The sequence below is a fragment of the Mumia zhuanghuii genome, assembly GCF_042681565.1.
In the GTDB taxonomy this organism is placed as follows: domain Bacteria; phylum Actinomycetota; class Actinomycetes; order Propionibacteriales; family Nocardioidaceae; genus Mumia.
This window is the reverse complement of record NZ_JBHUFT010000006.1, coordinates 1-56,246: the sequence shown is the minus strand read 5'-3', so window position 1 is coordinate 56,246 and position 56,246 is coordinate 1. Positions and strand designations below refer to the sequence as shown.

At 71.0% G+C, this 56,246-nt stretch carries 54 protein-coding genes and 1 pseudogene (1 of these 55 running past the window's edge); 47 read left to right on the top strand and 8 right to left on the bottom strand.

The features are described 5' to 3' along the window. The 14 genes and pseudogenes from ACFSDF_RS07570 to secA all read left to right on the top strand — a co-directional run. Nucleotides 1–702, top strand: partial view of a phosphomannomutase/phosphoglucomutase gene (locus ACFSDF_RS07570; protein WP_208322430.1) — the 3' portion only. It extends 690 nt beyond the left edge of the window; 702 of the gene's 1,392 nt are visible here — the last part of the coding sequence; its start codon lies off the left edge, out of view; its stop codon occupies nt 700–702. Beyond that, nucleotides 699–872, top strand: coding sequence for a Trm112 family protein (locus ACFSDF_RS07565; protein ID WP_167005170.1), 174 nt, complete (start codon nt 699–701; stop codon nt 870–872). Before ACFSDF_RS07570 ends, ACFSDF_RS07565 begins: the two co-directional genes overlap by 4 nt. Before the next feature lie 27 nt (nt 873–899). Further along, nucleotides 900–1,913, top strand: a complete 1,014-nt coding sequence (locus ACFSDF_RS07560; protein ID WP_243845154.1) for an SIS domain-containing protein — start codon at nt 900–902, stop codon at nt 1,911–1,913. Then, a pseudogene (locus ACFSDF_RS07555) lies at nt 1,910–2,859 on the top strand (threonine/serine exporter family protein). Before ACFSDF_RS07560 ends, ACFSDF_RS07555 begins: the two are co-directional and overlap by 4 nt. Continuing rightward, entirely contained in the window at nt 2,853–3,071 is a 219-nt protein-coding gene (locus tag ACFSDF_RS07550; protein WP_167251709.1) for a hypothetical protein, read from the top strand. The pseudogene ACFSDF_RS07555 and the gene ACFSDF_RS07550 overlap by 7 nt, the downstream one beginning before the upstream one ends. A gap of 60 nt (nt 3,072–3,131) precedes the next feature. Next, entirely contained in the window at nt 3,132–4,562 is a 1,431-nt protein-coding gene (ahcY, locus tag ACFSDF_RS07545) for an adenosylhomocysteinase (protein ID WP_167005161.1), read from the top strand. Nucleotides 4,563–4,582: 20 nt separating this feature from the next. After that, nucleotides 4,583–5,296 carry an MtrAB system response regulator MtrA gene (gene mtrA, locus ACFSDF_RS07540; protein ID WP_255490665.1) on the top strand — a complete coding sequence of 238 codons (714 nt, stop codon included), beginning with the start codon at nt 4,583–4,585 and terminating at the stop codon, nt 5,294–5,296. 5 nt (nt 5,297–5,301) lie between these two features. Continuing rightward, entirely contained in the window at nt 5,302–6,939 is a 1,638-nt protein-coding gene (mtrB, locus tag ACFSDF_RS07535; protein ID WP_167251711.1) for an MtrAB system histidine kinase MtrB, read from the top strand. After that, the gene (locus ACFSDF_RS07530) at nt 6,936–8,717 is read left to right on the top strand and encodes an LpqB family beta-propeller domain-containing protein (RefSeq protein WP_377156931.1); all 1,782 of its coding nucleotides are present in this window, start codon (nt 6,936–6,938) and stop codon (nt 8,715–8,717) included. Before mtrB ends, ACFSDF_RS07530 begins: the two co-directional genes overlap by 4 nt. Before the next feature lie 96 nt (nt 8,718–8,813). Further along, on the top strand, nt 8,814–9,599 hold the full coding sequence (locus ACFSDF_RS07525; RefSeq protein ID WP_377156929.1) for a ComF family protein: 786 nt from the start codon (nt 8,814–8,816) through the stop codon (nt 9,597–9,599). A gap of 61 nt (nt 9,600–9,660) precedes the next feature. Next, nucleotides 9,661–10,320, top strand: coding sequence for a ribosome hibernation-promoting factor, HPF/YfiA family (gene hpf, locus ACFSDF_RS07520; RefSeq protein ID WP_167005151.1), 660 nt, complete (start codon nt 9,661–9,663; stop codon nt 10,318–10,320). Nucleotides 10,321–10,360: 40 nt separating this feature from the next. Continuing rightward, on the top strand, nt 10,361–11,017 hold the full coding sequence (locus ACFSDF_RS07515; protein ID WP_243843016.1) for a response regulator: 657 nt from the start codon (nt 10,361–10,363) through the stop codon (nt 11,015–11,017). Nucleotides 11,018–11,031: 14 nt separating this feature from the next. Next, nucleotides 11,032–12,261, top strand: a complete 1,230-nt coding sequence (locus ACFSDF_RS07510; protein WP_377156926.1) for a winged helix-turn-helix domain-containing protein — start codon at nt 11,032–11,034, stop codon at nt 12,259–12,261. Nucleotides 12,262–12,423: 162 nt separating this feature from the next. Continuing rightward, on the top strand, nt 12,424–15,123 hold the full coding sequence (secA, locus tag ACFSDF_RS07505) for a preprotein translocase subunit SecA (protein WP_465264191.1): 2,700 nt from the start codon (nt 12,424–12,426) through the stop codon (nt 15,121–15,123). Between the two features lie 95 nt (nt 15,124–15,218). Here the strand turns inward: secA and ACFSDF_RS07500 are convergent, their stop codons facing one another. Together ACFSDF_RS07500 and ACFSDF_RS07495 are read right to left on the bottom strand one after the other, a co-directional pair. Next, a complete protein-coding gene (locus ACFSDF_RS07500; protein ID WP_167005144.1) occupies nt 15,219–15,743 on the bottom strand; it encodes an Rv3235 family protein in 525 nt (174 codons plus the stop codon). Nucleotides 15,744–15,782: 39 nt separating this feature from the next. Then, nucleotides 15,783–16,523 carry a LysM peptidoglycan-binding domain-containing protein gene (locus ACFSDF_RS07495; protein ID WP_167005141.1) on the bottom strand — a complete coding sequence of 247 codons (741 nt, stop codon included), beginning with the start codon at nt 16,521–16,523 and terminating at the stop codon, nt 15,783–15,785. Between the two features lie 97 nt (nt 16,524–16,620). Between ACFSDF_RS07495 and ACFSDF_RS07490 the strand changes: the two genes are divergently transcribed. Further along, nucleotides 16,621–17,130 (top strand): hypothetical protein, encoded by a 510-nt coding sequence (locus ACFSDF_RS07490; protein WP_167005139.1) that lies wholly within the window; start codon nt 16,621–16,623, stop codon nt 17,128–17,130. Here the strand turns inward: ACFSDF_RS07490 and ACFSDF_RS07485 are convergent. Beyond that, complete coding sequence (locus tag ACFSDF_RS07485) at nt 17,114–17,395, bottom strand: helix-turn-helix domain-containing protein (protein WP_167005136.1); 282 nt, start codon at nt 17,393–17,395, stop codon at nt 17,114–17,116. The two genes, ACFSDF_RS07490 and ACFSDF_RS07485, sit on opposite strands and share 17 nt — an antisense overlap. A gap of 205 nt (nt 17,396–17,600) precedes the next feature. Between ACFSDF_RS07485 and ACFSDF_RS07480 the strand changes: the two genes are divergently transcribed. From ACFSDF_RS07480 to ACFSDF_RS07445, 8 genes are read left to right on the top strand one after another with little or no spacing between them, the layout of a single operon-like run. After that, entirely contained in the window at nt 17,601–18,182 is a 582-nt protein-coding gene (locus tag ACFSDF_RS07480) for a hypothetical protein (protein ID WP_167251715.1), read from the top strand. After that, nucleotides 18,179–19,426 carry an AAA family ATPase gene (locus ACFSDF_RS07475; RefSeq protein WP_167251716.1) on the top strand — a complete coding sequence of 416 codons (1,248 nt, stop codon included), beginning with the start codon at nt 18,179–18,181 and terminating at the stop codon, nt 19,424–19,426. The genes ACFSDF_RS07480 and ACFSDF_RS07475 overlap by 4 nt, the downstream gene beginning before the upstream one ends. Nucleotides 19,427–19,435: 9 nt before the next feature. Next, nucleotides 19,436–20,902, top strand: coding sequence for a WS/DGAT/MGAT family O-acyltransferase (locus ACFSDF_RS07470; protein WP_377156922.1), 1,467 nt, complete (start codon nt 19,436–19,438; stop codon nt 20,900–20,902). After that, on the top strand, nt 20,899–21,228 hold the full coding sequence (locus ACFSDF_RS07465) for a hypothetical protein (RefSeq protein WP_167005126.1): 330 nt from the start codon (nt 20,899–20,901) through the stop codon (nt 21,226–21,228). The genes ACFSDF_RS07470 and ACFSDF_RS07465 overlap by 4 nt, the downstream gene beginning before the upstream one ends. 38 nt (nt 21,229–21,266) lie before the next feature. Next, nucleotides 21,267–21,467: a hypothetical protein gene (locus ACFSDF_RS07460; RefSeq protein WP_377156920.1), complete on the top strand. Its 201-nt coding sequence runs from the start codon at nt 21,267–21,269 to the stop codon at nt 21,465–21,467. Next, the gene (locus ACFSDF_RS07455; protein WP_377156918.1) at nt 21,464–22,567 is read left to right on the top strand and encodes a glycerate kinase; all 1,104 of its coding nucleotides are present in this window, start codon (nt 21,464–21,466) and stop codon (nt 22,565–22,567) included. The genes ACFSDF_RS07460 and ACFSDF_RS07455 overlap by 4 nt, the downstream gene beginning before the upstream one ends. 9 nt (nt 22,568–22,576) lie before the next feature. Beyond that, nucleotides 22,577–23,290: a hypothetical protein gene (locus tag ACFSDF_RS07450; RefSeq protein WP_167005122.1), complete on the top strand. Its 714-nt coding sequence runs from the start codon at nt 22,577–22,579 to the stop codon at nt 23,288–23,290. Beyond that, nucleotides 23,287–23,760 (top strand): RDD family protein, encoded by a 474-nt coding sequence (locus tag ACFSDF_RS07445; protein ID WP_167005119.1) that lies wholly within the window; start codon nt 23,287–23,289, stop codon nt 23,758–23,760. The genes ACFSDF_RS07450 and ACFSDF_RS07445 overlap by 4 nt, the downstream gene beginning before the upstream one ends. A 33-nt stretch (nt 23,761–23,793) precedes the next feature. On the opposite strand, the gene ACFSDF_RS07440 is transcribed toward ACFSDF_RS07445, so the two are convergent. Then, nucleotides 23,794–24,288, bottom strand: a complete 495-nt coding sequence (locus ACFSDF_RS07440) for a DUF2505 domain-containing protein (protein WP_167005117.1) — start codon at nt 24,286–24,288, stop codon at nt 23,794–23,796. Nucleotides 24,289–24,378: 90 nt separating this feature from the next. Between ACFSDF_RS07440 and ACFSDF_RS07435 the strand changes: the two genes are divergently transcribed. From ACFSDF_RS07435 to ACFSDF_RS07425, 3 genes are all read left to right on the top strand, one after another. Next, nucleotides 24,379–29,148, top strand: coding sequence for an NAD-glutamate dehydrogenase (locus ACFSDF_RS07435; RefSeq protein WP_377156915.1), 4,770 nt, complete (start codon nt 24,379–24,381; stop codon nt 29,146–29,148). An 85-nt stretch (nt 29,149–29,233) separates the two neighbouring features. After that, entirely contained in the window at nt 29,234–30,136 is a 903-nt protein-coding gene (locus ACFSDF_RS07430; protein WP_377156913.1) for an ABC transporter ATP-binding protein, read from the top strand. Beyond that, entirely contained in the window at nt 30,133–31,248 is a 1,116-nt protein-coding gene (locus ACFSDF_RS07425) for an ABC transporter permease (protein ID WP_208322427.1), read from the top strand. Before ACFSDF_RS07430 ends, ACFSDF_RS07425 begins: the two co-directional genes overlap by 4 nt. Before the next feature lie 86 nt (nt 31,249–31,334). On the opposite strand, the gene ACFSDF_RS07420 is transcribed toward ACFSDF_RS07425, so the two are convergent. The 4 genes from ACFSDF_RS07420 to ACFSDF_RS07405 are packed head-to-tail and all read right to left on the bottom strand — an operon-like array spanning nt 31,335 to nt 35,842. Further along, the gene (locus ACFSDF_RS07420) at nt 31,335–33,338 is read right to left on the bottom strand and encodes a PspA/IM30 family protein (protein WP_377156911.1); all 2,004 of its coding nucleotides are present in this window, start codon (nt 33,336–33,338) and stop codon (nt 31,335–31,337) included. Between the two features lie 60 nt (nt 33,339–33,398). Further along, a complete protein-coding gene (locus ACFSDF_RS07415) occupies nt 33,399–34,157 on the bottom strand; it encodes an amino acid ABC transporter ATP-binding protein (protein ID WP_167005106.1) in 759 nt (252 codons plus the stop codon). After that, entirely contained in the window at nt 34,157–34,981 is an 825-nt protein-coding gene (locus ACFSDF_RS07410) for an amino acid ABC transporter permease (protein ID WP_167005103.1), read from the bottom strand. Before ACFSDF_RS07410 ends, ACFSDF_RS07415 begins: the two co-directional genes overlap by 1 nt. Nucleotides 34,982–35,005: 24 nt before the next feature. Then, nucleotides 35,006–35,842, bottom strand: a complete 837-nt coding sequence (locus tag ACFSDF_RS07405; protein ID WP_167005100.1) for a transporter substrate-binding domain-containing protein — start codon at nt 35,840–35,842, stop codon at nt 35,006–35,008. Nucleotides 35,843–36,046: 204 nt separating this feature from the next. On the opposite strand from ACFSDF_RS07405, the gene ACFSDF_RS07400 reads away from it, so the two are divergent. The 21 genes from ACFSDF_RS07400 (at nt 36,047) to ACFSDF_RS07300 (ending at nt 55,873) form a co-directional block, all read left to right on the top strand. Beyond that, entirely contained in the window at nt 36,047–36,952 is a 906-nt protein-coding gene (locus ACFSDF_RS07400; protein WP_377156908.1) for an NAD(P)H-binding protein, read from the top strand. Further along, nucleotides 36,949–37,689 (top strand): CPBP family intramembrane glutamic endopeptidase, encoded by a 741-nt coding sequence (locus ACFSDF_RS07395; protein WP_377156906.1) that lies wholly within the window; start codon nt 36,949–36,951, stop codon nt 37,687–37,689. The genes ACFSDF_RS07400 and ACFSDF_RS07395 overlap by 4 nt, the downstream gene beginning before the upstream one ends. 146 nt (nt 37,690–37,835) lie before the next feature. Then, the gene (locus ACFSDF_RS07390; protein WP_167251721.1) at nt 37,836–40,514 is read left to right on the top strand and encodes a M14 family zinc carboxypeptidase; all 2,679 of its coding nucleotides are present in this window, start codon (nt 37,836–37,838) and stop codon (nt 40,512–40,514) included. A 71-nt stretch (nt 40,515–40,585) separates the two neighbouring features. After that, nucleotides 40,586–41,299, top strand: a complete 714-nt coding sequence (locus ACFSDF_RS07385; RefSeq protein ID WP_167251722.1) for a GAP family protein — start codon at nt 40,586–40,588, stop codon at nt 41,297–41,299. A 67-nt stretch (nt 41,300–41,366) separates the two neighbouring features. Beyond that, nucleotides 41,367–42,287 (top strand): polysaccharide pyruvyl transferase family protein, encoded by a 921-nt coding sequence (locus ACFSDF_RS07380; protein WP_377156903.1) that lies wholly within the window; start codon nt 41,367–41,369, stop codon nt 42,285–42,287. 226 nt (nt 42,288–42,513) lie between these two features. Continuing rightward, nucleotides 42,514–43,821, top strand: a complete 1,308-nt coding sequence (locus tag ACFSDF_RS07375) for an ABC transporter substrate-binding protein (protein ID WP_167251762.1) — start codon at nt 42,514–42,516, stop codon at nt 43,819–43,821. Further along, nucleotides 43,821–44,582 carry an ABC transporter ATP-binding protein gene (locus ACFSDF_RS07370; RefSeq protein ID WP_167251724.1) on the top strand — a complete coding sequence of 254 codons (762 nt, stop codon included), beginning with the start codon at nt 43,821–43,823 and terminating at the stop codon, nt 44,580–44,582. The genes ACFSDF_RS07375 and ACFSDF_RS07370 overlap by 1 nt, the downstream gene beginning before the upstream one ends. Next, complete coding sequence (locus ACFSDF_RS07365) at nt 44,579–45,307, top strand: ABC transporter ATP-binding protein (RefSeq protein WP_167005082.1); 729 nt, start codon at nt 44,579–44,581, stop codon at nt 45,305–45,307. Before ACFSDF_RS07370 ends, ACFSDF_RS07365 begins: the two co-directional genes overlap by 4 nt. Before the next feature lie 4 nt (nt 45,308–45,311). Further along, on the top strand, nt 45,312–46,178 hold the full coding sequence (locus ACFSDF_RS07360; RefSeq protein ID WP_167005079.1) for a branched-chain amino acid ABC transporter permease: 867 nt from the start codon (nt 45,312–45,314) through the stop codon (nt 46,176–46,178). A 46-nt stretch (nt 46,179–46,224) separates the two neighbouring features. After that, entirely contained in the window at nt 46,225–47,283 is a 1,059-nt protein-coding gene (locus tag ACFSDF_RS07355) for a branched-chain amino acid ABC transporter permease (RefSeq protein WP_208322425.1), read from the top strand. Next, complete coding sequence (locus ACFSDF_RS07350) at nt 47,280–48,392, top strand: NAD(P)-dependent alcohol dehydrogenase (protein WP_167005076.1); 1,113 nt, start codon at nt 47,280–47,282, stop codon at nt 48,390–48,392. Before ACFSDF_RS07355 ends, ACFSDF_RS07350 begins: the two co-directional genes overlap by 4 nt. Continuing rightward, entirely contained in the window at nt 48,389–49,744 is a 1,356-nt protein-coding gene (locus tag ACFSDF_RS07345) for an amidase (RefSeq protein WP_377156899.1), read from the top strand. The genes ACFSDF_RS07350 and ACFSDF_RS07345 overlap by 4 nt, the downstream gene beginning before the upstream one ends. Nucleotides 49,745–49,854: 110 nt before the next feature. Next, entirely contained in the window at nt 49,855–50,838 is a 984-nt protein-coding gene (locus tag ACFSDF_RS07340; RefSeq protein WP_377156897.1) for a helix-turn-helix domain-containing protein, read from the top strand. Then, nucleotides 50,838–51,293 (top strand): hypothetical protein, encoded by a 456-nt coding sequence (locus ACFSDF_RS07335; protein WP_167005067.1) that lies wholly within the window; start codon nt 50,838–50,840, stop codon nt 51,291–51,293. Before ACFSDF_RS07340 ends, ACFSDF_RS07335 begins: the two co-directional genes overlap by 1 nt. A 94-nt stretch (nt 51,294–51,387) precedes the next feature. Continuing rightward, nucleotides 51,388–52,611: a CpaF family protein gene (locus ACFSDF_RS07330; protein WP_167005064.1), complete on the top strand. Its 1,224-nt coding sequence runs from the start codon at nt 51,388–51,390 to the stop codon at nt 52,609–52,611. Then, entirely contained in the window at nt 52,611–53,477 is an 867-nt protein-coding gene (locus ACFSDF_RS07325; RefSeq protein ID WP_167005061.1) for a type II secretion system F family protein, read from the top strand. The genes ACFSDF_RS07330 and ACFSDF_RS07325 overlap by 1 nt, the downstream gene beginning before the upstream one ends. Beyond that, nucleotides 53,474–54,403, top strand: coding sequence for a type II secretion system F family protein (locus ACFSDF_RS07320; RefSeq protein ID WP_167005058.1), 930 nt, complete (start codon nt 53,474–53,476; stop codon nt 54,401–54,403). The genes ACFSDF_RS07325 and ACFSDF_RS07320 overlap by 4 nt, the downstream gene beginning before the upstream one ends. A gap of 42 nt (nt 54,404–54,445) precedes the next feature. Then, on the top strand, nt 54,446–54,628 hold the full coding sequence (locus ACFSDF_RS07315) for a hypothetical protein (RefSeq protein ID WP_220471276.1): 183 nt from the start codon (nt 54,446–54,448) through the stop codon (nt 54,626–54,628). Beyond that, nucleotides 54,625–55,017 (top strand): TadE/TadG family type IV pilus assembly protein, encoded by a 393-nt coding sequence (locus ACFSDF_RS07310; protein WP_167251727.1) that lies wholly within the window; start codon nt 54,625–54,627, stop codon nt 55,015–55,017. The genes ACFSDF_RS07315 and ACFSDF_RS07310 overlap by 4 nt, the downstream gene beginning before the upstream one ends. Beyond that, the gene (locus ACFSDF_RS07305; RefSeq protein ID WP_167251728.1) at nt 55,014–55,445 is read left to right on the top strand and encodes a hypothetical protein; all 432 of its coding nucleotides are present in this window, start codon (nt 55,014–55,016) and stop codon (nt 55,443–55,445) included. Before ACFSDF_RS07310 ends, ACFSDF_RS07305 begins: the two co-directional genes overlap by 4 nt. Further along, nucleotides 55,442–55,873 (top strand): pilus assembly protein TadG-related protein, encoded by a 432-nt coding sequence (locus tag ACFSDF_RS07300; RefSeq protein ID WP_167251729.1) that lies wholly within the window; start codon nt 55,442–55,444, stop codon nt 55,871–55,873. Before ACFSDF_RS07305 ends, ACFSDF_RS07300 begins: the two co-directional genes overlap by 4 nt. The last annotated feature ends 373 nt before the right edge of the window (nt 55,874–56,246 follow it).

Here is a 56,246-nt window from a genome sequence, read left to right as displayed (position 1 = left end):
GCCAATCTCGTCGACCTCCAGCGCGCCGTCCGCGACCAAGGCGCCGACCTCGGCCTCGCCTTCGACGGCGACGCTGACCGGTGCTTCGTCATCGACGAGCACGGTGACCCGGTCTCGCCGTCGGCGGTGACCGCGATGATCGCCGCACGCGAGCTCGCCGTCCACCCCGGCGCCACTGTCCTGCACAACGTGATCACGTCGCGTGCGGTGCGCGAGGTGGTCCTCGAGAACGGCGGCACCCCGGTCCGTACGCCGGTCGGCCACTCGCTGATCAAGGCCGAGATGGCGCGCACCGACGCGGTCTTCGGTGGTGAGCACTCCGGCCACTACTACTTCCGCGACTTCTCGCTCGCCGACTCGGGCATGCTTGCCGCTCTGCACGTCATGGCCGCGATGAACGAGGCGGGGACTGCGCTGTCCGAGCTGGTCGCCCAGTACGAGCGCTATCCCGCCTCCGGCGAGCTCAACAGCCGCGTCGCCGACGCAGCGGTCGTGACCGAGCGTGTCGCGGCCGCGTACGAGGCATACGACCAGGACCGGCTCGACGGGCTCACCGTCACCGCCGACTCTTGGTGGTTCAACCTGCGCAGCTCGCAGACCGAGCCGCTATTGCGGCTCAACGTCGAGGCCGACGACCAGGCCACCATGGAGTCGGTGCGTGACGCCGTCCTCGCTCTCGTCCACCAGGAGGAGTCCTCATGAACCTCGACCCGACGCTGCTCGACATCCTCGTGTGTCCCCAGTGCCGCGCCACGCTCGCCGTGGACGTCGACCGCGCCGAGCTGGTGTGCAACCTGTGCCGCCTCGCGTACCCCGTCCGTGACGACATCCCCGTGATGCTCGTCGACGAGGCCCGCAGCCTGGCAGACTGAGCGCCGGGCGGGACGCTGGGGGGCGCGGTGTTCGACGACGGCAGGCTCGACGACGAGCAGGCTCTGGCGCGCGCCGACGCGGGGATGCGCGAGCTGGCGGGGTCGGGGGCGCGCGTCCGGGTCGACGCGCACGCCGCGGGTGAGGCGATCGCGGCGCTGAGCGGTGCTGGCAGGGATGAGCGCCCGCGCGCAGTGGTCGCCGCCGGTCCTGGAGCACGCCTGCTGCGCGCCGTGCTCGAACCTGTCTGTCCCGTGCCGTTCGTCGCCTGGCCAGGGCCCGGGCTTCCCGGCTGGACCGGCAGCCTCGACCTCGTGGTCGTGACCGGCGCGCCCGACGGTGCCGCGGCCCAGCTCGCGGTGACCGACGCGGTGCGCCGCGGCTGCCCGTTGATCCTCGTCGCCTCCGCGGGATCCCCGCTCGCCGAGCTCGGCGCGTCCCGCTGGACGACGCTGCTGCCCACGTCGACGGGCGACGTGCTGGCGACGACGGTGGTCGCGCTCGAGGCGCTCGAGGCACTCGGGCTCGCACCGCCGGTCGACGCTGACGAGGTCGCCCGCACCCTCGACGACGTGGCGGTCGCGTGCTCGCCGTTCCGCGACCTCGGCAGCAACCGTGCCAAGCAGGTCGCCACCGCGCTCGCGGACGCGACGCCGCTGCTGTGGGGCGGGACCGTGCTCGCCGCGCGCTCGGCGCGGCGGTGGGCCGAAGGCCTGCGCCGAGCCGCCGGTCGCCCCGCGCTCGCAGCCGAGTCGTCCGACCTCGCCGCGCTGCTGGAGTCGAGCACGCCGCGTGACGTCTTCGCCGACCCGTACGAAGACCCGCCCGCTGACGTGCAGCCTTACCTGGTGGTGCTCGACGACGGCGTCGACGCTGCCAGGGTGCGCGTCGAGAACGGCGAGCTGGTCGCCGCCGCCGAACGCTCCGGCGTACGCCACGACCGCGTGGCCGCGCTCGAGGGCGGCCCGCTCGCGCGCTACGCGGGGCTGACCCTCACCGGCCAGTACGTCGCGGCCTACGTCGGGATCGGCCTGGGACGATGAGCCGGGTCGGTCGGTGGTGGCGCTCCGGCGTCGAAGCCCTCGCCCGGCGCGTGCTCAAGCAGCCGGAGGAGGTGCCCGCCCCGGACACGGCGCCCTCGGAGGCCGAGGTCCTGACGATGCTGCGCGCGTTCGCGGTCGCGCAGCTCGAGGTCGGGCAGCCCGCCAACCTCGTCGAAGAGAGCCTTCACGTCATCGCGCGCGCGTACGGCATCGACACCCTCCGTGCGGTCGTGCTCCCAACGGTCGTGTTCATCGAGATCGACAGCACCGACACGGACGGCTCCGGTCACCGGACCGAGCTCGAGCCCGTCCCGTCCGCGGAGGCGCGTCTCGACCAGGCTCGGGCCATTGAGCACCTCGTCACGGAAGGGATGGCCGGTCACCTCGTTCCGGCCGAGGTGTGGCGCGCATCGAGGCGGTGCGAGCCTCGCCACCGCGCTTCGGACAGCTCACGAGACTGGCCGGGTATGTCGTGCTGTGCGTCGGCTTCGGGCTCTCCCTCAACCCGACGGCGGCGGCGCTCGGTTCGTACGCCCTGCTCGGCCTCGCGGTCGGCCTGCTCCGGATGCTCGCCCGTGCCATGCCTACGCTGCAGACGGCGCTGCCGGTCTTTGCGGCGTTCCTCGTCACCGTGCTCACGTGCACGTTCGTCGCCGGCGCCGTGGGCGACGAGCCGCTCCGGCTCATCGCGCCCGCGCTCGTCACGTTCCTGCCTGGTCTCACGATGACGGTCGCCGCGGTGGAGCTGACCAGCAACCAGGTGGTCGCCGGTGCATCGCGCATCATCTATGGCACCGCCCAGCTTCTGCTGCTCGCGTTCGGTGTGGTGGCCGGCGTGCGAGTCGCCGCCTCGGCGCGACCCTGTCAGGCTTCGTCGGCGCCCTCGCAGTCGTCCCGTTCACTCGGTTCGCCGCCGCGTTCCGGACGGCGCCGACGTCGATGGTGATGCTGCTGGCCTCGTTCTGGTTCCTCGTCCCGGGTGCGCTGGGCTTCGTCGGTCTGGGAGAGGCTGCGAGCGGATCTGTGGCGGGGGTGCAGGTGCTCATCGACACGTTCATGTCCCTGTTCGCAATCGCTCTGGGCTTCCTCGTGGGCACCGCCCTCACCCGGCAGGTCGGCGACGTGCAGGCACGGGTCGGGGCACGTCGTACCTCATGAGACCGGCCCGACCGGCCCATGTTGGTCAGGTGGTGTGCGCCTCGTGGCTACGATGGGGCAATGGACTTCCAGGTTGCCGATCTGACCCTGGCCGAGCGCGGCCGTACGGAGATCACCCTCGCCGAGCACGAGATGCCCGGCCTGATGGCCATGCGCGAGCGTTACGGGACGAGCAAGCCGCTCACCGGTGCGCGAATCGCGGGCTCGCTCCACATGACAGTGCAGACTGCTGTCCTCATCGAGACGCTCGTCGACCTCGGAGCGGAGGTCCGCTGGGCGAGCTGCAACATCTTCTCCACTCAGGACGAGGCCGCCGCCGCGGTCGTCGTGGGCCGTGACGGCACCGTCGACGATCCCCAGGGCGTGCCGGTCTTCGCGTGGAAGGGCGAGACGCTCGCGGAGTACTGGGACCTCGCCGAGCAGATCCTGGTCTGGCCGAACGGCGAGACCCCCAACATGATCCTCGACGACGGCGGCGACGCCACGATGCTCCTCCACCTCGGTGTGGAGTACGAGAAGGCCGGCGAGGTGCCGTCGCCCGACACGACCGACAACCTCGAGCTCAAGGAGGTCCTGCGGGTCCTCGCGCGCAGCCTCGAGACCGACCCGGAGCGCTGGACCCGGATCGGCAACAGCGTCCAGGGCGTCACCGAGGAGACCACCACCGGTGTGCTCCGGCTCTATGAGCGCTTCAAGGAGGGCACGCTGCTCTTCCCGGCGATCAACGTCAACGACTCGGTCACCAAGTCGAAGTTCGACAACAAGTACGGCTGCCGCCACTCGCTCATCGACGGCATCAACCGTGCGACGGACGTCCTGATCGGCGGCAAGGTCGCGGTCGTCTGCGGCTACGGCGACGTCGGCAAGGGATGCGCCGAGTCACTGCGCGGCCAGGGCGCCCGCGTCATCATCACCGAGATCGACCCGATCTGCGCGCTCCAGGCCGCGATGGACGGCTACCAGGTCGCGCACCTCGACTCGGTCATCGAGCAGGCCGACATCGTCGTCACGGCCACCGGCAACAAGGACGTCGTCACCGCCGAGCAGATCGGCCGCATGAAGCACCAGGCCATCCTCGGCAACATCGGTCACTTCGACAACGAGATCGACATGGCCGGTCTCGCCGCGACGCCCGGCGTCACCACCAAGAACGTCAAGCCGCAGGTCGATCTGTGGACGCTGCCGAACGGCAACACCGTGATCGTGCTGAGCGAGGGACGCCTGCTCAACCTCGGCAACGCCACCGGCCACCCGTCGTTCGTGATGTCCAACTCGTTCACCAACCAGGTGCTCGCGCAGATCGAGCTCGTCACCAAGAACGAGGACTACCCGGTCGGTGTCTACACGCTCCCGAAGCACCTCGACGAGGAGGTCGCGCGGCTTCATCTCGGGTCGCTCGGCGTCGAGCTCACGACGTTGAGCGACGACCAGGCCGCGTATCTCGGCATCCCGGTGGAGGGCCCCTTCAAGTCCGACCACTACCGCTACTGAGGCTGGCGAGGAGATCGGGCGTGGACAGCAACGAGGCTGCTAAGGACAGCGGTCGCTACAACGGCCGCATCCTGGTCGTCGACGACGACCGGGCGCTTGCCGAGATGCTCACGATCGTGCTGAGGGCCGAGGGGTTCGACACCTCGGTCGCCTCCACGGGGACGGCGGCGCTCGATGCGTTCCGCGCGTACACGCCTGATCTCGTCCTGCTCGACGTGATGCTCCCGGGGATGAACGGCATCGACGTCGCCAAGCTCATCCGGGCCGAGTCCGGCGTGCCGATCGTGATGCTCACCGCCAAGACCGACACGGTCGACGTCGTGCTCGGGCTGGAGTCGGGTGCCGACGACTACGTCGTCAAGCCCTTCAAGCCCAAGGAGCTGATCGCGCGGGTACGTGCCCGCACCCGCGTGCACCAGCAGGCCGAGCCGGAGCTGCTCACCATCGGTGACCTCCAGATCGACGTCCGGGGCCACACCGTCGTCCGCGGCGAGCATGAGCTGTCGCTCACGCCGCTGGAGTTCGACCTGCTCGTGTGCCTGGCCCGTTCCCCACGGCAGGTGTTCACCCGCGAGGTGCTGCTCGAGCGGGTCTGGGGCTACCGTCACGCGGCCGACACCCGCCTGGTGAACGTCCATGTGCAGCGGTTGCGCTCGAAGGTCGAGCCCGATCCCGACAACCCGACCGTGATCGTCACGGTGCGCGGTGTCGGATACAAGGCCGGGAGCTCCTGACGACCATGGCGCGACGGGCGCCGAGGTGGCTGCGCCGGGGGCTGCTGCGGGTGCGCAACGTGCTGTCTCCCGTCGTCTCGCTGTGGCGTCGTTCGATCCAGGCGCGCGTCGTCATCACGACGATGGCGATCAGCGCGTTCGTGATCGGTGGCGTCGGCTGGCTGATGCTGCAGGGCGTGGCCGACGGCATGGTCGAGGCACGTCGCGCGGTGGCGCTGTCGGAGGCGCGGGCAGGGTTCAGCCAAGCGCAGCAGTCCCTCGACGTCAGCTCGGTCTCCGAGGCGTCCTCGGAGATCGATGCCCTGCGCACGCTGGTCAACGACCTCGCGGCGCGGTCGGGCTCGCCTCCCTCGTACCAGGTCATGCTGGAGGGGCCGCTCGATCCGTCGGGCGACGGCGAGGCGGCGTTCGCCTCGGCCGGCATCGCCTCGCCCGCCATCCCCGACGACCTCGCGCAGGCAGTCGCCGACGGTCAGCACGCGGCGTACACGTTCACTCGGATGGAGATCGAGGGGTCCGACGAGAATGCGGCAGCGATCATCGTCGGCGACCTGCTGCGGATGCCGGACGGCGACCAGGAGTTCGCTCTCTACTACGCGTTCCCGATGACCGACCAGGAGCGCACGCTGTCGCTCGTACGCAACTCGCTGCTCTATGCGGGGCTCGCGCTCGTCCTGCTCTCCTCGGGGGTGGCCTGGCTGGTGACCCGGCAGGTGGTGACCCCGGTGCGCCTCGCACGGCGCATCGCCGAGCGCCTCGCCGACGGCCGGCTCGAGGAGCGCATGGTGGTGCGCGGCGAGGACGACATCGCACGCCTGAGCCTGTCGTTCAACAAGATGGCCGAGAGCCTCCAGCGGCAGATCCGTCAGCTCGAGGAGCTGTCCCGCCTCCAGCACCGGTTCGTGTCCGACGTCTCGCACGAGCTGCGCACCCCGATCGCGACCGTGCGCATGGCCGCCGACGTCCTGTACGACAACCGCGAGCACTTCGACCCCAGCTCGGAGCGGTCCGCCGAGCTCCTGCAGACCGAGCTCGACCGGTTCGAGGCGTTGCTGAGCGACCTGCTGGAGATCAGCCGTTTCGACGCGGGCGCGGCACGTCTCGACCTCGAGGCGGTCGACCTCGTCGACCTGGCCGAACGCGTCTGCGCCCAGTACGCGCCGCTGGCAGCGCGGCACGGCGTCGAGCTGCGCGTGGTGAACCGCGACGGGCCTGCCATCGTCGACGCCGACGTACGCCGGATCGAGCGGATCGTCCGCAACCTGGTCGCCAACGCCATCCACTACTCCGGCTCGTCGCAGGTGCACCTGCTCGTGGCACACGGCGCGACGAGTGCGGCGATCGCCGTCCGCGACTTCGGGGTCGGTCTCGAGCCGGGCCAGTCGCAGCTGGTCTTCAACCGCTTCTGGCGTGCCGATCCGGCGCGTGAGCGCAGCCGCGGCGGCACGGGCCTCGGCCTCGCGATCGCGCTCGAGGATGCCGTCCTGCACGGCGGCTGGCTCCAGGCGTGGGGCGAGCCGGGGCAAGGTGCTCAGTTCCGTCTCACGCTGCCGCGGCACGCCGGCGACGACCCGCAGCGCTCACCGCTTCCGCTGGTCCCCGACGCCGGGGCCGGTCTCAACCGTACGGAGGGTGTCCGATGACGCGGCCGATCTCGACCTCGCGTACGACCATCCGCCCGTTCGTGCGGCTCGGCGCGGCGCTCTCGCTGGGTGCGCTTCTCGCCGGCTGCGTCTCGATCCCCGACGGCGGACCGGTCCGCGTCGTCGAGGACGGCCGTCCCCAGCAGGTCTCGCCGGCGCGCATCCGCCCGGCCGGTCCCGCCGACGGGGCCTCGCCGCGCGACATCGTCAACGGCTTCCTCCAGGCGATGATGTCGTCGCCGGTGCGCTACGACATCGCTCGCCGCTTCCTCACCGACGGGGCGGGCGACGACTGGCGTCCGGAGGAGTCGGTGACCGTCTACTCGCTGTCGTCGGTCGCAGAGCCGGAGGAGCGCTCCGGCGCCGAGAGCGTCGCGGTCGACATCGCACGCGAGGCCGTCCTCACCGAGCAGGGGCGCTTCACGGTGCCCGCCGCGCGCGAGCAGCACTTCGACCTGACACTGGTTCAGGAGGACGAGCAGTGGCGTATCGCGGACCCACCACCGGGTGCGCTGATCACCGACGCCTTTTTCGAGGACTACTACGACGCGGTCAACGCGTACTACTTCGACTCGGCGGGCGAGCAGCTCGTCGCGGCACCGGTCCACCTTCCCGATGACGAGGGTCGGCCCACCGATCTCGTGTCGTCCCTGCTGGGAGGGCCCGACGGAGTGCTCGGTGGACAGGCGCGCAGCTTCCTTCCCAGCACCTGGAAGCTCGCCGCGCCGGTGGAGGTCGACGACCAGGGCGTGGCACTCGTGAGGTTCGCGGGATCCGACTCGGGGGTCTCGCTCGGCGACCGTGAGCGGCTGTCCGCCCAGCTGGTGTGGAGCCTGCGGCAGATCTCGACGGTCACCGGGGTGGAGATCCGCATCGGTGACCGCCCGATCGCCCTGCCCAACACCCCCGAGGTCCAACGCATCGACGCATGGGACCAGTTCGACCCCGCTGCCGACCGCCCGACACAGCTCTTCGCGATGCGCGAGGGTCGGCTGCTGGTGGTCGGGCGTTCGAGCACGGGGCCGTTCGCGGGCGCGTGGGGACGCGACCCGGTGCCCGCCGACGACTTCCGGGTCGCGGTGGACGCGGAGCGCATCGCGCTGGTGACAGGCGGTCGTCGTGTCGTCTCGGTGTCACCGCTGGCCGGTGAACCTGCGCTGGTCCCCGCACGGCAGGGGACCGATCTGCTCCGGCCGAGCTGGGACGCTGCAGGCCGGTTGTGGACCGTCGACCGTGTCCGGGGCGGCTCGCGGCTCACCGTCGGGCCCGCCGACGAGCCTCCGCGCTCGATCGACCTCGGTCCGCTCGCCGGCGGTCGGGTGACCGGATTCGAGCTCTCGCCGGACGGTGCGCGCTTCACGGCGACCGCACGCGTCGGCGCCCGCGACGCGCTGTACGTGGGGGCGATCCGCTACGACGCCGAGGGCGGCGGGGTGGTCGGTCTCGTCGACATCGCGGAGATCCCGTTGCCGACGGAGACCGGGGTGCCGTTGTCGGCGGCGTGGCGCTCGAGCACGACGATCGCCCTGCTGGCCCGCGCGCAGGAGCGGGTGCCGCAGGTCGCGATCGTCGCCGTCGACGGGTCCAGCAGCGTCACCGGAGCTGTCCGGGTCGGCCTGCTGCCGCAGGACGGCGCACGCCAGGTGCTGAGCGCGGGCCTGCTCTCGTCGCCGATCTTCGTGCTCGATGCCGAGGGCATGCTGTGGACGCAGAACGGTGACGGTCGTTGGGCGGAGGCCAGCGACGAGCCGGTGAGCCTCGCGGCGTTCGCGGGCTGAGCCGGCCGCCCGTCCACAAGGTGGAGACGTGCGACCCTGTCCCCAGGGGAGCGCTGCCGCCCCTCGCGACCCACCCGCGGACGCCACCCTGAAGGCGTGCGAGAACTCCTCAAGGCTGCTGCCGATCTCCTCCTCGGCGTGCGCTGCGCCGGCTGCGAGGACCCAGGCGTCGTCCTGTGCGCCGGGTGCGAGGCGCGCGTGCGGGGCGCCCCGGCCGTACGCAGCCCCGATCCGGCTCCGCGTGCGCTCACGCGCGCCCCGCCGGTGGTCATGGTGTCGACCGGTCCGTACGAGGGTGTCGTCCCCGCTGCGCTCCACGCCTACAAGGAGGAGCCTCGCACCGCTCTCGCGGCACCGCTGGGCCGTGCGCTGGCCGACGCTGTCCTCCACGCGCTGGTTCTGACCGGCGCGACCGGGCGCGAGATCCGCCTGGTCCCTGTGCCGTCGCGGCGTTCGGCCGTCCGCGCGCGTGGGTTCGACGCCGGCAGCGAGCTCGCGCTCCGGGCGGCGGCCGACCTGCGGCGGCGCGGCCTGCCCGTGCGGACGTCGCGCGTGCTGGCGGTCGACACGTTGGTCCGCGACCAGGCCGGGCTGAGTGCGGCCGAGCGGGCGGCCAACCTTGCCGGGGCCTACCGGCTCCGCGGCTCACCCGTCGGCCGTGCTGGGGCGGCCTGCGCCGTCGTCGTGACCGATGACGTCCTGACCACCGGTGCCAGCGCGGCGGAGGCCGTGAGGGTGCTCGGGGCGGTGGGAACGCGCCCGATCGCCGTCGCCACGGTGGCTGCGACCGTGCGGAGGAGTTCGGCGCGTCGGGACCTTCGTCCCGTGTGTCCGCCATCTCTGGAGAAATGTCCTGACCGGGTCTACGGTCGAGACATGTGAACGTCATCCGCCGCGACTCGCCACCGGTCAGCGGTGGCAGTCGCTCATTCGAGGAGGCTTCGTGGACATTGTCGTCAAGGGTAGGAACTGCGAGATCAGCCAGCGTTTTCGCGACTACGTAGACGAGAAGACACCTCGCATCGAGAAGTACGACCATCGCAAGAAGATCCAGCGCGTCGACGTCGAGCTCACCAAGGAGTACAACCCCCGCCAGAGCGGACGCTGCGAGCGGGTCGAGATCACCCTTCGCGGCAGAGGGCCCGCGATGCGCGCCGAAGCCTGCTCCGACGACCCGCTCGCCGCGCTCGACAAGGCCGTCGACAAGCTCGAGGCGCAGATCAGGAAGGCCAAGGACCGCCGTCGCGTCCACCACGGCAGCCGTACGCCGATGTCGGTCTCTGAGTTCGCCGCCGCCACCGACGGTGCATCGACGGCCGAGCCCGACGAGGAGCCGATCGACGCCGTCCACTACGCCGGCCCCGTCGAGGTCCGCGGCGAGGGTCCGCTGGTCGTCCGCGAGAAGACGCACCGCGCCGCCCCCATGACGCTCGACCAGGCGCTGTACGAGATGGAGATGGTGGGGCACGACTTCTACCTCTTCGTGGAGAAGGACTCCGGACACCCGAGCGTCGTCTACCGGAGGCGGGGATACGACTACGGAGTCATCCACATCGAGCCGACATCCGGAGGGTTCGAGGGCCTCGACGACAGCGTCGGCTGACCTTTCCGTGGCATGATCGGCTGCGATGGACGCTGCAGACGTGCCGACTGAGACGGTCCGGGTCCTCCTCGTCGACGACCAGGAGCTGTTCCGGCGCGGTCTGCGGATGGTGCTCGAAGCCGATCCGGGGCTCGATATCGAGGAGGCCCACGACGGTCCGTCGGGCGTCGCTCAGGCGACGGCCAGCGCCCCGGACGTGGTCCTCCTCGATGTCCGGATGCCCGGCATGAGTGGACCCCAGGCGGCAGCGGCGATCAAGGAGGTCGCGCCGTCCGCGCGCATCATCATGCTGACCGCCAGCGACGAAGAGAGCGACCTCCTGGAGTCGATCCGCAACGGCGCGTCCGGCTACCTGCTCAAGGACTCGTCCGTCGACCAGGTCAGCGACGCCGTGCGGCGGGTAGCGACCGGACAGTCGCTGATCAGCCCTCCGATGGCGACCCGTCTTCTGGAGGAGTTCCGGCTGCTGGCCACGCGCGGTGAGCCGCCACGCGGCACCAAGCTCAGCGATCGAGAGCTCGAGGTGCTCCGCCTGGTCGCGGTGGGCAACAACAACCGAGAGATCGGACAGAAGCTGTTCATCAGCGAGAACACCGTCAAGAACCACGTCCGCAACATCCTGGAGAAGCTCCAGCTGCGGTCCCGGGTGGAGGCCGCGACGTACGCGGTCCGCGAGCGGTTGCTCGACCTGCCGTGACGCGAGCGCAGGACATGGCGGCCTCGACCGCCAGGCGGACCGTGCTCGCCGCTCAGGGATTCAACGACCCTGCTCACACGAAGGTGACGATGCGGACGCTCGACCGCGCCCTCACCCGGACGGGCGTGCTCCAGATCGACTCGGTGAACGTCATGCAGCGGGCGCACTACCTCCCGCTCTTCAGTCGTCTCGGCCCGTACGACACCGCGCTCCTGCACCGAGCGGCCGAGAAGCGTCCACGCCGGCTCGTCGAGTACTGGGCGCACGTCGCCGCATACATGCCTGTCGAGCTGTGGCCGGCGATGCGCCACCGCATGCTCGGCTACCGCGAGCGCGGCCACGCCTGGAGCGGCGAGGCCGGCAGGCCCGCCCTCGCCGATGCGCTGCTCGTCGAGGTGGAGCGCAGCGGCGCCGCGACCGCGCGTGAGCTCGACCCGGCCACCGGCCGCCCGCGTGACCAGTGGGGCTGGAACTGGTCGGAGACCAAGAAGGCGCTCGAATACCTCTTCCTCTCCGGCGAGCTCGCCGTCGCACGCCGCAACGGTGCGTTCGAGCGCGTGTACGACCTCCCTGAACGGGTCCTTCCCGCCGCGGTCCTCGACGCGCCGGACCTCGACGCGCCGGAGGCGGCACGGACGCTGGTGCGCCGCGCGGCGATCTCGAGCGGCGTGGCCACCGAGGCGAGCCTGCGCGACTACTTCCGGATGGGTGCCCGCGAGACGCGGGCCGCGGTGCACGAGCTCGTGGAGGAGGGCGCGCTGGAGCCCGTGCGGGTCGAGGGATGGCAGCGTCTCGCCTATCGGCACGTCGCCGCTGCGACGCCGCGCCGGATCCGTACTGCCGCCCTGCTGAGCCCGTTCGACCCGCTGGTGTGGGAGCGGGCACGCACCGAGGACCTGTTCGGCTTCCGCTACCGGATCGAGATCTACGTCCCGGCCCACAAGCGGGTGCACGGCTACTACGTCCTCCCGTTCCTGCTCGACGACGCGATCGTCGCGCGGGTCGACCTCAAGGCCGACCGGGCGACGGGGCGCCTCCTGGCGCGTGCCGCGTGGGCCGAGCCTGGGGTCGATGCCGGGCGGGTGGCGGCTGCTCTGGCCGAGCAGCTGTGGGCCGCGGCCAGATGGCTGGGGCTGGACGCCCTCGAGGTGGAGCCACGGGGTGATCTCGCGCCGGCGCTCGCCGCCGCCGTGCCGGCTGCTGTCCCGGCCGCCGTCCCCGTGCCTGATCCCTCCGCGGTGTGACCCAGATCCCTGAGGCAGTTACGGTTGCCCCCGTCGGTCGCCTAGGATGGACGCGATTCTGCCGTTGCGGGGCCGATCCGGCGTGTTCCGGGCCCTGGGCGGCTTCGGAGCAAGTCTCAGGAGTGCGATTCCGTGCCGAAGGTGATCGACAAGATCCTGCGGATGGGCGAGGGCAAGATCCTTCGCCAGCTGCAGGCCATCGTCAAGCAGGTCAACGCCCTCGAGGACGACTTCGTCGCCATGAGCGACGACGAGCTCCGCGGCATGACGGACGAGTTCAAGGACCGCCTCGAGGCGGGCGAGACGCTCGACGACCTCATGCCGGAGGCTTTTGCGACCGTTCGCGAGGCCGCCAAGCGCGTGCTCGGCCAGCGGCACTTCGACGTCCAGATCATGGGCGGTGCCGCGCTGCACCTCGGCAACATCGCTGAGATGAAGACCGGTGAGGGCAAGACGCTCGTCGCGACCCTCCCGAGCTACCTCAACGCACTGTCGGGCAAGGGCGTCCACGTCGTGACGGTCAACGACTACCTCGCGAAGTACCACGCGGAGTGGATGGGCCGCGTCCACGGCTTCCTCGGTCTGACGACCGACGTGATCGTGCCGTCGATGACTCCCGCCCAGCGCCGCAAGGCCTACCTCGCCGACATCACGTACGCGACCAACAACGAGCTCGGTTTCGACTACCTGCGCGACAACATGGCCGACGACATCTCGGAGTGTGTCCAGCGCGGTCACAACTTCGCGATCGTGGACGAGGTCGACTCGATCCTCATCGACGAGGCTCGTACGCCGCTGATCATCTCCGGTCCCACGCAGGACGAGGTGAAGTGGTACGGAGAGTTCGCCGCGATCGTGGGTCCGATGGAGCGCGACTACGACTACGAGGTCGACGAGAAGAAGCGCACGGTTTCCGTCCTCGAGCCGGCGATCACCAAGGTCGAGGACCACCTCGGCATCGACAACCTGTACGACGCGGTCAACACGCCGCTGATCTCGTTCCTCAACAACGCGATCAAGGCCAAGGAGCTCTTCAAGAACGACAAGGACTACGTCGTCATCAACGGCGACGTCCTGATCGTCGACGAGCACACCGGCCGCATCCTCGAGGGCCGTCGCTACAACGAGGGCCTCCACCAGGCGATCGAGGCCAAGGAGGAGGTGACGATCCGCGAGGAATACCAGACCCTCGCCACGATCACCCTCCAGAACTACTTCCGCCTCTACGACAAGCTCTCGGGCATGACCGGTACGGCGATGACCGAGGCGTCGGAGTTCGACAAGATCTACAAGCTCGGCGTCGTTGCCATCCCGACGAACAAGCCGGTCGCTCGTGTCGACGAGCGCGACCTGGTCTATCGGACCGAGGAGGCGAAGTTCGAGGCGGTCGTCGACGACATCGCCGAGCGCCACGAGGCCGGCCAACCGATCCTCGTCGGCACCACGAGCGTCGAGAAGTCCGAGCGGCTCTCCAAGATGCTCAAGAAGCGTGGCGTCGCGCACCAGGTCCTCAACGCCAAGCAGCACGATCGTGAGGCCGCCGTCGTCGCCGTCGCCGGTCACAAGGGTGCCGTCACCGTCGCGACCAACATGGCAGGACGAGGCACCGACATCATGCTCGGTGGATCCGTGGAGTTCCTCGCCGACCAGGCGCTTCGCGCGAAGGGCCTCGACCCGGTCGAGACGCCCGACGAGTACGAGGCCGCGTGGCAGGAGACCGTCAACGAGGTCGAGAAGCAGGTCGCTGCCGACCACGACGAGGTCGTCGATCTCGGTGGCCTCGCGGTCATCGGCACCGAGCGCCACGAGTCCCGGCGTATCGACAACCAGCTGCGTGGTCGTTCCGGACGTCAGGGCGATCCGGGCTCGACGCGCTTCTACCTGTCCCTCGAGGACGACCTGATGCGGCTGTTCAAGGCCGACTGGGTCGACTTCATCCTCACGCGGCTCAAGGTGCCCGACGACGTGCCGATCGAGAACAAGAACGTCACCAACGCGATCGCGTCGGCGCAGAGCCAGGTCGAGGCGCAGAACTTCGACACCCGCAAGAACATCCTCAAGTACGACGACGTCATGAACCGCCAGCGTGAAGTCATCTACGCCGAGCGTCGCCGCGTGCTCGAGGGCGCAGACCTGTCCGACTGGGTGCGCGAGATGATCACCGACACCGTCACCGGCTACGTCAACGGTGCCGCGCAGGGCTTCCCCGACGAGTGGGACCTCGATGCGCTGTGGACGGCGCTCAAGACGCTCTACCCGGTCTCCGTCTCGGTGGTCGAGCTCGAGGACCAGCACGGCGGTCGTTCCGGCCTGACGCGCGAGCTCCTCGTCGACGCCATCACCACCGACGCCCGCGAGGCGTACGAGCGCCGCGAGGCCGAGCTCGGCTCCGAGGTGACCCGCGAGCTCGAGCGCAAGGTCGTGCTGTCGGTCGTGGACCGCAAGTGGCGCGAGCACCTGTACGAGATGGACTACCTCCGCGAGGGCATCGGACTGCGTGCCTACAGCCAGCGCGACCCGCTCGTCGAGTACCAGCGCGAGGGCCACGAGTTCTTCACGGCGATGATGGACGCGATCAAGGAGGAGACCGTCGGTTTCCTCTTCAACGTCGACGTCCAGGTCGAGGGCTCCGACGCCGAGGGCGAGGTCGAGCTGTCCGCGAAGGGCCTGGAGGAGAACGTTCCTCAGCAGCTGACCTACAGCGGGCCGACCGAGACCGGCGACGTCGAGGTCGAGGTCGCCGACGAGGACGACGATCCGCTGGCGCTCACCGAGAACGAGAAGGTGCGCCAGAACAACGCCAAGAACCGGGCGCGCCAGAAGGCCAAGCAGCAGCGCAAGTCGCGCAAGAACAACCGCTGAGCCTCACGCACCACCTCTGACGAAGGACCCGATCTCGCGGCCACCTGTTAGTCGCGAGGTCGGGTCCTTCGTCGTAAGCAGGGCTCCAGCTCCGCTCACACCCAGCACAGGGCGCTGCAGACCCAGGTCGGGTCGCGCCGATCGATGTCGTGGACGAGCCGGGCAGCGAGCGCCCGCGACTGCGTGCCCTGGGCGATACGGGCGCTGAGCTCGGCGACCCCCTCGCGCGGGTGGGAGACCCGGATGCTCGCCAGCCGGCTGACCGGTGCCTGTCGCGGCTCGCGCGTGCGGGCGCGTGCGAGGACGGCGACCCGGTGCTGCATCTCCTCGTACACCTCCGGCGTCAGCACCCGTGCGAGCTGCTGGAGTGGTCGGGTGCCTGACGAGACCTCGAGCAGCGCGCGGACGAACTTCGCCGCACGCTGGTCCGGAACCGGCGCCTGCGGGGGTACGAGGGTGAGGTGGGGGCGAGACGGGAGCGACGGTCGTACGTCCGTCGACAGCGCGAGCGAACCGTCGACGAGGGGGAGCGACCACTGCGCTGCCATGGAGTGTCGCGTGCGGCCGTCGGCGGCGTACGGGATCGAGAGATCGTGGAGTGCTGCGCGTGTGTCGGTCATCGAAGTCTCCTCGCTGGGGTGTGGTCGCTCTGTGTGGTGTCAAGGACGGGGGTCGTCGGGCATGCGGTTGGCGGCACGTGAAGAAGGGGCCCGCAGGATCATGCCGATCCGGAGCGCGTCGGGATCGGCACCGATGCGGGCGCGGTTGGCTGCGTACCAGCGGCGCCACTCCCGGTCGAGCTGTCCCGTGGTCGGCTCGGCACCGGTCCCCTCCCAGGACGCTGCGGCGATCTCCCACAGCGAGTCGCCCGCGCGGACCCGGTGGGTCGCGCCAGATCGTGCGGCCGACCGTCCGACGGGCCCGGCGGCGGGACGCTGTCCGACGGGATGAGACGAGGCGGGTCGAAGCGCGGCAGGTCGGTCCGGCAGCGCGAGGCCGCGCAATGCGGCCGAGCCCGGCACCTGCGCGGCACGCGGCCCGGCGGGCTCACCCGGCGCGCCCGGGGCGCCGGTGACCGCCGCTGCGGGCCCCGCGAGAACCAAGGACGACCCCGCCACCGCCAGGATCACGCGCCGCCACGGCCCCGGCGACAACCGGAGGAGGACGCGCGGCAGCGGGTGCCCGCTCACCCGGCACACAGCCGCCCCGATCGTCAGCAGTGCCAGCCAGCCCGTCGAGAACGTCGCAACGACGAGGCCGAGATCGCCGACGAGTACGTCGAGGCGCGGAGCGGCCGGCCCGGCCGCCCCGGCGAGTCGCGTCACCGCCGGCGGCACCTGCTCGGCGAGCAGGAGGAGCGCACCCCACGGGACGGCGATCACTGCACCGGTACGGAGCATCTCTTCCCCTTCCTTACGTTTGCCTACATTTGCGTACGGTGAAGGATGCAGTCAATCGTTCATCCACAGAACCTGGGGAATCGCTAGAGTGCTCGCCATGCCGTGGGACGACCGATTCGTGGCGTTGGAGCACGACCTCGCGCTCCAGGCGGAGGGCGAGGCCCACGCAGAGCGCGACCAAGAGATCAGCGACCTTGCTGCGGAGCGTTCGGCTCAGCTTCCGTGGGCCGACCGGTGCCTGGGGCTTGCGGTGACGATGCGCGTCGTGTCGGTCGGCACGATCCGCGGCGAGCTGGCGATGGTGACCGCGGACTGGGCGCTGGTCCACCACGACGCCGTCACGGACTGGGTCGTCGCGCTGCGCGACGTCGTCGCAGTGGTGCCGAGCGAGGGCACGCCGCGCACGTCACGAGGCGAGGTGCAGCGGCGGATGACCTGGCGTCAGGCGTGGGGCGCGCTCGTCCGCGACCGCGACGAGGTGCACGTGCTCCGCCGCGACGGGTCGAGCGTCCGCGGAGTCCCGGTGGTGACGGGGCTCGACCACGTTGAGATCGCGGGCGAGATCATGCCGTACGACGCCGTCGTGGCGATCAGGTGTCCGCGTTGACGCCGGACTCGGTCCGCGCGTCGGCCTCGGTCTCCTCGTCGACGAACGGGTGGGCGGCGATGTGGTCGCGCGTCGCGGTGTACTGGTCGGTGATATAGCGCTCGAGCGCCTCGCTCTCGACCCGCCACACGCCGCGCCCGCCGACGCGGATCGCGGGCAGGTCCCCGCGGCGTACGAGGGCGTAGACCTGCCGCTCGGAGACGTTGAGGATGTCGGCCACGTCCGAAAGACGCAGGAATCGGGGTGACTCGGATCCGACGGGCATGTGCTGATTGTGCCAGTCGACCTCCCGGGGATCAGCCCGTGCCGCGACGGACTGTGGACAACGGGTGGACGCGCGGGCATCGGATGCGGCATCAATAGGCTCCATGCTGACCCTCTCGCAGCGCACCGACTCTGTGCGCGCGGACACTCGCCGACTTCAACGGCCACGCTGGACCCATCCCCGCGCCCTCGGAGGAGTCGCCCTGGTGGCGATCTGTGTCGTGCTCGGCGGCCTGCTCATGGCGCGCGTGTCGGAGACGACCGAGCTCTGGGCACTGCGGGCCGACGTCCGTGCTGGCGAGCCGGTGCGCGTGGACGACCTGGAGCGGGTCGACGCCCGGCTCGGGGGCGACGCGCGCGCCCACTACCTCGCCGCGAGCGAGACGGACGCCCTCGTGGACAGGGCGGCGTCGGCGGTGTGGGGCCGTGACATGGCCGCGGGCGAGCTCGTTCCCGACGCCGCACTCGTGGACGCGTCCGTCAAGGGCGGCGTCGAGCTGCCGCTGCAGGTGTCGCACGCCTCCGTCCCCGACGATCTCGGCGAGGGGCACCGGGTGGACGTCTGGGTCGCTCCCGGCGAGTCCTCCGTCGAGCCGACCGCCGAGGCGCGCCGGGTCCTCGACGACGTCACGGTCGTCGCCGTCCACGGGGCCGGCACGGCCTGGGGAGACTCGACCATGCGCGGCATCGTCGTCCGCGTCGACGACGAGGACCTGCTGCCCCAGGCCCTCGCCGCGCTCGACTCCGGCACCGTCACCCTGGTACGACGTGGCGGGGCCGACGCGTGAGCGTCCCGGTCCTCATCGCCGCGGGCGACGCCGCGTGGGAGGCGGAGCTGGTCTCGGCTGCGGTCGAGGCACGCGGCATCACCGTCGTCCGCCGCTGCGTCGATGTCGCTGACGCCGTCGCCACCGCCGTCAGCGGCGCGGTCGCGCTCGCGCTGGTGAGCGTGGAGCTGCCCGGCCTCGACCCTGATGCAGTCGAAAGGATCGCGCGCCGCGGCGTGGTCGTCGTCGCGATCGCGCCCGACGCAGGCATGCACGAGGCCGCACGGATCGCCGCCGCGCTGGGCATCGAGGCCGTCGTGCCGCTCGGTCGGCTCGCGAGCGTCGTGGCACTCGCACGCCGCGGCGACGCAGGGGCCGACCCTCGGCCAGGCGGAGCTGTCGCGACCGGGGCAGCGACGGAGGCCGCCTCCGCGACAGGCTTCCCGCTCGACGCCCCGCCTCGAGAAGGGCGGCTCACGGCGGTCTGGGGGCCGGCCGGCTCGCCGGGGCGCAGCACGGTCGCACGCGGCCTGGCGGCCGAGCTCGCTGCGCGCGGTCGTCGCACCGTGCTGGTGGACGCCGACGTCGACGGCGGCACGCAGGCCGCCGCGCTTGCCCTCCTGGACGAGGTGAGCGGGCTGCTCGCCGCCGCCCGGGACGCCAACGGAGCGGTCCTCTCGACTGGGGCGCTCGCCGGCCACCTCCGCTGGATCGGTCCCGAGCTCGGCGTCCTCACGGGGCTGCCCCGCGCGGAGCGATGGCCCGGTCTGCGGGCGACCGCCTACGAAGGGGTCCTGGCGACCGCGCGCGACCTCGCCGACGACGTCGTCGTCGATCTCGGCTTCTGTCTCGACGACACGGGTGAGCAGGGCTTCGACGGGGTCGCGCCACGACGCACCGCCGTCGCGCGGCACACCCTCGCGACCGCCGATGAGATCGTGCTCGTCGGTCTCCCCGACCCGGTCGGCCTGTCGCGCCTCGCGCGGGCGGTGCTGGACCTGCGCGCCCGGTGCGACGTCGAGGCGACGGTCGTCGTGAACCAGATGCGGTCGACGCTCGGGTGGAGCACACACGAGGTCGGCGAGGCCGTCGAGCGGTTCACGGGTGTCATCCCCACAGCGTTCCTCCCGTACGACCGCACGGCGCTCGACCACTGCCTCGTGCACGGCCTGACGTCGTACGAGGGAGCAGCCGGGTCGGCCTTTCAACGGGCGGTCTCACGATTGGCAGACGATCTCGGCGCTCGAGCTCACGAACTGGCGTAACCTGTGCCCGTGCCCCGACGTCTCGATGCGCTCGACGTGACGTTCCTCGACGAGGAGACGTCGGCCACGCCGCGCCAGGTGATGACGCTTGCCGTCGTCGCGCCGGGCGAGCGGCCCTTCGACTACGACACGCTCGTGCAGGTGGTCAACGAGCGGATCGGGCTGGTGCCCCGCTACCGCCAGCGTGTCGCCGCCGTTCCGGGCGGGATCGGTTCTCCGGTCTGGGTCGACGACGCGTCGTTCGACCTGTCGTACCACGTCCGGCGCTCCGCACTCCCGAGTCCCGGCTCCAACGCCGCGCTGCGCGAGCTGGTCAGCCGTCTCATCGCGCGACGCCTCGACCTGACGAGGCCGCTGTGGGAGGCCTACTTCATCGAAGGGCTCGAAGGCGGTCGCTGCGCCGTCCTCATCAAGTCGCACCAGGCGCTCGTCGACGGCTCGGTGACGGTCGACCTCGCCCAGGTGCTCCTCGACGAGAGCGCGCACGACCGCGATGTCCCGTCCGACGGTTGGAAACCACGCTCCGAGCCGGGCGGAGCGTCGCTGGTCGCGGGGTCGCTCGTCGACGCTGCCCTCGACCCGCGTCGTGCGGCGAGTCGGCTGAGGTCGGGGTTCGACAAGGTGCAGGCGCGGGTCGGCAAGGTCGTCCAGACGCTCCCGGTCGTCGGCCCGGTCGCCGCCGATGCCCCCGGTCCGTTCAGCGGCAGGCTCAGCCAGCACCGTCGCTACGTCACCGTGAGCACGCGCCTCGACCAGTACCGCGGGGTGCGCGACGTGCACGGCGGCACGGTCAACGACGTGATCCTGGCGACGATCGCCGGGGGGATCCGGCGCTGGATGCTCACGCAGGCCGAGCCGGTCAGCGACAAGACCCGCCTGCGCGCCATGGTGCCGATGTCGGTCGCCGCGCCCGACGGGGTCCCCACCTCGTACGGGTCGACGGTGCGCGGTCACCTGCTGTCGCTGCCGGTCGGCGAGACGAACCCGGTCGTCCGCCTGCACCAGGTGTCGTACGCGCTCAAGGCGCACCGCGAGACCGGCGTCGCGGTCGCCGCCAACACCCTCGCGTCGCTGCCTGGGTTCGCCCCGACGACGTTCCACGCCGTCGGCGCACGCGTGGCCGAGACGCAGGCGCACCACCCGTACGATCTGATCGTGACCAACGTCCCGGGCCCGCAGGAGCCGATGTTCATGGGGGGAGCTCAGATCGTCGAGACGTACCCCGCGATCCCGCTCTCGCACGGCCGCACGCTGTCGATCGGCATCACCTCGTACGCGGGAGGTGTCTACTACGGCCTCGTTGCCGACCGCCAGGCGGTGCCTGAGGCCGACATCCTCGGACAGTGCCTCGAGGAGGCGCTCGCCGAGCTGGTCGAGACGGCCAGCCCGACCCGGCAACGGGCTCCTCGTGGCGGCCTCGCTCCCGTCTGGGACCAGCACGCGCCGAGCGTGGACGACGCCGGCAGCACCGCATGAGCGTGCGCGCCTATCTGGCGGTTGACCCCGCGGCGCTGCGCCGGCTCGCGGGCGACGAGAGGCTGCCTGCCGACGCGTACGAGGGTGTCGTGGCGGCCAGCGACGACGAGCAGGACGAGTACGACGCGATGGCGGTCGCGGGCGAGATCGCAGAGGAGCGGTGGGGGACCGTCCTCGTACTCGCGATCGAGGCACCCGGGGGGGCTGGCAGCGAGATGAGCAGTCCGGTCGCGCTGCGAGACGTGGAGGCGATCCACGTCGGGGACGAGCTCGCGTGGTACGCGACGCAGGAGCTCGACGACGTCCTGGCCGCCCTCGGCGACTGACCCGCGGTGCCGCGGGAGTGACCCGGGGGCGGGAAAGAGTGACCCGCGAGCGTCAGGGCGGCATGATGGGCGACGGGCACGTCGACTTCGCGGCGTTCACCCGCGCGGTCGCCGCGACCGGTTACGCCGGCGACGTGGAGGTCGAGATCGTCAACGCCGACGTATGGGCAGCAGCCGGGGAGGACGTGGTCGCGATGATGGCACGACACTACGCCGAGCTCGTCGAGCCGTACCTGTGACGCGGGTCCTCGTCGCGCCGGACAAGTTCAAGGGCTCGGCGGACGCGGCTGAGGTCGCGTCCGCGCTCGCCCGAGGCCTCCGTACGGCTGGGGCCGAGGCCGTGGAGCTACCCGTGGCCGACGGCGGCGACGGCACGGTCGCTGCCGCGCTCGCCGCGGGCTGGGCGCTGGAGACGGTCACCGTCAGCGGGCCGACCGGTGAGCCGGTGGCGACCACGTTCGCGCGCCGCGGCGTGGACGCGGTGGTCGAGATGGCGGACGCCTGCGGGATGCGGCGGCTCGACGGGCCGCTCGCGCCGATGGCGGCCAGTTCGCGCGGGCTCGGCGACGTGATCGCGGCCGCGATCGCGGACGGGGCCATGCGTGTCGTCGTCGGGATCGGCGGGAGCGCCTCGACCGACGGCGGCGCGGGCATGGTGAGCGCCCTCGGTGCGCGCGTGCGCGACGCAGCCGGGGCGCCGGTGCCCGCCGGGGGCGCAGGGCTGGCGGATGTCGCCTCCCTCGACCTCGACGGACTCGACCTGGCGGGCGTGACGCTCGAGGTCGCGTGCGACGTGGACAACCCGCTGACCGGACCCGAGGGTGCGGCGGCGGTCTACGCCCCGCAGAAGGGCGCCGACCTCGAGCAGGTCCGTACCCTCGATGCTGGACTCACCCGGTGGGCCGACGTCGTCGCGTCGACGACCGGACGCGACCTGCGCGACGCCGCGGGAGCTGGTGCTGCGGGCGGTGTCGGGTTCGCTGCGGTCGCGCTGCTCGGAGCCCGGCTGCGGTCGGGGGCCGATCTCGTGCTCGACCTCGTCGGCCTCGACGCGGCGCTCGACGAGGTCGACCTCGTGATCACCGGGGAGGGAGCGTTCGACGAGCAGACCCTGCGCGGCAAGGCGCCCGCGGTGGTCGCCGGACGGGCCCGGGCGCGTGGCGTGCCCGTCGTGGTCGTCTGCGGCCGGACGACGTTGTCGCCCGCTCGGGCCCGCGCCGAAGGGTTCGCCGAGGTGCTCGCGCTGACCGACCTCGAGAGCGATCCCGACCGGTGCATGGCCGACGCGCCGCAGCTGCTCGAACGCATGGGCCGCGCCGTGGGGGCGCGTTTCCTCTAGATTCGACTCGTGCAGGACCACGTCGTACGGCTCGTCGACCTGGCCGTCGGCGCGACCGTCGCCGTGGCGGTCCCTCTCGTCGGCGCGGCCCGAGCGCTCGCCCCGGGGGCGATCCATGTCGGGCGCCGCCTGGCGTACCCGCCGTTGGTCCCGCTCGAGCTCGCACCCGGCACCGTCGCGCGGCTGCTGGTCGTCCGCGGACGGGCGACGCGGCTGCTCGCGCAGGAGGTGCTGGTCCAGCGTGCCCGCGCCGCCGTGCCCGTCGTGGTCGACGAGGTGCTCGACCAGATCGACTTGACGCGGCTCGTGCTCAACCGTGTCGACCTCGCGCATGTCGTCGTCACCGCCCTGGACGAGCTGAACCTCACCGCCGTCGTGACCGAGCACGTGGACCTCGGCCAGGTCGTCAGCACCGCGCTCGACCAGCTCGATCTCACCGAGGTCGTCCTCGACCGTGTCGACCTCCAGCGCGTCGTCACGCACGTCCTCGACGGGCTCGACCTGACGGCGCTCGTGCGCGAGAGGGTCGACCTCGACGCCCTCGCCAACGAGGTGATCGACGACGTCGACCTCCCCGAGATCATCCGTGACTCCTCCAGCGGCATCGCTGCCGACCTCGTCATCGAGGCGCGTACGGGGGCGGCGACGGCCGACGAGGTCGTCGCGCGTGCCGTCGACCGGGTGCTCGTGTGGCGTCGTCGCCGCGAGGGCGGTCCGCGATGAGCCCGGCGGCGCATCCGGTCGGGCCGGGCGCGCAGCTGCAGGGGCAGCCCGCCGGCGTCGTGACGCGGGTGATCGCGGGCGGGCTCGACTACATGCTCGTGGGGCTGTGGTCGGCGGGGGTGTACGTCGGCGTGGCGGCGCTCAGCTTCCTCTACAACCCGGTCGAGTGGCAGTGGCCGCGATGGTCGTTCGGGGCGGTGCTGATCCTGGGGGCGCTGTCGATGGTGACCTATCTGACCGCGACGTGGGCCACGAGCGGCAAGACGCTCGGCGGTCAGGTGATGGGCACGCGGGTCGTACGGGACGGCGAGCGGGTGCACGTCCTGCGTGCGCTGGCCCGCGCGGTCGTCGTCGTGGCGTTCCCGATCGGGCTGTTCTGGTCGGCGGTCGACGTGCGCGCGCGGTCGGCGCAGGACCTCGTGATACGCACGTCGGTCGTCTACGCCTGGCGTACCGACGTCCGTCCCTGAGGCGCCGACGCACGGCGGTGACCGTACGGGCGGTCAGCCTTCGGCGAACCGCGCCTGGCCCGCCTCGGACTCCACGCGCAGGGCGGCGACGATGGCCTTCGCGACCTCGGGCTCGACCTTCCTGCCGATCAGCGGGATCTTGACCTTGAGGTCACCCTCGACGACCAGCTCGGCGCCCGATGCCGTCGGGTGGATCGCCATCGTGCCGTCCATCGACGCAGGCTGGCCCTTGATCGTCAGCCGGACGGTGCCAGCACGGGAGCCGTCTGCAGCGGCGGGGCCCCAGGTCTCGATCTGGCGGACCTCGACCGTGTCGCCGGTCAGCCGCTTGATGAAGTCCGGCATCTCCGCCGGCATCGTCCGGTCGATCTGGACCTGAACCTGGTCCTCCTGGTCGTCCACCGAGACCTCGTACGCGATGGCGTGCATCTTCTCGCACACCTCGGCACGGAACTCGTCGTCGCGGATGATCGAGAAGACCTGGTCGGGAGTGGCGCCGGGGTAGTCGGCGATCTCGTGCAGCCTCATGCCGGACATCATCGCAGGGAGCCTCGAGAATGGCGCCAAGTAGTGTGCAGAGAGTCACAACGATGTGCACGAAGGAGTCCGATCTTGTCCATGGAGGAAGGCGACCTGCCCCCCGACGTCACCGATGCGCTGGTGGAGGCCTACTACCAGCACGTCCCTGCCGAGGAGCGCAAGGAACGACCGCCAGAGGCGTTGAGGGGCGCGGCCACGAGCCACGCCCGGCTCGCCGCAGTCAGAGCGCCGGGGGAGACCCTGCTGAAGGTGTGGCAACCAGATGCCGACACCGACGGGTGGGATGCGCGGGGGCACCTGGTGCTCCAGGTCGTCACCGACGACCGTGCGTTCCTGGTCGACTCGACGACCGGGTTCCTGACGAGGGAGGGGTTCGGAGTCGACTGGCTCGTCCACCCGCAGCTCGAGGTGGTCCGCAACGGCGCGGGCCAGCTGGAGTCGGTCGGGATCGCCGGTGGCGAGTCCGCGCCGGGCGCGGTGCGCGAGTCGTGGATGTACCTCGAGCTCGACCGCAGCGACCGTCCCGACATCGAAGAGGTGATCAGCGAGGGCGTACGAAGGGTCCTGTACGACGTCGAGCTCGCCAACGATGACTGGGACCCGATGCGCTCGCGTGCGCACGAGATCGTCGCCGAGCTGCGGTCGACGCCGCCGGCCGGCATCTCTGCCGACGAGGCCGCCGAGGCGGCGCTGCTGCTGGGCTGGCTCGCGGACGACAACTTCACCTTCCTCGGCTATCGCGAGTACGACCTCGCGGGTGAGCCGGGCGACGAGAAGCTCCGCTCGGTCCCCGCCAGCGGGCTCGGGATCCTGCGCAACGAGCGGCGCGAGAGCGCATCCTTCTCCCGTCTCCCTCCGCGTTCGCGCGCGCGGGCGCGTGAGAAGACAGTGCTCGTCATCACCAAGGCCAACTCGCGCTCGACCGTGCACCGGACCAGGTATCTCGACTACATCGGCATCAAGACCTTCGACGCCTCCGGCGAGGTCGTGGGGGAGCGTCGCTTCCTCGGGCTGCTCGCGTCGTCGGCCTACACCGGCAGCATCACCCGCATCCCGATCCTCGACCGCAAGGTCGACGCGGTCATCTCTGGCCTCGGGTACGACGCCGACAGCCACGCGGCCAAGGAGATCCTCGACCTCCTCGAGACGTATCCGCGCGACGAGCTCTTCCAGATCCCGGTCGAAGGACTCTCGGAGATCGCCGAGGCGCTGATCCACCTCCAGGAGCGTCGCCACGTCCAGCTGTTCGTCCGGCGCGACCCGTACGACCGGTTCCTGTCGTGCCTCGTCTATCTCCCGCGCGACCGCTACACGACCAACGTCCGGCTCACCATCGAGGAGATGGTGGCCGAGCGGGTCGGCGGGGACCCGATGATCGACTACGGCGTGTGGGTGAGCGAGTCGCAGCTCGCCCGCGTCCACCTGGTCGTCCGCCCCCGCCCGGGCCAGGAGCTCGGCACCGTGGAGGCGGCGGAGCTGCAGGGTGAGGTCGCGGCCGCAATCCGGTCGTGGGAGGACTCGCTGGGAGCGGCCGTCGACCGGCGTTTCGGCGAGGCGAGCACGACCTCCGTCCTCGCTGGCTTCCGCGACGCGTTCCCTGCGGGCTACAAGGAGGACGTCGACGCGGCCGACGCGGTCGACGACGTCCTCGCCGCCCGCGAGCTGCTCAGTGGCGAGGACCAGATCGTCGTCCACGTCGAGCCCGACCCGCGGCACGACGACCCCCATCGGCTTCGTGTCCGGCTGTACACCCGCGAGCCCGCCGCGCTCACCGACCTGCTCCCCGCGTTCGCCTCGCACGGTGTCGACATCCTCGACGAGCGGCCGTACGAGCTGGCGACGAGCGAGCCGGTGTGGGTGTACTGGTTCCGGGCCCGCTCGCACGTGCTCACCGACGAGTCCGGCCGTACGCGGCTGACCGAGGCGTTCGCGGCGTGCTGGGACGGCCGCGCGGAGGTCGACGGGTTCAACCGGCTCGTCCTCGGTGCCGACCTCGACTGGCGCCAGGCCGTCGTCCTGCGGGCGTACGCACGCTATCTCCAGCAGGCGGGGACGCCGTTCAGCCTGGAGTCGATCCAGGCCGTGCTCCTGGCCGAGGCCGGCGTCGTCCGGCTCATCCTCGACCTGTTCCAGGCCCGCTTCGACCCCTCCGTCGACGACTCCCGCCGCGAGTCGCTGACCGAGGAGGTCGAGGCCGACCTGCGCGAGCGGCTCGAGGCGGTCGAGGGACTGGACACCGACCGCGTCCTGCGGTCGTACCGGACGCTGGTCCGCGCAACCGTACGCACGAGCTTCTACCAGCGCGACGAGGGCGGTCGCCCCCGGTCGTACGTGTCGTTCAAGCTGTCGCCGCGCGACATCGCCGACCTGCCCGAGCCGCGGCCCGCGCACGAGATCTTCTGCTACTCGCCGCGGGTCGAGGGTGTGCACCTGCGGTTCGGGGCCGTCGCGCGCGGCGGTCTGCGCTGGTCCGACCGGCGCGACGACTTCCGTACGGAGGTCCTCGGCCTGGTCAAGGCGCAGATGGTCAAGAACGCCGTCATCGTGCCGGTCGGGGCGAAGGGCGGCTTCTACTGCAAGCAGCTCCCCGATCCTGCCGATCGTGAGGCGTGGCTCGCCGAGGGCGTCGCCTGCTACAGGACGTTCATCTCGTCGATGCTCGATCTCACCGACAACCGCATCGGCGGCGAGGCGGTCCCGCCGCCGGACGTCGTCCGCCACGACGGCAACGACACCTACCTCGTCGTCGCCGCCGACAAGGGGACGGCGACGTTCTCCGACATCGCCAACCAGATCGCGGCCGACTACGGCTACTGGCTGGGCGACGCGTTCGCGTCGGGCGGCTCGGCGGGCTACGACCACAAGGCCATGGGCATCACCGCGCGTGGCGCGTGGGTGTCGGTCCAGCGGCACTTCCGCGAGATGGGCGTCGACTGCCAGCGCGAGGACTTCACCTGCGTCGGCATCGGCGACATGTCCGGCGACGTGTTCGGCAACGGGATGCTGCTGTCGGAGCACACGCGGCTGGTCGCCGCGTTCGACCACCGGCACATCTTCGTCGACCCCGACCCGGAGGCGGCACCGTCGTTCGAGGAGCGCAAGCGGTTGTTCGCCTTGTCGCGCTCGAGCTGGGCCGACTACGACGCGAGCCTCATCTCCGAGGGCGGCGGGGTGTTCCCCCGTACGGCTAAGTCGGTGCCGATCAGCGTGCAGATGCGCAAGGCGCTGGGGATCGATGACGACGTCACCGCGATGAGCCCGCCGGAGCTGCTCCGGGCGATCCTCATGGCACCGGTCGACCTGCTCTGGAACGGCGGCATCGGCACGTACGTCAAGGCGTCCTCTGAGTCGCACGCGGACGTCGGCGACAAGGCCAACAACGCCATCCGGGTCAACGGTGACCAGCTGCGCTGCAAGTGCGTCGGCGAGGGCGGCAACCTCGGCCTCACCCAGCTCGGGCGCATCGAGTACGCGTTGACGGGCGGTCGGATCAACACCGACTTCATCGACAACTCCGCCGGCGTCGACACGAGCGACCACGAGGTCAACATCAAGATCCTGCTCAACCAGGTCAGGGCGCGCGGCGACCTTTCCTCGCAGGAGCGCGACACCCTGCTCGCGTCGATGACCGACGAGGTCGCGCGGCTCGTCCTGACCGACAACTACGACCAGAACGTGTCGCTGGCGGGCTCGGTCGATGCCGCGGTCAGCCTGCTGCACGCGCACGCGAGCTGGGTCGCTCGGCTGGAGCGCGGGGGCTACCTCAACCGTGCCCTGGAGTTCCTGCCCGCCCCGAACCAGATCGCGGAGCGTCGCTCGCAGGGTGTCGGGATGACGGCGCCAGAGCTTGCCGTGCTGATGGCGTACACCAAGATCGTGCTCGAGGAGGAGCTGCTCACGTCCGACATCGCCGACGACCCGTACTACCGGGGGCACCTGTTCGGCTACTTCCCGAGCGCGCTGCGCCAGGAGTATCGCGCCGACATGGCCGAGCATCCCTTGCGCCGCGAGATCGTCGTGACCGCGATCGTCAACGAGATGGTGAACCGTGCGGGCATCTCGTACTTCCACCGGCTGTCGGGGGAGACGGGCTCCTCGGCTGCCGAGCTCGCACGAGCGCGCTCGATCGCCAGCGAGATCTGTGGCGAGGGGGCGCTGCTCGAGCGGGCGAGCCAGCTCGACAACGTGGTGCCGGCCGACGTGCAGGAGGTCATGCGCAGCGCGGTGCAGGCGCTCGTCGAGCGGACGTCGCGATGGCTGATCAACCACCGCCGGTTCGCCGACGTCGAGGGCAGCGTCGACTACTTCGGGACGGCGGTGCAGAGCCTGCTGCGCGACCTGCCCCGGCTGATGGTCGGTCGTGAGCATGCGCTGTGGCGGGGGAGGGCCGACGCGCTCGCCGATGCGCACGTCCCGACCGACGACGCGGAGACCTTCGCCGCGCTCGCGCCGGCCTACGGGGCGATCGAGATGGCCGACATCGCCCTGTCGACAGGGACGGTGGCGACGACCGTCGCGGAGCTGTTCTTCGAGCTCGGCGAGCAGCTCGGGCTGGATCGTCTGGCGCACCGCATCCAGGCGCTCCCTCGCGACGACAGGTGGCGCTCGATGGCCCGTGCCGCGCTGCGCGACGACCTGCTCGGCGTCCAAGGACAGCTTGCCCGCAAGGTGCTGAGCTCGACTGATCCCGAGTCGTCCGCGCACGACCGCGTGCAGGAGTGGGGCGCCACGGAGGCCTCGGTGCTCGAGCGTGCAGAGGAGACGCTCGAGGAGATCTGGGGGGAGGACACCCCGGATCTCGCGCGCCTCTCAGTCGGCCTCCGGGTCGTGCGCACGCTGCTCACGTGACGGGAGCGCGTGAAACGGGTTGACCCCGTCCCTTGCTCTATGGTTCATTACTTCAGTAATGAACCAATGATCAGAGGGTGGAGACATGGGGCTGAGAGTCGAGGCGCACGACCTCGCCAAGAAGTACGGCGAGGTACGTGCTGTCGACGGGATCACCTTCACCGTTGAGCCCGGGGAGTTCTTCGGACTCCTCGGGCCCAACGGTGCGGGCAAGACGACGACGCTGGAGATCCTGGAGGGCCTGCGCCGACCCGACGGGGGCCGGGCTCTCGTCGACGGGATGGACCCGGCGCGTCGCGACCCGCGGATCCTCGGGCGGATGGGGGTGCAGCTGCAGGCCTCGGCGTTCTTCGAGAAGCTGAGCGCGCGTGAGCAGCTCGACACGTTCGGCGCGTTGTACGGTGCGCCTGCCACGCGTACCGGCGAGCTGTTGGAGCTCGTCGGATTGACGGAGCAGGCGGCGATCCAGGCCGACAAGCTGTCCGGTGGCCAGAAGCAGCGGCTGTCCATCGCGTGCGCGCTCGTCAACGATCCCGATCTCGTCTTCCTCGACGAGCCGACGGCGGCGCTCGATCCGCAGGCGCGGCGCAACCTGTGGGACGTCCTCGCGCGCCTCAACGAGTCGGGGCGGACAGTCGTGCTCACGACGCACTACATGGACGAGGCGGAGATCCTGTGTGATCGGGTCGCGATCGTCGACCGCGGAAAGATCCTCTCGATCGACTCCCCGGCCGCGCTCGTACGAGGCCTCAACCTGCCCGTGCAGATCAGCCTCGCGCCGGGCACGCTCACCCCCGAGCAGGCCGCCGCCCTCCCGGGTGTGGAGTCCGCCGCGCTCGAGCAGTCCGCCGTACGGGTCTCGACCCGCCGGCCGGCGCTCGTCCTCACCGCCCTGGCCGAGCGTGATGCCCTCGAGGGCCTTTCGGTACGAGGCGCCACCCTCGAGGACGTCTTCCTCGACCTGACCGGACGGGAGTACCGCGCATGAGCGCCCCCACCACCGAGCGTCCGGCGAAGGCTGCCGCGGCACCCAGCCGCGGCCGGCCCTTCCGCAGCCTCGCGATCGCCATGGTCAAGGGATTCCTGCGTGACCGGATGGCGCTGTTCTGGGCCGTGGTCTTCCCGCTGATGTTCCTCTTCCTCTTCGGCGGTCTGCTCGGCGACGCCAGCGTCCCCCGCAGCGACGTCATCCAGGTCGGTGCCGTGCCGCTCCTGGACGACGCCGATGCGGCGACGCAGGCAGCGATCGACGAGACCCTCGACATCGAGGACGGCGACGACCGTGACGCGGCGATCGCCGAGGTCCGCAAGGGCGATGCCGACGCCGTCGTCACGATGGACGGCGACTCCCTCGTGCTGTGGTACTCGGCGGCCGACCAGGTCACCGCCGGCATCGTCCAGGGCACCTTCAACAACATCGTCCAGGCGGCCAACGCCGCCGCGTCGGGCCAGCCGCCGACGTACACGCTGGCGCCGGAGCAGGTCGAGGACGAGTCGCTCAGCGCGATCCAGTTCTTCACCCCGTCACTGCTCGGCTGGGCGATCGCGATGGGCGCGACGTTCGGGGCGGCCGCCAACCTCGTGCTGTGGCGACGCAACGGGCTGCTGCGCAGGCTCAGGCTGTCGCCGGTCCCGACCTACGCGGTGGTGGGCGCCCGGGTGGTGACCGCGCTGATGCTCGCCGGGATCCAGATGGTGATGTTCCTCGTCCCCGCGGTCGCGTTCATGGGGCTGGAGCTGACGGGCTGGTGGTGGATCTCGGTGCCGTTGCTCGCGGCGGCGACGCTCGCGTTCCTTGCGCTCGGCCTGCTCATCGGTTCGTTCAGCAAGACCGAGGAGGGGGCGACGGGCGCGGCGAACTTCGTCATCTTGCCGATGGCGTTCCTGTCGGGCTCGTTCTTCCCGCTGGACGGGGCTCCGGCGTGGATCGTGGCGCTCTCGAACGTGCTCCCGCTCAAGTGGGTCAACCAGGGCATGCTCGACGTGATGGTGCGCGGCGAGGGGCCGTCGGCCGTCGTCGTGCCGATCCTCGCGCTGCTCGCCTTTGCACTGGTGCTCGGAGCGCTCGCGACTCGGTTGTTCCGCTGGGAGAAGGCCTGAACCTAGCCGGAGTTGCGGACGCCGAGCCACGCCTCTTCGGTTGGCTCGGTGTCCGCAACCTTGGCTTGGTGAGCGTGCCGCGCCCGTCAGGGGGCGTCGTCGGAGTCCGTGGGTTCGCTCGGGCCGTTCGGGCGGGGCGCGCCGTTGCGCGGCGCCTCTGTACGGGGGCGCAGCGGGAACACTTGCGCGTCCTCTCCGAGGTCACGCGGGCCCGGCGGCTCGAGATAGCTCGGGTGCGTCGGACCCTGGTTCGGGTCGTACGCGATGTCGTACGCCGTCGGCACACCGGGCTGGTGAGCCTCGCGGGCGCGTCGAGCGCGACGGCGTGCCAGTGCGTCGCCCTCTTCGCGGAGCCGGTCTTCCTCGGACTTCGGGGCGGGCTCCGGGGCGTTGGGCACGGAGTCGAACCTGATCGCCGGATACTCGGCCGTCGGCAGCTCGTCCTCGTCGAGCGGCGGCAGCGGCGGCAGCGGGGCAATGTGTGCGAGCGCCGCCTGCGACCCGGTTGTGTCCGGCCGCGAGTCGTCGAAGACCGGGAGGTCGAAGCGTGTCTCCTCCTGCGCGCGTGCGAGCCGGTACGCCGCCTCGGTGTCCGCGATCCCCGCGAGCGGGTTGCCGCGCGGCATGGGATCGACCGAGGACAGCCGGACCTCGCTCGGCGGAGCCGGAGGCTCGGGATCGTCGTCCGGAGGCTCGGGCTCGGGCGCGGGCGCGGGATCCGGCGGCGGTGCCGGAGCAGGGGTGGGGACGGGGGTGGGCACCGGCCCGCTCCCGGTCACGGGCACGGTCGGCTCGTCGTCCGGCCCCTTGACCGGGACGTTCGCGCGTCGGCGGCCGGCGGGTCGTAAGGGCTCCGGCTCGGGCTCCACCACGAATGCCGGCTCGGGCTCCGGGGCGGGCTCGGGCGCTCGCTCTGGTTCGACCTCAGCCGCGGGTTCGGGCTCAGGTTCGGGTTCGGGCTCGGGCTCGAACACAGGCTCCGGCTCCGGCTCTGCCGCAGGCTCCGGCTCTGCCGCAGGCTCCGGCTCCGGCTCGGGTTCGACCTCAGCCGCGGGCTCGGGTTCGGGCACCGCTTCGGCCACGGGCTCGGCCACGGCTTCGGGCTCTGGCTCGGGTTCGACGTCAGCTGCGGGTTCCGGCTCGGGCACCGGTTCAACCGCGGGCTCCGGGTCGGGTTCGACCGGGGGCTCCGGCTCCGGTTCCGGCTCGACCGCGGGCTCGGGTTCGACCTCAGCCGCGACCTCGACCGCGACCTCGATCTCCGGCTCGTCGACATCGAGATCCGAGTCGTCGTGCTCCCGCGCCTGGGTGGCCAGCCGCTCGGCCTCGACTGCGAGCCGCTCGGCCGAAGCGGTCGCCCGTGCCGCCAGGGCCGCGACGAGCTCGTCCTCGTCCGGGCGCAGCATCTCGAGGCGCCGCTCGACCTCGCTGCGAACGCTCGGGTGAACACGGCCCGTGAAGCGGTCGTCGAGGTAGGACGGGCGGTCGGGCGCGTCGGACAGCCGCTCGTCCTCGCGGTGCAGCTTCAGCTCGAAGGTGGCGAGTTCGGTGTACGGGTCGAGCACGTCGGCGACCTCGTCGTCGAGGAGCCGGCCGTCCGCGGGCTCGACGTGACCGAGCTGACGCGCGCGGCGCTCCTCGATGATCGCCAGCTGGTCGCGCGCGAGCTCCAGCCCGTTGCGCAGGCGCTCGACGTACGACGCCATGGACGCGACGACCGAGACGGCGTCGGCGACCTCCTTCTCGGTGGCGAGCTGGCGCGCCAGTGCCGTACGGGCGAGGTCGTCGAAGACCGCGGCGCCACTGATGTTGCCCTCGATGCGCAGCTCCGAGGCGTGGTAGGCCGCGGTGGCCGCCTGGACGCCCCAGTCGTCGGCGGTCTGCTGGTCCTCGGCCCGGTCGTGCTCGGTCAGACGCTTCGCCGCGAGCGCACTCGCGAGCGTGTCCTCGGCCTCGGCGATCGTCGTCGCGAACGCCCGAGCAAGGGCGAGGAAGAGCGACTCCGGATCGGCGGAGTCGTCGATCAGCGTCGAGACGTCGGCCTGCGCGAGTGCGGTCACGCGGCCGAGAACGGACTGCTTCTCAGCCATGCTTCGTCTCAGCCATGCAGGGTCCTCCCAGGAGTCTGTCGAGGGTCGACTATCTCGCAATCAGCTCGGGCTGACGTGCGTGGGGTCGAGGACACGGCGCAGGAACTCCTTCGTGCGAGGCTCCTTCGGGCTCCCGATGACATCGTGCGGGGTGCCCTGCTCGACGATCACTCCACCGTCCATGAAGACGACACGGTCGGCAACCTCGCGCGCGAACGCCATCTCGTGCGTGACCACCAGCATTGTCATGCCCTCCTCGGCCAGCTTGCGCATGACCGTGAGGACCTCGCCCACCAGCTCCGGGTCGAGCGCCGAGGTGGGCTCGTCGAAGAGCATGAGGTTGGGCGCCATCGACAGCGCGCGGGCGATCGCGACGCGCTGCTGCTGCCCGCCCGACAGCTTCGCCGGGTAGGCGTCGTGCTTGTCGGTGAGCCCCACGCGGTCGAGGTTCTCCTCGGCGATCTTGCGGGCTTCCTTCTTGCCCCGCTTGAGCACCGTCTGCTGGGAGACCATGCAGTTGCTCAGCGCCGTGTGGTGCGGGAACAGGTTGAAGCTCTGGAACACCATGCCGATGTGCCGGCGGGCGGCGTCGATGTCGCAGTCGGGATCGGTGAGGTCCTCGCCGGCGACGAGGACCGTGCCGCTGCTCGGCTCCTCCAGCAGGTTGACACAGCGCAGCAGCGTCGACTTGCCGGAGCCCGACGGACCGATCACGCAGACCACCTCGCCGGGGGCGACCTCGAAGTCGATCCCGCGCAGGACGTGGTTGTCGCCGAAGGACTTGTGCAGGTCGCGGATCTCGACGAGTGCGTCGGACATCAACGTGCCTTTCCTGCGTTGGCCTCGAGCCGGCGGACCAGCATCGAGAGCGGGAGAGTGATGATGAGGTACGCGATGCCGGCGACGACCAGTGGCGTCACGTTGACGTTCTGGTTCGCCAGCTCGCGTCCGAACTTCGTGAGCTCGTAGTGCTCCTTGGACAGCCCGATGATGTAGACCAGCGACGAGTCCTTGACCAGCAAGATCAGCTCGTTGGTCAACGGCGGCAGCATCGTACGGAACGCCTGCGGGAGGACGACCTTGCGCATCGCCTGGCTGGACGTCATGCCGAGCGAGCGGGCGGCTTCGACCTGGCCCTTGGGGACGGCCTGGATGCCGCCGCGGATCGTCTCCGCGAGATAGGCGCTGCCGACGATGCCGAGGGCGAGCCAGACCGTGCCGTACGGGTCCCATGGGATGCGCATGCCCGGGAAGGCCAGCGGCAGCAGCGTGAAGACGAGGAAGACGATCAGCGCGGGCAGGCCGCGGAAGAACTCGATGTAGATGGTGGCGATCCACCGGTACGGGCCGATCTGCGAGAGCCGCATGATCGCGAAGATCGTACCGACGACGATGCCGAAGACGAAGGCGCCGAGGGTGTAGACGATCGTGTTGAAGAGCGCGTGGCCGAGCCCGCTCGTGATCGTCTTCTCGACGAGGTCGGGCCGGAAGAAGACGTCCTTGATCTGAGGCCAGTCCGCGAACAGCACGGCGGCGGCGATGAGCAGGACGAGGACGGTGTACTGGACGGCCCGGATCCGCTGAGCCCGCTTGCGCGGGCTCAGCGGACGACGGGTCGGAGCCAAGTCGGTGGGGGTGCTCATGGCTCCCTTACTGTGCCAGACGGATCAACGGGTCGACGGCTTGGTGCCGAAGTACTTCTCGTAGATCTCGTCGTACGTGCCGTCTTCCTTGGCGGTTGCGAGGACCTCGTTGAGGCGCTCGATGATCTTCTCGCCGTTGGCGTCCTTAGCCGCCGGGAAGCCGTACTGCTCGCCCGTGTCGAACTCCGTCGTCACCGCGGTGTCGGGGTTGTCCTTGGCGAAGTCGAACAGCACGCCGTTGTCGTTGATCGCGGCGTCGATCGAGCCCGCCTTGACGGCGTTGGCCTGCAGCGCCATGTCCTCGAACGTGACGACGCTGTAGCCGTTGGCCTCGGCATTCTCCTCGGCGTACATCGCGCCTGTGGTGTCCGTCTGGACGCCGATCTTCTTGCCCTTGAGCGCCGAGAGGTCCTCGATGCCCGAGTCGGCCTTGACGAGCAGGGCCTGGGTGGCGTCGAAGTACGGGTCGGAGATCGCGAGTGCACCGGCACGCTCGTCGGTGATCGTCATGGCGCCCATGCCGACGTCGCACTTGCCGGCCTTGAACGCGGCGCCGGAGGTGATCTGGGCCCAGTCGATGTCGACGACCTTGTGGTCGATGCCCATGTCGTCGGCCAGCAGCGCGAGCAGGTCGGTGTCGAAGCCGACGACCTCATCGCTGTCGTCGCGGTACTGGAACGGCTTGTAGGGAAGGTGCGTGCAGATCGTGAGCGTGTCGCCCTCCACGATCTTGATGCCGTCGACCTCCTTGCTCGCGTCGTCGCTGTCGTCACCGCCACAGGCGGCCATCGAGACGGTGAGCGCGAGTGCTCCGGCAGCGGCGGCGAACGCCCTGCTGAGGCCTCGTCCGGTGACCTTCATCGAAGTTGCTCCTTGAGCTCTGAGGGTTCACGAGACTGATCTCTCGTGAGGCTGATCTCGTAACGAAGGGGATGGTGCCACAAGAAGAGCACGAGATTGTTACGACGCCCAGAGATCGTTCTCGAAGGGTTACGGAGGGCGACGAGCGTGTCCGTGCCCGTTGACCCATGATCGAAGGCAGGCTGCCAACCAGGGGAGGGCGCGATGCGTGTACTCGTGACGGGAGCCACGGGATTCATCGGGCGCAGACTTGTCCCGTCGCTGGTCGCGGACGGGCACGAGGTGCTCGCGATGACCCGTCGGCCCGACACGTACGAGGGCGAGGGGACGGCCGTCTTCGGCGACGTGCACGACGCCGCCTCCCTGTCGCCCGCCCTGGAGGGCGTGGAGTCGGCGTACTACCTCGTCCACTCCCTCGGATCGGAGGACTTCGTCCGGCGTGATGCGCAGGCGGCGCGCGCGTTCGGTGAGGCGGCGGCCGCGGCCGGGGTCCGGCGCATCGTCTACCTGGGCGGGCTCGGCGACGACAGCGACGACCTCTCTCCCCATCTGCGCAGCCGGCGCGAGGTCGAGGGCCTGCTGGCGGAGGGCGGCGTCCCGGTCACGACGCTGCGTGCGGGGATCGTCGTCGGTCACGGCGGCATCTCGTGGGAGATGACGCGTCAGCTCGTCGAGCACCTGCCGGCGATGGTGACGCCGCGCTGGGTGAGCACACGGACGCAGCCGATCGCCGTGGACGACGTGATCCGCTACCTCGTCGGAGTGCTGAGCCTGCCCGAAGGCACCGACCGGGCGTACGAGATCGGCGGCCCGGACGTCCTCGCGTACGCGGCGATGATGCGCCGCCTCGCCGACATCGAGGGGCGCCATCCGGTGATCCTCCCGGTCCCGCTGCTCAGTCCGGGGCTCTCGGCGCTGTGGCTCGCCCTCGTCACCGACGTCGACACGCGGACGGGGCGTTCGCTGGTGGGCTCGATGGTCAACGAGGTCGTGGTCCGCGACGACGCCATCCGCGAGGTGGTGCCGTTCGAGCCGCTCGCGTACGACGAGGCGGTACGGCGGGCGCTCGCCGAGCGCGCCCGGGAGCAGGAGGACGGTGGGTCCTCGTGAGCGGCGGGGGACGGTGGGACCGTGTCCGAGCCCTGCTGCCGCGTGGGCTCGGGTACGTCGCCCGGGCCGCCGTCCCTGAGCCCGCGGAGGTGGTCCGTCGGCGTCGCCGTACGGTCGCCGCCGTGGGTGTCGCTGGTGCGGGCCTGCTCGGGGTGTCGCTCTCGACACGACCCGACTCGCCACAGTTCTACGGCCTGACCCTGGCGACGGCGGCGACCTGGACGACGGGCGCGCTGGCCTCGGGTCCCCTGCACCGGGGCTGGATCGAACGCCCGGACGCGCCGCAGCGGCGTCCCGTCGTGGTGCCGGTGCTGACCGGGGTCGGCGCGTTCGGCTGCTTCTACGCCGGTGCGCTGGTGGCGCAGCGCATCCCGGTCCTCGACGCGGCCGTGCGGCGGGTGCTGCGCTTCGCCGAGGGCAGCCCGCCGATGGTCGTGCTCACAACCCTCGCGAACGGCGCCGCCGAAGAGCTGTTCTTCCGCGGCGCTCTGTACGAGGCGGTGGGGCAGCGCCACCCCGTCCTCGTCTCGACCCTCGCCTACACCGCGACCACCGCCTCCTCCCGCAACCCGTCGCTCACGCTGGCCGGTGCGGTGATGGGGACACTGTTCGGGCTCCAGCGACGCGCCACCGGCGGGGTCCAGGCGTCGACGCTGACCCACCTCACGTGGTCGGCGCTGATGCTGCGATTCCTGCCGGCGCTGTTCCGGCGGCGCCGTTTCGGAGACGTTTCCTGACCGGACACCCGGTGAAGACCTGAATTCACCCCGCAGAGAGCACTCGCCGTCGGCGCGATTTCGCGGCAGAATCGGCCTATCCGTGCCGACGTGTCGTACGTCACAACGCGTCACACCGGCTCCGTCCCCTCCGGAGAGGATCCCCCGTGCGACACCTCCGCGTAGTCGGCCTCGCGGCGAGCGCCTCGCTCGTCGCGACCGCCCTGATGACGGCCCCCGCCGTCGCCGACCCGTCCCCTGTCTCCCCGTTCACCGAACGCTCGGCCAAGGAGCCGGCCGCCGCGGGCTCGCTCACCGCCAAGGCCGCGCGCAAGGCCGCGTCCGGCGAGGTCGCCGGCGACCCGCTGCGGATGCCGACGTCGTACCCGTACCAGCCGACGCTGAAGGTCTTCCCCGAGGCCGATCCCGACGCCGCCGACAGCGGCGACATGGTCCGGTACGACGACATCGCGCCGACCCTGAACGCGCTGATGGCGCAGTCGGACCGGATCTCAGCCCAGGTCGTCGGCCAGTCGACGCAGGGCCGCGACCTCTACCTCGTCACGGTCACCGCGCCCGAGAACCGCCGCGAGACCGCCCAGCAGACCGCGTGGCGCGACGAGATCAAGCAGGACCCGAAGGACGCCGCGAAGGACAGGCGCCTGGCACGGGACTACAAGACGCCGATCTGGATCAGCTCCAACATCCACGGCAACGAGTGGGAGGGCACGGACGCCTCCCTCCAGTACATCGAGCAGCTCGTGACCGCGCCCGAGAGCGAGGTCGGCGACCTCCTTGACGGACACCGGCTCTACTTCAGCCTCACGCTGAACCCCGACGGCCGGACGATCGGACAGCGGCCGACGGCGGTGAACCTCGACGCGAACCGCGACATGATCACCAACACGACGCCGGAGTCGACGTCGTTCATCAAGACCGCCGAGGCCGTCCAGGCGCTGTACGCCGCCGACTTCCACGGCTACACGAGCGTGCTGCAGATCGAGCCCTGCGGCCCGCCGCACGGCGACGACTACGAGTACGACCTCTTCATCCCGCACGCGTACGCGCTGTCCCTGCAGGTGGAGAAGGACGTGGTCGAGGCGCAGATCCCCGGCAACACCTACTACGACGTGACCACCGGCCGCGTCGTCCCGGAGGTCACTGGTCCGGAGAACGCGCACATCAAGATCCCGTACCGCGACACCCCGTCGGGCTGGGACGACTTCCCGCCGGTGTTCACCGCTCAGTACGCGGCGTTCTCCGGCGCGGTCACCGCGACCGTCGAGCTGCCGAAGTCGCGGCCGAACAGCAGCACCCAGACCCCGGCGAACGCCGTCATCAACACGGCGGTCGCACTCAAGACCATGCAGAGCCTCGTCGACTACGTGGAGAACAACGACGCCGCGATGCTCTCCGACCAGATCGAGTTCTTCCGCCGGGCGTCGGTCGGCGCCCCGCGCGAGGCGCTGACGACCGCGACCATCGCCGACGTCCCGGGCCCGCAGGAGTGGAAGGACGAGTGGGACGTCGCCGACGACCAGAACCCGGTGTCGTACCCGCGGGCGTTCGTGATCCCCATCGACGACGACCAGCGTTCGGTCTCTGACGCCCGTACGCTCGTCCGCGCGCTGCGCCTGCACGGCATCGAGGTCGGCCGGCTCGACCGCTCGGAACGGCTTGGCCGCACGACCTTCCGCAAGGGCACGTACGTCGTCGACCTGCACCAGCCCAAGCGCAACCTCGCGCACGCGCTGCTCGCTCCGGGAGCCGACATCTCGGCGAAGTTCCCGAGCATGTACGACATCTCGGCGTGGAGCTGGGGCTTCCTCTGGGGTGCTGACGTCGAGCCGGTCGGCACGACCGGAGTGGGAAGGCTGCCGAAGCTCCGGCCCGTCAGCGGCGACGCCGACGGCGACGTCCCGTCGAAGCGCGCGTACGTGACCTTCGACCTCGCCGGCGTCAACGACTACCGGGCGCTCAACGCGCTGCTCGAGGACGGCGTCGCCGTGTCGCAGCTCGCGGACGGCTCTGCCGTGGTTGGGTCCGACCGCGCCTCGTACGACGCGGTCGAGGACGTCGCCGAGGAGCTCGACGTCGACTTCGAGAAGGCCACCTCCGCGGAGGTGCGCCAGCTGAGCGACGGTACGGCCAAGGGGCTCGACGACCTGACGATCGGCTACACCGGCAACCAGGACGACCTGCTGTCGCTGACCCAGCTCGGGTTCGACGACCTGGTCCCGCTCACCGCCGCGACGCTCACGGCGACGCCGTCGCTGCTCGTCGACGTCGACGTGCTGTGGCTCGGGTCGGCGCTGAGCTTCAACGAGAGCCAGGCTGCGGGCGGCGCTGCCGTGACGGCATACGTCGACGCGGGCGGCAGCATCGTCGGTCGCGGCGCCGGCGCCTTCAACACGGCGCGGACCTTCGGCCTCGTCACGGGGACGGCGGTCGCCGGCAACGGCTCCGGCAACGGGATCGTCGCCGTCGACACCGTGGCCGCGGGCGTCCTGGCGCCGTACGCGCAGGCCCACTCGTTCGTCTATCCCGCGACGTGGTTCACGGGGCTGGGGGCAGAGGTCACGGTGGAGCAGACGTTCGACGCCACGACGCCGCTGATCGCCGGGCACTGGCGGCGCGGCGGTGCCGGCGGGACCACGCCGAACGGTCCGCAGGACGCCGCGGGCCAGCCGGCGGTCGTCTCGGCCGAAGCGGCGTCGGGCGCGAAGGCGTTCGTCTTCGGCACCTCGGTGTTCTTCCGGACGCACCCCAAGGGCGGGCAGAGCCAGGCGGCACGCGGCCTGTTCTGGGCAGCGCCCGAAGGTGAAGGCGTCGCGGCGCCGAGGTAGGACGACAGATCGAGCACCCGGGGCGGGTCGGTGGCCGGTGAGGGCCGCCGACCCGCCCTAGGCTGTGAGCGATGCTCGCCCTCGTACTCTCCGCGGCCGGGACCGTCCTCGGTCTCGTGATGCTGGGGCTCGCGACGGGGTTCAGCCCGACGCTGATCGCCCTCCAGGTCGCCGTGCTCGGGCGGAGCGGGCGGGTGGCGCGCCAGGGCCTGGTCGTGGCAGGCGGTGTGGCCACGGGCGCCGTCGCGCTCACCGTGCTCTTCCAGCTCGCCAACCCCGAGACGTGGGCTCGCGTGCTGCAGGGCAAGGTCGAGTCGCTCTTCGTGGAGCAGACCTTCGACGAGATTGCCGGCGTACTGTTCGTCATCGCCGGGATCTGGGTGCTTCGCCGCCGGGAGCAGTCCGACGACGACCTCCCCGAGCCGCGCGTCGCCTCGAAGGAGCTGGCGCGCCCGCGAGAGCTCTTCGGGTTCGCGGCGGTCAACACCGTGGTGAGCGTGAGTGGTGCGGCAGCGACGTACCTGGTCGTCCGGATCGCTCGCGAGGGCGACTCGCCCGTCCTGGTTCAGGTGCTCGTGTACGTCGGGTTCGCGGCGGCGGCGGCGCTGCCGTACCTGCTGATGCTGTGGGCGCGCGTGCGCGTGCCCCAGCTCGCGGTCTATGTCGACCGGGTGGTCGCCTGGGTGCGGTCGCGCAGCTGGCGCAGGCTCGGCGGGTGGTCCCTGATCGTCGTCGGGACGTTCCTCATCGTGGCGGCGGCGACCCGCTACTTCGGACGCGGGTGACGGTGCACGTGGCCCGTCACGGCACGGGCGCTTTGTCCAGCGGATCGGTACGGATACGCTGACGACCATGCCCAGCCAGGTCGTCACCGCCTCCGGCCCCCGTACGACGCTCCGGAAGCGTGTCCACACCCGCCTCGGCCGACGCCGCACGTCACCGTCGGCGTTGTCGGCGATCGCGGGGGAGTACGAGGTGGCGAGCGACGTCATCGAGCAGAACGGTGCGCTGCCGCTCACGTGGTGGGTGCGCGCTCCGAACTTCGGTGACCTGCTCTCCCCGTGGCTGATCGGCAAGATGACCGGCCGCCAGGTCGTGTTCGCCGACAAGTCGCGTCCGCACTACATCGCGGTCGGTTCGATCCTCAAGCGGGCCTCGCCACAGTCGATCGTCTGGGGGTCCGGCTCGTTCGGCAACGAGAATCGCGACCAGCTCGTGCCCGAGGCGACCTACACGGCCGTCCGCGGGCCGCTGTCGCGGGCGCGTCTGCTCGACGTCGAGGCGAAGGTCCCGGAGGTGTACGGCGACCCGGCCCTGCTGACTCCGCTGTACTTCCGCCCGAAGGTGAAGAAGACCCACGACATCGGCATCGTCGCCCGCTGGTCGGAGAAGCGCTGGGCTGAGGCTCAGCTCGGGCCCGGGGTGAAGCTGATCGACCTCGGCACCGACGACGTCGAGGGCGTGCTCCGCGAGATCATGAGCTGCCGCCAGATCGTGACGGCCTCGCTGCACGGGCTGGTCATCGCCGACGCGTACGGCATCCCCAACGCGTGGGTGCTCTCGCGTACGGCGGCGGGCGGCGAGTTCAAGTACCTCGACTACTTCGCGAGCGTCGACAAGTTCCGCCTGCCGCAGGGCCTCAAGATCAAGGGCCGCGAGGTCACTGTCGCCTACCTGCGCAGCCGCCTGGACTTCGATGCCCGTCCGATCACGTTCGACTTCCGCAGGCTGCTCGACGCCTGCCCCTTCATGGAGCGCCGACCCACCGCCTGACGCCTTCCCCTTGCCACGTTCTCGTGGCAGGTGCGCACCGCCCTCGGCAGATCTGCCGAGGGCGGTCGTCGTGTAGCCACTTGACGATTCGTGCAGGGACACCGCTCGGCCCTTCCGGGGAGATCCACGTCACAGCTATGTTCGCTCTCGCTACATGTGTTCGATCTACGAACACATTCGGCGGACAACGTCACCGCTGGTCGGTCGCGCATCAAGGAGAACCCTCATGGACAACACCCCCGGGACCGGCTTCTCGCGCCGGTCATTCCTCCAGACCGTCGGCATGGGTGCCGTCGCGCTCGGTGGCAGTTCGGTGCTCTCGGCCTGCGGGGGCCTGAAGGGAACCGGTTCCTCGGCCAGCGACGTGCTCAAGATCGGGCTGGTATCGCCGCAGACCGGCCCCCTCGCCAGCTTCGCGTCGTCGGACTCGTTCGTCGTCAAGCAGATGAACGAGGCGCTGCGCAAGGGCTTCACCGCCGGCGGCAAGAAGCGGACGATCGAGATCGTCGTCAAGGACACCCAGTCGAACGCGACCCGTGCCACCGAGGTGACGCAGCAGCTCATCAACAGCGACAAGGTCGACCTCATCGTCGGCTCCGGCACTCCTGACACGACCAACCCCGTCGCCGACCAGTGCGAGGCCTCGGGCGTCCCGAACGTGACGACGATCGCGCCCTGGGAGGCGTGGTTCCACGGCCGCAACGGCACGCCGGGCGAAGGCTTCCAGTACACGACGCTGTTCTTCTTCGGCATGGACCAGTTCGCCGAGTGCTTCTTCCCGATGTGGGAACGCATGGGCGTCGAGTCCAAGGACGTCGCCGCGCTCTGGCCCGACGACACCGACGCCAACGCGTTCCGTGACGGCCTCGGCGCGGCGATGAAGGAGCAGGGCTGGAACCCGATCGACGGCGGCAAGTACCAGAACGGCGCCGCCGACTTCAGCGCCCAGATCGCGAAGTTCAAGAAGTCCGGCGCGGAGCTCTTCACCACCACGCCGATCCCTCCCGACTTCCAGACGTTCTGGAAGCAGGCGCAGCAGCAGGACTTCCGCCCGAAGCTCGCGACCGTCGCGAAGGTCATGCTCTTCCCCGCCGAGGCCGAAGCCCTCGGCCAGCTCTCGAACAACATCGCGACCGACATCTGGTGGAGCCCGTCCCACCCGTACACCTCGAGCATCGACGGGACGACGAGCAAGGAGCTCGCCACGGCGTTCGCCAAGGACACGGGCAACCAGTGGACGCAGGCGCTCGGGTCGGTCTACTCGCTGTTCGAGATCGCCGTCGAGGCGTTCAAGAAGGCCGACGACCCGAAGGACAAGGACGACGTCGCGGAGAAGCTGCGCACCATGTCCTACACCGGCATGAGCGGTCCGCTCGACTTCACCAAGGGGCCGGAGCCGGGCATCGCGATCCAGCACCCGGTCGGCGGTCAGTGGCGTCCCGGCACCGAGTTCGACTGGGACATCTCGATCGTCGACAACTCGGCCAACACCGAGGTGCCGGTCGGCGGCGATCTCGAGCCGACCAACGCCTGATGGTCCCCGCGCAGACCGCCTCGCCGCTGCTGCGTCTCGACGACCTTTCCAAGAGCTTCGGGCAGGTCGTCGTGGCCGACGGCCTCGACCTCGTCGTCGGTACGGGGGAGACGCTCGGGATCGTCGGACCGAACGGTGCGGGCAAGACCTCGCTCTTCGCGATGATCTCCGGCGACCTCGCCCCCGACTCCGGACGCGTCGTGCTCGAGGGCGTCGACGTCACGGCGATGGCGCCCCACCGTCGCGCGCGTGCCGGCCTCGGGCGGACGTACCAGATCCCGCGGCCCTTCGAGGGCATGACGGTGTTCGAGAACGTCCTCGTCGCGGCGACCGAGGCCGCGGGCCTGCGTGGCCGGGCGGCGGCCGACGCGGCGATGGAGGTCCTCGAGCGTGCCGGGCTGCTCCCGGTGGCCAACACGCGTGGCGGCGCGCTGACGCTGCTGCAGCGCAAGCGCCTCGAGGTCGCCCGCGGGCTTGCCGCTGCGCCGAAGGTGCTGCTGCTCGACGAGGTCGCCGGCGGCCTCACCGAGCCGGAGGTCGTGGAGCTCGTCGCGCTCGTCCGAGCCGTCAACGCCTCGGGCGTCGCGATCGTCTGGATCGAGCACGTCGTCCATGCGCTCACCGCGACCGTCGACCGTCTTGCGTGCCTGGCGGGCGGACGCCTGGTCGCCGACGGCGAGCCGTCCGCGGTCCTGGCAGACCCGACCGTCCGCGAGCTCTACCTGGGCCACGCGGTGACCGTCGAAGGAGACGTCGCATGAGCGAGGACACCCTGCTCTCCGTACGAGGCCTGTGCGTGGAGCACGGACAGCTCCAGGCACTGCGCGACTTCGACCTCGACGTCCGCGAGGGCGAGAAGGTCGCCGTCATCGGCGCGAACGGCGCCGGCAAGTCGACGCTGCTCCGTACGCTCGCCGGTGTCCTGCGGCCGTCGCGCGGCACGATCAGCCTCGTCGGCACCGACATCACGACGGTGCCGACGCACCAGCGTGTCGAGCAGGGGATCGCGATGGTGCCTGAGGGGCGGCGGCTGTTCCCCTCGCTGAGCCTGGAGGAGAACCTCCTCACCGGCCAGTACCGCAGGCGGCCCGGCGCATGGGACCTGGACGCGATCTATGCGCTCTTCGACTGGATGCCCGACCGGCGGCACCAGTCGTCGATGCAGCTGTCCGGCGGTCAGCAGCAGGCGGTCGCGATCGGCCGTGCGCTCATGGCGAACCCGCGGCTGCTGCTCGTCGACGAGTTGTCGCTCGGTCTCGCCCCGGTCGTCGTGCAGCGCATCTACGAGGCGCTCGCCGAGATCGTCCGCAGCGGCTGCGCGGTCCTGCTGGTCGAGCAGGACGTCAGCCAGGCGATGGCCGTCGCCGACCACGTCCACTGCCTGCTCGAAGGGCGCACCGTCCTGTCGGGGGCGCCGAGCGAGCTCGCGCTGCCCGACGTCGAGGCGGCGTACTTCGGCATCGACTCCAGTCCGAAGGCGGGTTGACCCGATGGACCTCCTCAACGCCGTGACGCAGGGCATCCTGCTCGGCGGCCTGTACGCCCTGTTCGCCTGCGGTCTTTCGGTGATGTTCGGGGTGATGCGGATCGTGAACCTCGCGCACGGCGACCTCGCGATCGCCGCCTCGTTCCTCGCGTTCGTCCTGGTCAGTGCGACGTTCCTCCCGCTGTGGATGGTGGTCGTGGTGACGATCCCGCTGTTCGCGCTCATCGGGTACGGCACGCAGCGGGTCCTCTTCCAGCGCAGCCTGAAGGCAGGCCCGCTCGCTACGCTGCTCGTCACGTTCGGCTTGTCGATCGTGCTCCAGAACGCGTTGTTGCAGATCTTCTCCGCCGACACCCGCACGCTCGACGCGGGTGCGCTCGCGACCGGCGCGCTGCAGGTCGGCGAGATCTCGCTGTCGTACCTCGGGATCCTCGGACTCGTCGCCGCCCTCGGCTCGATCATCGCGATCCAGCTCTTCCTCAGCCGCAGCCGCAACGGCCGCATCATGCGCGCCGCCTCTGACGACCCGGAGACCGCGGCGCTGGTCGGCGCGAACTCGCGCCACGTCTACGGCATCGCCACCGCGATCGCGTTCGGCACGGTGGCGCTGGCGGGGATGATCTTCGCGATGCGCTCGTCGTTCGACCCGGCGCTCGGGCCGTCCCGGCTGATCTTCGCGTTCGAGGCGGTCGTGATCGGCGGGCTCGGCTCGCTGTGGGGCACGCTCGCCGGCGGTCTCATCCTGGGGATGACGCAGAGCATCGTCGCCCTGTACGACCCGTCGAGCGCCGTGCTCGCGGGCCACCTGGTGTTCCTCGCGGTGCTGGCGTTCCGGCCGCAGGGCATGATCCCGAAGCGGGTGATGGCATGAGCACGAGGAGCGAGGCACCGCAGTGCTCATGCGAAAGGAGCAGGGCATGAGCACGCTGATGGCGCACCCGGGCGCACCGAAGGCCATCGTACGGCGCTCCGCCCGCTCCTCGCGATGGACGGTGCTCGCGCTCGGCGCCCTCGTCGTGCTGCTGGCCGCGTTGCCGTTCCTCGTCTTCGAGAGCGTGACGAGCAGCCTGTTCATGCTGTTCGTGTACGTCGTGATCGCGAGCATGTGGAACCTCCTCGCCGGGTTCGGCGGCATGGTCTCGGTCGGGCAGCAGGCGTTCATCGGCGTCGGCGCCTACACGGTCGTCGCGCTCGCCGACCAGGGCCTCTCGCCGTTCCTCGCGCTCGTGTTCGCGGCCCTCACGGCGGCGATCCTGGCGATCCCGACGTCCTGGCTCGCGTTCCGGCTGCGCGGCGACTACTTCGCCGTGGGCACGTGGGTGATCGCGGAGGTCTACCGGCTCGTCGTGATCAAGATCGACGCGCTCGGCGGCCCGAGCGGCCGTCCGTTGACCGGCATGAGCACCGTCGATCAGACCCTGCGTGCCGCGTTCATCTACTGGTCCGCACTCGGCGTCGCGATCCTCACCGTCGCTGCCTGCTACTGGCTGCTGCGCGGTCGCGTGGGCCTCGCGCTGACGGCGGTCCGTGACGACCACGTGGCCGCGCGGGCCAGCGGCGTGGACGTCGCCCGTGCCAAGTACGTCGTCTACCTTGCCTCCGCTGCCGGCTGCGGCGCCGCGGGCGGCCTGCTGGTCATCAACGCGCTCAGCGTCCAGCCCGACGCGATCTTCAGCGTGCAGTGGTCGGCGTACATGATCTTCATCGTCGTCATCGGCGGCATCGGCTATCTCGAGGGCCCGATCGTCGGAGCGGTCGTCTTCTTCGCGCTCCAGCAGCTCCTCGCCGACTCTGGCAGCTGGTACCTCATCGTGCTCGGCGTCCTCGCCGCCGCCTCCGCGATCTGGATGCCGCGCGGGCTGTGGGGCCAGGTCATCGACCGTACGGGCTTCCGGATCTTCCCGGTCGGCTACCACGTCGACCTCACCGCGCTCGAGACGCGCGCCCCCGCCCGTACCCAGGAGAGGACCTCATGAAGATCACTGCCGCGGTCGTCGAGAAGTCCGGTGCGCCGTTCGTGCTCGAGGAGGTCGAGCTGGACCGTCCTGGTGCTGGCGAGGCACTGGTGCGCGTGATCGCGACGGGGCTGTGCCACACCGACGAGATCACCCGGCACGGCGACCTGCCGCAGCCGCTTCCCGGCGTGCTCGGGCACGAGGGCGCCGGGATCGTGGAGGCGGTCGGCGACGGCGTGACGTCGGTGTCGCCCGGCGACCACGTCGTGATCGGCTGGCCGTCGTGCGGCATGTGCGCGCACTGCATCGGCGGCGAGCCGCGCTACTGCGACCGGCTGGGGGAGGCCCTTGTGTCGGGGGCGCGCCTGCTCGGACCGCGCGAAGGCGAGTCCGCACTGCACCGTACGGACGGGTCGGCGCTGTCGAGCCACTTCTTCGGCCAGTCGTCGCTCGCCACGTACGCCCTGACGTGGGCGGACGCGCTCGTCGTCGTCGACAAGGACGTGCCGCTGGAGATCGTCGGGCCGCTGGCCTGCGGCATCTCCACCGGCGCGGGCGCGGTCCTCAACACCGCACGCCCAGCGATGGGCGACTCGCTCGTCGTGTACGGGGTTGGGGCCGTCGGTCTCTCCGCGGTGATGGCCGCCCGCTGCACACCGGCGACGACGATCATCGCGGTGGACAAGCACCGGTCGCGACTCGACCTGGCGCTGTCCTTCGGCGCCACCCACACTCTCGACGCGAGCGAGGACGTGGTCGCGCAGGTCCACGAGATCTGCGGCGGCCCGGCGACGTTCGCGCTGGAGTGCACCGGTGTCGTCCCGGTCGTCCGTCAGGCCGTCGACTCGGTCGGGATGCTCGGGACCTGCATCCTCATCGGCGGCGCCCCGGCCGGCGCGGAGTTCGCGATCGACCACCTCACGACGCTGTGGGGCAAGCGCATCATCGGCGTCCTCGGCGGCGGGGCGACCAGCCGCCAGGTGATCCCGGCCCTGCTCGCGCTGCGTGCCCAGGGACGCTTCCCGTACGACCGGCTCGTCGAGTACTTCGCGCTCGACCAGATCGAGGACGCGATCGCCGCGAGCCTGTCGGGCGAGGCGATCAAGCCGGTCGTGTGCATGCCGCGATGAACCCGTCAGCACGCGACGACGACCTCCTCGCGCTCGACCTGGTCGCGGCGGCCGGGGCGCTGGCGACGGGCGAGGTGCGTGCCGTCGACCTCGCGCACGCCTACCTGCGACGGATCGCGGAGACCGAGCCAGACCTCAACGCCTACGTCACCGTCGACCGTGGGGCTGCGCTCGCGCAGGCCCGCGCTGCCGACGCCGAGATCGCCGCACGTGGTCCGCGTGGACCGCTGCACGGCATCCCGGTCGGGGTGAAGGACCTCTTCGACATCGCCGGCCTGCGCACCGCGTACGGCTCGGCGCGGTTCGCCGACCACGTCCCACGCGGCGACGCGGCGGCCGTGACGGCGCTGCGGACGGCGGGTGCGGTCGTCCTCGGCAAGCAGGCGACGCACGAGTTCGCGTGGGGCGGACGCACCGACAGCCCGCACTTCGGGCCGACGCGCAACCCGTGGGCGCACGACCGCATCCCTGGTGGCTCGTCGGGTGGTGGCGGCGCATCGGTCACCGCGCGCAGCAGCCTGCTCGCGCTCGGCTCCGACACCGCCGGCAGCGTGCGCATCCCCGCAGCGCTGTCCGGCTGCGTCGGGCTCAAGCCGACGGCGGGCTGGATGAGCCTCGACGGCGCCTACCCGCTCGCCCCTTCGCTCGACCACGTCGGGCTGCTCGGGCGTACGGCCGCCGACGTCGGCCTCGCGTTCCACGCGCTCGGTGGGCGTACGGTCGCCGGGGACGATCTGTCTGGGCTGCGGGTCGGCTGGCTCGTCGACGCCCAGCCGTCCACGAGCGCCGAGGTCGCGCAGGTGGCCGCCGCCTCGCGCACGGTCGCCGCCGGGTTCGCCGAGGTGGTCGACGTGGCCGTGCCCGATGTCGCCGCGCGGACCGAGGCGATCCTCACCCTCGTCCGGCACGAGGCCGAGCAGGTGCACCGTACGGCCTTCGCCGACGCGCCTGCCTCGTACGGGCCCGACCTCGCCGCCCTGCTGGAGCTCGGTCCGGTCGCCGACGCCGACCTGGCGCGTGCTCGGGAGGTCGTGACGCGCACGCGTGCGTGGTGCGAGGCGGCGCTGCGCGACGTCGACGTCTTCGTGGGTCCGACCGTCCCCGTCGTCGCGCCACGCATCGGCGCGCAGGAGGTCGACGTCGCGGGCCGTGCCTGGCCGGTCGAGCTCGTCCTCACGCGCTTCACCTCGCTCGCGAACGCGACGGGGGCGCCGGCGGCGTCCGTCCCCGTGGGCACCGTCGACAGGCTGCCGGTCGGCCTCCAGGTGATCGGCCGGGCGGGTGCGGAGGCGGTGGTGCTCGCGGTGGCCGACCGGCTGGGCGTACCGGCTGCGCCCTGGCAGCCGGCCTGACCTCGCGGTCGCGAAAGTGGCGAGTATCACCCCCGAGCTGGCCTATGATGCCGGTCAGTGCGGCGGACGACCCCCGTCCTCCGACTTCTGAGGCGTTCGAGGTGACGGACGTGGAGGCTGATCCGGCGACGGCGTTCGCCGAGCTCGACACGCGACGGTCGTCGCTCGCGAGCACGACCGACATGTGGACCGAGGCGTGCTCGCGGATGCTCGTCCCGCTCACCATCACCGGCCCTCAGAAGGTCGTCCACGGTCACGTCACGATGCGCCAGCACGACGGCATCCGCGCGTGCACGCTTCAGGGGACGGCCCACGTGGCGTCCCGCAGCGAACAGGACACGGTCGGCGGGAGCGACTACATCAAGCTCTGCCTCGGGCTCGGCGGCCACATGGCGCTGCGCCAGCACGACCGTACGCATGCGCTGAGCCGCGGCGACGTCGTCGTGTACGACACGGCCGACCCGTACGACGCGGGCAGCGCGCTGCCGTTCGGCATCCTCCTGCTGCTGATCCCACGCAGCGCGCTCGGGCTGTCGCGCGACCAGATCGCGATGAAGGCCGCGCAGCCGCTGCAGAGCGACGCCCTCCCGCAGCTGCGCGAGGCGATGCTGACGAGCGCGCGCGGCGACGGGTTCCTCGCGACCGGTGTGCTCGCCGACATCGCGGCCCGGGTTGTCCGTGACACGCCCGCGTTCCGCCTGCCCGCGCGGACCGACCACGACCGCATCGTGGCCGCCGCCCAGCGCCACGTGGAGGCGCGGCTCGCTGACCCGACGCTGGACGCGGCCGCCCTCGCCGCGCTGACCGGGGTGTCACGCCGACGCCTGTACGAGGCGTTCGCGGCCGAGCTCGGGCCCGTCGCGACGTACGTACGCGAACGCCGCATCGCCCGTGCCCGCGACCTCTTGCTCGACCCGGAGCACGTGGGGGAGTCGATCGCCCACATCGCCGCCGCAGTCGGCCTGCCCGACCCGACCCACTTCAGCCGCGTCTTCCACCGCACCCACGGGCTGTCGCCCCGGGCCTACCGCGCGCGGGGCGTCGCTGAGCCGTCGGTGCCGTGGTCGCCGCGCACTGAGGGCCGGACACTCTGATGCCGTACGTCGTGGGCGAGGCCGGCTCCCAGCGCGGGTCGTTGCGCGCCTGGGTCGCCGCGCACCCGGCCGACGTGATCGACGTGTTCGTCTACGTGGTCGTCCTCAACCTCGCCATCCAGTACCTCCCGGCGGTGATCAGCGAGACCTTCACCCTCTCGCTGCTGACGGCCGTCCTGCTCAAGGTGACGCTGGAGCTGGTGCTCCTCGTCAAGGGGGTCGTCCTGACCCGGCTGCGTGGCGCCACCACCCTGCTGACGAAGACGACCTCTGCCGTCCTGCTCTGGGTGGTGGCGGTGGGGAGCAAGCTCGTCGTGCTCTGGCTGATCGATGTCGCGTTCGGCGGCTCGGTGAGCCTGGGCGGCTTCGTCCCCGTGACCCTGCTCGTCCTCGCTCTCCTGGCGTCGCGGGCAGGTGTCAGGCGTCTGCTGTACGGCACGACCGCGTCGGTCTGAGCCTGGGTTTCCACAGGTTCGGTCACAGGGGTGTTGTGGTGACCCTTGTTTGCGGCAGGATTCCGGTCACGATCGCCGCCCTTGGGGGAGTTCCGTGACGACGAGCAGCCTTGCTGACCAGGTCCGTGAGCACGTGCGCGCGCAGGGGGTGGATCCGCTCCGAGATGCGTCTGCGGTGCGGCGGATCGCCGAGCAGGTGGCGGCCGCGCACGACCAGCGGAGCCTGACGGGAGTCGTCGCGGCGTTGCCCGATCCCGAGGCGACAGTCGGCGAGCTGGTGGCCGCGGTCTCGGGCCTCGGGCCACTCCAGCCCTACCTCGACGACCCCGACATCGAGGAGATCTGGATCAATGATCCGTCACGAGTCTTCGTCGCGCGGGCCGGTCGCACGGAGCTGACGCCGGTGATCCTCGATGCGGTCGAGGTGCGTGAGCTCGTCGAGAGGATGCTCGCGACCAGCGGCCGGCGGCTCGATGTGAGCCAGCCGTTCGTCGATGCGACCCTCCCAGGAGGGCATCGCCTCCACGTCGTGCTGGAGGGCATCTCGCGCGGCTTCGTCGCTGTCAACATCCGCAAGTTCGTCCAGCGCTTCCGAGGGCTCGCCGACCTGGTCGCCGCAGGCACGCTCACCGAGCATGCGGCCGACTTCCTGCGGGCCAGTGTCGTCTCCGGGCACAACATCGTCGTGTCCGGCGGCACGCAGTGCGGCAAGACGACCCTCCTCAACGCGCTCGCCACCGAGGTGCCGGGTGCCGAGCGGATCGTCTCGGCAGAGGAGGTCTTCGAGCTGCGCTTCGCCCACCCAGACTGGGTGGCGCTGCAGACCCGCCAGGCCGGCCTCGAGGGCACCGGGGAGATCCGCCTGCGCACGCTCGTCAAGGAGGCGCTGCGGATGCGGCCCTCGCGCCTGATCATCGGCGAGGTCCGCGCCGAGGAGTGCTTCGACCTGCTCCTCGCGCTCAACGCCGGCTTGCCGGGCATGGTGACGCTGCACGCGTCGTCAGCGCGCCAGGCCCTCGTCAAGCTCTGCACCCTGCCGCTGCTGGCCGGCGAGAACATCTCCGCCCGGTTCGTCGTCCCGACCGTCGCGACGTGCGTCGACCACGTGGTCCACCTCGGCCTCGACTCCCAGGGCCGTCGTACGGTGCGTGAGATCGCCGCCGTCAACGGGCGGGTCGAGCAGGACGTGATGGAGACCGAGACGCTGTTCTCGTTCCGGGACGGGGTTCTCGTACGCGGCGCCGGCACCCCTGCCCGTACGGAGCGGTTCGAGCAGTCCGGCATCGACATCGGCGCGCTCCTGCGGCGGGAGGGCTGATGGGCTACGTCCTCGGTCTGGGGATCGGCATCGGTCTCCTCCTCGCCTGGTCAGGCCTCACCGCGTCGTCGGCGAGCCACGTCGCGACCACCCGTACAGGTCACGGCAGGGGTCGCCTCGCCGACCTTCTCGCGCGCGCCGGCGCCGAGGGGGTGACCGCTTCCGGACTCGTCGGGGTCTGCGGTGCCTGCGGGGTGCTCGGGCTCGTCGTGGCGCTCCTCGTCACGGGGACGCCGACGGTCGCGCTCGTCGGCGGGCTCGCCGCCGCGTACGTGCCGGTGGGTGTCATCCGGGCACGCGCCGGCAGGGTCGTCGCTGAGCGTGCGGCGGCCTGGCCCGAGGCGGTCGACCACCTGGCCTCGGCCGTACGCGCGGGGTTGTCGCTTCCCGAGGCCGTCGCTGGTCTCGGCGAGCGCGGCCCTGAGCCGTTACGGGGGCCGTTCGCCGCCTTCGCTCGCGACTATCAGGCGAGCGGACGGTTCTCCGAGTCGCTCGACACCCTCAAGGCGCGACTCGCCGATCCTGTCGGCGACCGCGTCGTCGAGGCGCTGAGGGTGGCGCGCGACGTCGGCGGCGGCGATCTCGGCCGCATGCTCCGTACGCTCTCGGCGTTCCTGCGCGACGACCTTCGGACCCGTGGCGAGCTCGTCTCCCGCCAGGCCTGGACGATCAACGGTGCTCGGCTGGCCGTCTCCGCGCCGTGGATCGTGCTCGCCCTGATGGCGATGCGGCGCGACGCGATCGCGCAGTTCGGCAGCGGCACCGGCCTCGTGCTCCTGCTCTGCGGGCTCGCGGTGTGCGTCGTCGCGTACCGGCTGATGCTTCGGATCGGCCGCCTTCCCCGCGAGCCGAGGGTCCTGCGGTGACCCCGGTCGTGGCGGGAGGGCTTCTGGCGGCGGGAGTCGCCGTCGGGCTGCTGGAGCTCGTCCGTGTCGCGCGCCTGCGACGCCGTCCCACCCTCGTCAGCCGGGTTGCTCCCTACGTCCGTGACGTCGTCCCGCCGTCGGCGTCCGACCGCACGCCCGCCCCGCTGCAGACGGGGTGGGCAGTGTTCGGCCCGACTGTCCGCCGCGCGGCCGAGCTGGTGGAGCGCACCCTCGGCGGGAGCGCGTCCGTGCGCCGTCGGCTGACACGCAGCGGGTCGCCGATGACGCTCGAGGAGTTCCGGGTGAGCCAGGTGGTGTGGGGTGGCTCGGCGTTCGGTGCAGTGGCCGCTCTCCTGCTGTGCTGGAGCGCCGTCTCGACCGTACGGCCGCTCGCCGGCCTCGTGCTGTGCTGCGTTGCCGCCGTCGGTGGCGTGCTCGCTCGTGACATCGCCCTCACCCAGGCGGTCGCGCGCCGAGAGGACCAGCTCGTGCGCGAGTTCCCGACGCTCGCCGACCTCCTCGCGCTCGCGGTCGCCGCCGGCGAGGGGCCGGTCTCCGCCCTCGAGCGCGTCGGTCGGGTGAGCAACGGGGCGATGGCGGCCGAGCTGCGGACGGTGGTCGCCGACGTCCGGATCGGCCGCCCGCTCTCCGAGGCGCTCGACGCTCTTGCCGCGCGCTCGGGTGTCACGGCGGTGGCGCGGTTTGCCGAGACCCTGTCGGTGGCCGTCGAGCGCGGTACGCCTCTGACCGAGGTGCTGCACGCCCAAGCCGCAGACGTCCGCGAGGCGAGCCGCCGCGAGCTCGTCGAGTCCGGTGCCCGCCGCGAGGTCCTGATGCTCGTGCCGGTCGTCTTCCTGGTTCTGCCGGTGACCGTCCTGTTCGCGTTCTACCCCGGTCTGGTGAGCCTGTCGCTCAGCACGCCCTGACACCCGAGGAGAGTCATGCTCGTACGCCCCCACCCACACCGCGTGTCCCCCAGACCCGCATCCCGCCTCCAGCGGGTCCACGACGACCGGGACGAGCGCGGCGACGTGCCCGGTTGGGTCCTGATCGTCGTCATGTCAGCCGGCCTCGTCGCGGGGTTGACGGCCGTCGCAGGGCCGCAGCTGCAGTCGATGCTCGAGTCGGCGCTGAGCTCCGTCGGAGGATGAGCCGACGCGCGCAGCCGCGGCTCGACGAGGGATCCGCGGTCGCGGAGTTCTGCCTGGTCATGGTCGTGCTCGTGCCGCTGGTGCTCGGCGTCATGCAGGTCGGGTTCGTGCTGCACGTCCGCAACACCCTCACCGCGGCGGCTGCCGACGGCGCGCGTGTCGCCTCGCGGTCCGGGGCGACACCGGACGACGGCGCGCGCCGCACGCGCGAGCAGATCACCCGAGTTCTGTCGAGCAGGTACGCCCGCGAGGTCACCACCACGCGGGCATCGGCCAGCGGGCAGCCGGTCGTCGTCGTGCGAGCCCGTGCCGAGGTCCCGGCACTCGGGATCGTCGGCCCCGCCGTCACGGTGACGGGGACGGGACGCGCCGTCGAGGAGACCGGATGACGCGCAACGAGAGGGGCAGCGCGATCGTCGAGATGACGTGGCTGGGGATCTTGCTCCTGATCCCGCTGGCGTACGTGATGCTCTCGGTCTTCGAGGTGCAGCGGGCCGCGTACGGCGCCAGCGCCGCAGGGCGGGCCGCCGGTCGCGCGTACGTCCAGAGCCCGGACGTCGCCTCCGCTCAGCAGCGGGGGAGTGCGGCGGCCGCGCTCGTGCTCGAGGACCACGGCATCGAGGTGGGTGCCCGCGCCGTGAGCGTGGACTGCACGGGCGGACCCTGCCTCAGTCCGGGATCGTCGGTGACCGTGACCGTCGACGTATGGGCCGACCTGCCGTTCGTCCCGGACTTCCTCGGCGGAGCCCGGCCGGCGGTCCGCGTGAGCAGCACGCACACAGAGCCGTACGGGCGGTTCCGCGAGGACCGGTCGTGACAGAGGGCGAGCGGGACGACCGCGGTCAGATCTCGGTGATGATCATCGGCTTCTTCCTCGTCCTGCTCCTCGTCGTCGCCGTCGTGGTCAACGCGTCAGCCGCCTACCTCGGACAACGGGGTCTCGCGGACCTCGCCGACGGTGCCGCGCTGGCCGCTGCGGAGGGAGTCGAGCGCTCGAGCCTGTACGGGGCGACAGGAGAGCGTGCGCCGCTCGATCCGACGGCGGCGAGGACAGCGGTGGCCGACTACCTCCGCGCGGTCGACGCCGACGGACACGTCGCAGCTCTCCGTTGGGAGGTGCGGGGGAGGGGTGACGCGGTGGTCGTTCGGCTCGACGGGCGGGTTCGGCTGCCGTTGGTGCCCCCGGGATGGACGCGCGACGCAGCGATCTCTGCCGATGCGACCGTGGAGCTCCGGATCGACTGAATCGGCCCCTGCACGTGGGTGCTCCGCATCGCCGCAGGTCAGAGGCCCTTTGCGCGTTAAGGGGTACCCCCGGTTTGACCGCCCAAAACCGACCCTGTAATGTTCTTCTTGTTGCCGGGGACGGCGGCGGGCAAGGCCGAGAGGCCGGGCACGCGGCCCCAGCGATAACCACCTCAAAGCAAGAGCCTATCCGGTTCCACATGCGTGGAGCGGGGGATGGTCGCTACGAGGTGCCCCGAAGGAGCCCGGTTTGGGAGTCCGAGGAGCGCCTGGTAGGTTTGGGGGTCGCGCCTTGATCTGATGCCCGTGGGGGTTGAGGGTTTTGTGTGTCTGATGTTTGAGAACTCAACAGTGTGCCAAAAGTCGACGAGAT

Excerpts from the sequence above, each read along its gene's own strand:
- ACFSDF_RS07565 (WP_167005170.1), top strand. The coding sequence starts at position 699 with ATGAACCTCGACCCGACGCTGCTCGACATCCTCGTGTGTCCCCAGTGC.
- ACFSDF_RS07550 (WP_167251709.1), top strand. The coding sequence starts at position 2,853 with ATGGTGATGCTGCTGGCCTCGTTCTGGTTCCTCGTCCCGGGTGCGCTG.
- ahcY (WP_167005161.1), top strand. The coding sequence starts at position 3,132 with ATGGACTTCCAGGTTGCCGATCTGACCCTGGCCGAGCGCGGCCGTACG.
- mtrB (WP_167251711.1), top strand. The coding sequence starts at position 5,302 with ATGGCGCGACGGGCGCCGAGGTGGCTGCGCCGGGGGCTGCTGCGGGTG.
- ACFSDF_RS07530 (WP_377156931.1), top strand. The coding sequence starts at position 6,936 with ATGACGCGGCCGATCTCGACCTCGCGTACGACCATCCGCCCGTTCGTG.
- ACFSDF_RS07510 (WP_377156926.1), top strand. The coding sequence starts at position 11,032 with ATGGCGGCCTCGACCGCCAGGCGGACCGTGCTCGCCGCTCAGGGATTC.
- secA (WP_465264191.1), top strand. The coding sequence starts at position 12,424 with ATGGGCGAGGGCAAGATCCTTCGCCAGCTGCAGGCCATCGTCAAGCAG.
- ACFSDF_RS07500 (WP_167005144.1), bottom strand. The coding sequence starts at position 15,743 with ATGACCGACACACGCGCAGCACTCCACGATCTCTCGATCCCGTACGCC.
- ACFSDF_RS07495 (WP_167005141.1), bottom strand. The coding sequence starts at position 16,523 with ATGCTCCGTACCGGTGCAGTGATCGCCGTCCCGTGGGGTGCGCTCCTC.
- ACFSDF_RS07490 (WP_167005139.1), top strand. The coding sequence starts at position 16,621 with ATGCCGTGGGACGACCGATTCGTGGCGTTGGAGCACGACCTCGCGCTC.
- ACFSDF_RS07485 (WP_167005136.1), bottom strand. The coding sequence starts at position 17,395 with ATGCCCGTCGGATCCGAGTCACCCCGATTCCTGCGTCTTTCGGACGTG.
- ACFSDF_RS07465 (WP_167005126.1), top strand. The coding sequence starts at position 20,899 with ATGAGCGTGCGCGCCTATCTGGCGGTTGACCCCGCGGCGCTGCGCCGG.
- ACFSDF_RS07445 (WP_167005119.1), top strand. The coding sequence starts at position 23,287 with ATGAGCCCGGCGGCGCATCCGGTCGGGCCGGGCGCGCAGCTGCAGGGG.
- ACFSDF_RS07440 (WP_167005117.1), bottom strand. The coding sequence starts at position 24,288 with ATGAGGCTGCACGAGATCGCCGACTACCCCGGCGCCACTCCCGACCAG.
- ACFSDF_RS07435 (WP_377156915.1), top strand. The coding sequence starts at position 24,379 with ATGGAGGAAGGCGACCTGCCCCCCGACGTCACCGATGCGCTGGTGGAG.
- ACFSDF_RS07430 (WP_377156913.1), top strand. The coding sequence starts at position 29,234 with ATGGGGCTGAGAGTCGAGGCGCACGACCTCGCCAAGAAGTACGGCGAG.
- ACFSDF_RS07425 (WP_208322427.1), top strand. The coding sequence starts at position 30,133 with ATGAGCGCCCCCACCACCGAGCGTCCGGCGAAGGCTGCCGCGGCACCC.
- ACFSDF_RS07420 (WP_377156911.1), bottom strand. The coding sequence starts at position 33,338 with ATGGCTGAGAAGCAGTCCGTTCTCGGCCGCGTGACCGCACTCGCGCAG.
- ACFSDF_RS07415 (WP_167005106.1), bottom strand. The coding sequence starts at position 34,157 with ATGTCCGACGCACTCGTCGAGATCCGCGACCTGCACAAGTCCTTCGGC.
- ACFSDF_RS07410 (WP_167005103.1), bottom strand. The coding sequence starts at position 34,981 with ATGAGCACCCCCACCGACTTGGCTCCGACCCGTCGTCCGCTGAGCCCG.
- ACFSDF_RS07405 (WP_167005100.1), bottom strand. The coding sequence starts at position 35,842 with ATGAAGGTCACCGGACGAGGCCTCAGCAGGGCGTTCGCCGCCGCTGCC.
- ACFSDF_RS07400 (WP_377156908.1), top strand. The coding sequence starts at position 36,047 with ATGCGTGTACTCGTGACGGGAGCCACGGGATTCATCGGGCGCAGACTT.
- ACFSDF_RS07385 (WP_167251722.1), top strand. The coding sequence starts at position 40,586 with ATGCTCGCCCTCGTACTCTCCGCGGCCGGGACCGTCCTCGGTCTCGTG.
- ACFSDF_RS07380 (WP_377156903.1), top strand. The coding sequence starts at position 41,367 with ATGCCCAGCCAGGTCGTCACCGCCTCCGGCCCCCGTACGACGCTCCGG.
- ACFSDF_RS07375 (WP_167251762.1), top strand. The coding sequence starts at position 42,514 with ATGGACAACACCCCCGGGACCGGCTTCTCGCGCCGGTCATTCCTCCAG.
- ACFSDF_RS07370 (WP_167251724.1), top strand. The coding sequence starts at position 43,821 with ATGGTCCCCGCGCAGACCGCCTCGCCGCTGCTGCGTCTCGACGACCTT.
- ACFSDF_RS07365 (WP_167005082.1), top strand. The coding sequence starts at position 44,579 with ATGAGCGAGGACACCCTGCTCTCCGTACGAGGCCTGTGCGTGGAGCAC.
- ACFSDF_RS07360 (WP_167005079.1), top strand. The coding sequence starts at position 45,312 with ATGGACCTCCTCAACGCCGTGACGCAGGGCATCCTGCTCGGCGGCCTG.
- ACFSDF_RS07355 (WP_208322425.1), top strand. The coding sequence starts at position 46,225 with ATGAGCACGCTGATGGCGCACCCGGGCGCACCGAAGGCCATCGTACGG.
- ACFSDF_RS07350 (WP_167005076.1), top strand. The coding sequence starts at position 47,280 with ATGAAGATCACTGCCGCGGTCGTCGAGAAGTCCGGTGCGCCGTTCGTG.
- ACFSDF_RS07345 (WP_377156899.1), top strand. The coding sequence starts at position 48,389 with ATGAACCCGTCAGCACGCGACGACGACCTCCTCGCGCTCGACCTGGTC.
- ACFSDF_RS07335 (WP_167005067.1), top strand. The coding sequence starts at position 50,838 with ATGCCGTACGTCGTGGGCGAGGCCGGCTCCCAGCGCGGGTCGTTGCGC.
- ACFSDF_RS07325 (WP_167005061.1), top strand. The coding sequence starts at position 52,611 with ATGGGCTACGTCCTCGGTCTGGGGATCGGCATCGGTCTCCTCCTCGCC.
- ACFSDF_RS07310 (WP_167251727.1), top strand. The coding sequence starts at position 54,625 with ATGAGCCGACGCGCGCAGCCGCGGCTCGACGAGGGATCCGCGGTCGCG.
- ACFSDF_RS07305 (WP_167251728.1), top strand. The coding sequence starts at position 55,014 with ATGACGCGCAACGAGAGGGGCAGCGCGATCGTCGAGATGACGTGGCTG.